This is a genomic window from Morganella sp. HSTU-ASny43 (assembly GCF_022819185.1).
Lineage (GTDB): Bacteria > Pseudomonadota > Gammaproteobacteria > Enterobacterales > Enterobacteriaceae > Morganella > Morganella morganii.
Window position 1 is genome coordinate 1 of the sequence record NZ_WSPG01000017.1, and the last position, 57671, is coordinate 57671.

A 57671-nucleotide genomic window follows, 5' to 3' on the forward strand; every position below is an offset into this window, starting at 1 on the left:
AAAATGCACAGTGTGAAAATTTATTCACAACAAAAAAAGCACGGTGAATTTATTTTCACCGTGCTTTTTAAAATTATTTTTATAAAATTATTATTAATTATTCAATATCGTATTCCTGCAATTTATACATTAATGCCCGGCGGCTGATCCCCAGCGCAGATGCGGTATGGGTTTTGTTATTCTGAAATTCCGCCAGGGCGGAAATAATCAGCTCTTTCTCGTAAGCTTTAATATTCTCTTTCAGGTTCAGGCCCGGCTCCTGCGTGACCGGAATCAGTGCCACCGGCTGGCTGCGGACCTGTGCCAGTAACTGCTCCGGCAGATCTTCGGGGAAAATCACATAACCGGTGCTCATAATCACTGCCCGTTCAATCACGTTGGAAATCTCCCGTACATTGCCCGGCCACTGGTAGTTCATCAGCAATGCCAGGGTTTCCGGTGCCAGCTCGACAATATCGCGGTTATTTTCCTGACTGAATTTCTGCAGAAAATGGGAGGCCAGCAAACCCACATCCTCCGGCCGCTCACGCAGCGGCGGCAGGTTCAGATGAATAACATTGAGACGGTAAAACAGATCCTGGCGGAAATGCCCTTCCCGCACCCGTTCATGCATATCGCGGTTGGTCGCGGCAATAATGCGGATATCCACACGGATGGTTTTACTGCCGCCGACCCGTTCGAATTCTTTCTCCTGCACCACCCGCAGCAGTTTCACCTGTAAATCCGCCGGCATTTCACCGACTTCATCAAGCAGCAATGTTCCGCCGCTGGCGCGTTCAAATAATCCCTGACGCTGTACCTGTGCCCCGGTAAATGCGCCCTTTTCATGGCCGAACAGCTCACTTTCCAGCAGCGAGCCGGGCAGCGCCCCGCAGTTCACTTTAATAAAGGGGCCGTTGGCCCTTTCGCTGTTGTAATGGATTGCCCGCGCCACCACTTCCTTCCCGGTGCCGCTTTCCCCGGTGATAAGCACTGTCGCCTGACTGCGCGAGACTTTGGCGATATCGCGGCAGATTTCCATCATTTTCGGGTTACGGGTCAGCACCCGTCCCCACTGGTAGCTGTCGCTCAGTTCGCGGTGCAGCAGATTGATTTCCTGTTTCATCTCCTGCAACTGTAATGCACGGGAGATAAGCAGTTTCAGCTCCGTCAGGTCAAAGGGCTTTATCACATAATCAAACGCCCCGAGACGCAGCGCGTCCACTGCCGTTTCCACAGCGGCATAGGCGGTCATCAGAATGACCGGCACTTCCGGGTTCAGCTCCCGCATCCGTTTGAGGGCCTCAATACCGTCCAGTTTCGGCATGCGGATATCCATCAGCACCACATCCGGTTTATCCTGCACAAAGCTTATCAGCGCCGCCTCGCCGTCCTCCGCCACCCGGGTTTCATGACCATCAATAGAAAAGGCGGTCTGTAACATCCGGCAGAGATTCTTTTCATCATCAACTATCAGAAGCCGGTACGATTTATGTGTAATCATTTTTCTTACCCTGCGTTATCGGCAACGTTATGGTGAACGTCGTTCCATGATGTTCCTGACTTTCAAGGAAAATATCACCGCCGTGACCGGCAATGATCCGCTGGCTGATAGCCAGTCCCAGCCCGGTTCCCGAGGCTTTGGTGGTAAAGAACGGGTCAAAAATTTTCTTCTGCAGCGCCGCCGGAATTCCGGTGCCGTCATCGCGGATCACCACCATGACCCGCTGCTCTTCCATGTAACAGGTGGAGATAAAGAGATTGCCTCTGGCCGGAATCGACTGCACCGCGTTTATCATGATATTGAGCAGCACCTGACGCAGCAGTTCGCTGTTGGCCTCAATCAGCGGCAGTGTGTCATCCGGCTCCCAGGTAAAGGTGACCCGTGCCTCCACCCCTTTGGTTTTGACCAGCACCAGGGCTTCCTCAATCAGCCGGTTGACGCTGATCGGGCGGAATGTGCCGGTCTGCGGCCGGGAGAAATCAAGCAGCTGGCGGATGATCCGGTCAATGGAATCCACTTCCTTGAGAATAATACTGATATATTCCAGTTTATCCGGGTGATTTTCCAGTTCTTTGAGGATCTGCACGAAACCGCTGATCGCCGTCAGCGGGTTACGCACCTCATGGGCCACTCCCGCCATCAGCTCGCCGAGTGTCGCGAGTTTTTCCGCCTGCTGCATACGGCGCTGAACCTCTTTCTGCGCAGTAAGATCTTTAAATATCACCAGCGCGCCGATAAGCTCCCCGCCCGCATTACGGATGCGGCTGGTGCTGACGTTTATCTGAATGGTGCGGTCACGGGCGGGATAGGCAATTTCCAGACTGACGTGCTCAATACCGCGCTTCAGGGTATCGAGAACCGGGCTGGAGAAACTGCGCCCCTCAAAAACGTCACCGTAATATTTGCCGTGCAGATCCCGCTCCAGATAGCCGGTTATTTCTTCCGCCGCCGGGTTAATCATGGTGACACAGCCGTTGATATCCACCGCGATCACGCCGTCCGCCGCACTTTCAATAATCAGTTCGTTGAGGGTTTTCATCTCCCGCAGTGTCTGTGCCAGGGCGTTGACGCTGTCGCTGATCTCCCCCATTTCCCCTTTCATCATCGGCAGATGGGTATTGAGATCACGGGAGAGATCACTGAGGCCGCTTTTAATCGCGCCGATATCCCGGCTGAAATGACGGGAAAAGACGATAATAATCAGCAGACTGAACAGGATCCCGAGTGCAATGACCGCGATAATTTTGACATCCATCGCCAGCGCCTGGCGGTCAATATCATCCGTCAGTTCGTTCGCCCAGATATAGCCGATCACCTCGCCGTTACGCCTGACAGGAATCATGGCGTTCATAATATTACCGCGCACCTGGCTTCCCCAGCCGACCTCCGGCTCTCCCGTTGCCATCACATGACGGCCGGGGTGATCCTCACTGATTCGGGTACCGGTTTTGTTGCCGTAACGGGCACGCGGAGAATAGGTCACAATACCGTCGAGTTTACGGTGGTAATACCCGGCGCCGACCCCGGGGAAGGTGGAAGTGATAATTTCCGCCGCCGGATACAGTTTTTCGCTGATCAGCGCCAGGCGCTGGTCACGCGGCAGGGATGCGGCAAGGTCATATTCATCATTCAGTGCCTGTTCCAGCAGACCGGCAACGGAATAGAGTTTGTTCCGTTTCTCCTGCAACAACGCGGAACGCCCCTCTGTTTCCACAAAATAACCGATGATAAGTGTCGGCACGGTGACCAGCAGAATGGCCATCAATATGAGTTTGTCACGCAGACTGAAGGGATAATATTTATGCAACACAGAAGGCCCGTCTGAAAAGCAGTATGATTCACCAGCATATACAACTGATTAAAAAATATCTTTGCGAACGGTCATAGTTCCGGAATCTCTGTAAAAACAACAGGATAATTGATGATTCGGAATGTTACAGGCGGGAGAAAACAGATAATACGGCAGCAGAGAGGGGATCTGCTGCCGGAACGGTAAAAAATCCTTATTTCACAAACTCACTGGCTTCACGCGCCAGTTTGCCGATGGCTGCCCAGTCTTTTGCTTTGATAAGCGAAGCCGGAACCATCCACGAGCCGCCGCAGGCCACAATCTGCGGGATAGCCAGATAGTCGCGGATATTGTTCAGCCCGATACCACCGGTCGGCATCACCTGTAACTGATGATACGGCGCCAGCATGGCTTTGATCATCGGAATACCGCCTGACGGCTCTGCCGGGAAGAATTTCACAAAATCGATGCCCAGCTCCAGTGCCTGCTCAACCGCGCTGGGGTTGTTAATCCCCGGCACAATCGGGATATCAATCTGCTGACACGCCTGCACGGTGTTCGGGTTCAGACCGGGAGAGACGACAAACTGTGCCCCGGCGGCTTTCGCCTGACGCACCTGCTCGCGGTTAATCACGGTTCCCGCGCCCACCAGCATATCCGGGCGGGCTTCGCGCAGCAGTTTGATCGCTTCCGCCGCACATTCAGTACGGAAAGTGATTTCCGCCACCGGCAGACCGTTATCCGCCAGCGCATTGCCTAACGGGATAATATCTTCCGCGTTATCCACGGCGATCACCGGCACAATTTTCAGCTGCCGGAAACGGGTAATCATTGCCTGTAATTCGGACATCTCGTTCTCCTCTTTTCCCGTTAAAACGTGTTATTCAGTAAAGTATCAGTGACCGGGCGGGTCGCCGCCTGCGGGATAATCGCCCCTTTGTGCTGAATCACCACACCCGCAAGCCGGTGGCCCATCCGGGCAGCGCGTTCAATATCCGCGCCGGTCAGCCAGCCCGCCAGGAACCCGGCGTTGAATGCATCACCGGCTGACGTGGTATCAACCACCTGTTCCGCCGGGGTGGTGGCAATAGTGATGGCCGGTGCGTCAGTGCGCAGATCACGGTAGTCACACCCCTGAGCACCCGCTTTTATAATCGCCTGCTTCACCCCGGCTTTTGCCAGACGGGCAAAGGTGGAGTTGCGGTCGCTGTCGCCCCACAGACGTGCTTCATCATCATCAGTGACCAGTGCCATGTCGGTCAGTGCATACATTGCCTGATAACAGTCACGGGTTTCATTTTCATCCGCCCACAGTGCCGGGCGGTAGTTGCTGTCAAACAGAATGGTCTTGCCCTGCTGTGACAGCGTTTTCAGGTCATCCAGCAGTTGCAGCCGGTCTTGCGGCGGCAGAATGGCAAGGCTGATCCCGCTGAGGTAAATGGCATCCATCTGCGCCATCTGTGCCAGCAGCGCCGGGTATTCCGGATGGCGGATAAGATAACGCGCCGCCGAATCATTGCGCCAGTAAAGAAACGTGCGCTCGCCCTGCTCATCCAGCTGGATAAGGTATAACCCCGGCTGATGATGCGGATCGATCAGCACATGCGCAGTATTGACCCCTTCCGCCTGCCAGCGGCTGATCATACCTTTACTGAGCGGGTCGGTTCCCATGGCAGAGATAAAATTCACCTCAACGGCGTCTCCGGCCGCACGGGCCAGATAAACCGCACTGTTCAGGGCATCACCCCCGTAGCGCTGAACCATCTCCCCGAACGGCGCACCGTTGAGTTCAATCATGCACTCGCCGATCAGACCAATGCGTTTCACTGTCATTATTCACCTTTTGCAGCGGAAAAATAACGCTGTGCATTATTGAAACAGATATCACGCACCATCTGTCCCAGCATATTCTCATCCGCCGGAATTTCACCATTTACCGCCAGCGTACCGAGCATATTACACAGAATACGGCGGAAGTATTCATGACGAGTATAGGACAGGAAACTGCGGGAATCTGTCAGCATCCCGACAAACTGGCTTAACAGTCCCAGTTGTGACAGCTGTTCGAGCTGACGCTGCATGCCGTCTTTCTGGTCGTTGAACCACCAGCCGGAACCGAACTGCACTTTACCTGCGATACCGCCGCCCTGGAAGTTGCCGATCATGGTCGCCAGCACTTCGTTATCACGCGGATTCAGGCAGTAAAGGATGGTGCGCGGCAGTTCATCGGTTTTATCCATTTCATCAAGCAGACGTGAAAGCGGATAAGCCACCGGCGCATCACCGATGGAATCAAAACCGCTGTCGGCACCGAGCAGCTTAAACATGCGCGTATTGTTGTTGCGCAGCGCACCGATGTGCAACTGCATCACCCAGCCGCGTTTCGCATACTGCTTTCCGAGCCAGACCAGCACCGCCGTTGCGAACTGCGCGGTGGCGGTTTCATCAGGGATTTCCCCGGCGAGACGTTTCTGCAGAATCGCATCCAGCACCGATTCATCCGGTACCGGTGCGTAGCGCAGGATCTCAATGCCGTGGTCAGAGGCAACACAACCATGCTGCGCAAAGTGTACCAGACGGCGTTCCAGCGCGGTCAGCAGGTCGCTGAAACGGCGGATATCCACATCAGCACTCTGTCCGAGCTTCGCGATATAGTCCGTGAAGCCGTCCAGTTCAATTTTAAAAGCACGATCCGGACGCCAGCTCGGACGCACTTCAATATCAAAGCTGTCATCCTGCGCAATCTGCCGGTGGTATTCCAGCGAATCTGCCGGGTCATCTGTTGTGCCGACCATATGCACATTCATCTGCTGCATAATGCCGCGCGCGGAAAATTCAGGTTGCGCCAGTTTTTCATTCGCTTCATCCCAGATGCTCTGCGCCGTTTCCGGCCCGAACACTTTGCCGGTGATACCGAACGGGCGGCGCAGTTCCAGATGAGTCCAGTGATACAGCGGGTTACCGAGAGTCATCGGCACGGTTTTTGCCCACGCCTGATATTTTTCATAATCACTGCTGTCGCGCCCGGTGATAAGCTGCTCCGGGATCCCCGCCGAACGCATGCCGCGCCATTTGTAGTGATCCCCTTCCAGCCAGATCTGCCCGAGGTTATCAAAACGGCGGTTTTCCGCGATTTCGCGCGGATTCAGGTGACAGTGATAGTCATAGATTGGCATGTCCGCCGCGTAGTCATGATAAAGACGGCGGGCAATGTCGCTGTGCAGTAAAAAGTCTTCGCAAAGAAACTGTTTCATAAACTCTCCGGGATTACAGTGCGGCAACGGCCTGACGGGCACCGACATCAAGTAACTGCTGATACGCGCGTTTCACCGCATCAACAAAGCCCTGCTGTTTCGGCAGGTCGTTACCGAAAATGGATTCAATTGCCAGCAGCTCATCCACCACCGCCACAGACAGGCCGTGTTTTGCGCAGATTGCCGCGAAGGTTTCTGCCAGCGGGTCACGCACATCGATTTTATTGCCCTGCTCATCGGTGCCGCTGACATAACGCATCCAGCCCGCCACACCCAGTGCCAGATGACGATAGTCACTGCCGTCCGCGATATGCCGCGCAACCGGGTCCAGCAGGCGCTGCGGGAGCTTCTGGCTGCCGTCCATCGCAATCTGCCAGGTCTGGTGTTTCAGGGACGGATTGGTAAAGCGGTCAATCAGGTTATCCGCATAGGCGACCAGGTCGGTTTCTTCCGGCATGGTGAGGGTCGGCGCCTGCTCATCCAGCATCAGTGCACAGGCAGCTTTGCGGTAATCCGGGTTGGTCATGGTGTCGGAAATATGGGCATAACCACCGAGATAGCCGAGATACGCCAGGAAGGAGTGACTGCCGTTGAGCATCCGCAGCTTCATTAATTCAAACGGCACCACATCCTGCACAAACTGCGCACCAGCGCAATCCCACTCAGGACGGCCGTTGACAAAATTATCTTCAATCACCCACTGACGGAACGGCTCACAGGCGATAGCACAGTTATCCTCTGTTCCCAGAAGCTGCGCGATTTCCGCCAGTGTTTCCGGGGTGGCCGCCGGAACAATACGGTCAACCATCGTGCACGGGAAAGTAACATTGGCTTCAATCCACGCCGCCAGCGCCGGATCCTGTAACCGCGCCAGGCCGAGTACGGCTTCACGGGCAACATGACCATTCTCACGGACGTTGTCACAGGAGAGCACAGTAAACGGCGGCAGACCGCGTTCACGACGGCGTTTCAGTGCTGCAGTGATGTAGCCGATAGCAGAGCGCGGGGTCTCCGGTGTGGCCAGATCCTGTTTAATCAGTGCATTTTCCGGGTCAAGCTGCCCGGTCGCCGGATCGGTGCAGTAGCCTTTTTCGGTCACAGTCAGGGAAACAATACTGACATCCGGAGACGCCATTTTCTCAATCACCGCATCAATACCGTCGATCAGCGGGTGCATCGCTTCCTTCATTGAACCGATAATTTTCAGCTCTGTTTTATCCACCCCTTTCTCCGCCACGGTATACAGCATGGACTGGGCTTTCAGCCCTTCGATCAGTGCCGCATCCTGTGCCGACATCAGGTTAACTTCGCAGTAACCCCAGTCGCTGTCTGTTTTTTCTAATACGTGATGGGTATACAGCGCCTGATGTGCGCGGTGAAACGCGCCGCAGCCGAGGTGAACAATACGGGTGGTGAGACGATCAGTCGTCCAGTCAGGACGCGTTGCGGTGATGTCCGCAGTGACAAGATTCTTTTCCATTACAGGCTCCCGGGGAGCAGGCTGCAGGAGAGATCCCGCAGCCCGGCAGGTACAAAGGTATGAGATATTATTTTGTATAGAATGCGCGGTGAATACCCATTTCCAGACCACGGATTTCAGCCAGCCCTTTCAGACGGCCGATGGCGGAATAGCCCGGGTTGGTTTTCTTTTTCAGGTCATCCAGCATCTGATGACCGTGATCCGGACGCATCGGGATCAGAGACTCAGAGCCGCTCTCACGGCGGCGGTTCTCTTCGGCGGCAACCGCGCTGATCACATTATACATATCCACATCACCGGCCAGATGCGCCGCTTCATGGAAAGTATTCGGATTTTCTTCGCGCATGGTTGAACGCAGATGCAGGAAGTAAATCCGCGGACCAAAGGTCTGAATCATATTGACCAGATCGTTGTCAGCACGCACGCCGTAAGAGCCGGTGCACATGGTGTAACCGTTGGCATCACTGTTGACGGTATCCGCCATCCACTGCATATCTTCAATCGTGGAGACAATGCGCGGCAGGCCGAGGATAGGACGCGGAGGATCATCAGGATGCACAGCCATTTTCAGGCCGCACTCTTCAGCCACCGGAATGATTTTATTCAGGAAATACGCAAAGTGCTCACGTAATTTCGCTTTATCGATACCGGCGTAACGTTTCAGGTGCTGGCGGAATTGTTCAAGTGTATAGCCTTCTTCCGCACCCGGAAGACCGGCAATAATATTGTTTATCAGTTTTTGTTTTTCGTCATCCCGCATGGTTTCAAAGCGGGTTTTGGCCTGCGCAAGTTCTTCTGCGGTGTAGTCCTGCTCAGCCCCTTCGCGCTGTAAGAGGTAAATTTCGAACACCGCAAATTCAATCTGATCAAAACGTAATGCTTTTGAGCCGTCCGGCAGCTCATATTCCAGGTCAGTACGGGTCCAGTCAAGAACCGGCATGAAGTTGTAGCAGACAGTATAAATCCCGCAGGCGGCGAGGTTACGCAGCGATTGCTGATAGTTGGCAATCCATTTTTCATACTCACCGGTCTGTGTTTTGATGTCTTCGTGGATAGGCACACTCTCAACCACGGTCCATTCCAGATGGTTAGCTTCAATCAGCGCCTTGCGCTTCTGAATTTCGTCTGTGGTCCAGACTTCACCGTTCGGGATATGGTGCAGCGCTGTCACGATACCGGTAGCGCCCGCCTGACGAATATCAGATAAAGTAACCGGATCTGCCGGTCCGTACCAACGCCAAGTTTGTTTCATACTAAACCTCGTTTATGCTCCGCGAATATCATCACTGTGTATTTGGTTGACCAATTAAATCCCCGGTGTGGCGAGTATTGCTGTCAAACCTTGCTGTCACGTGTACAGCGTTGTCATCTTCCTATCAATACAGAGAGACGTCAAGCCTGAAAACAATATTGGTCAACCAATATCACATTTTGTTTTATGATTAATTTATTGTTTTTACTGTAAATAAAAATACATCAACGAAAAGTGCGTTTTTGTTACTTTCATTTCACTAAATCGGTAAACCAAAATGGTCACTCATCCGGCAGGGCAGATGAGTGACAACACAGGTATTACGATGGTGTATAGTTCAGGACTAACTCAGGCAGCCACAGGCTGAGCTGAGGGAAATAGGTCACCACCGCCAGCGCCGCAATCAGTGCGATATACATCGGCACCAGTGGTTTCAGGACTTTATCAATACTGACGCCGCCCACGGAACACCCGACAAACAGTGCGCTGCCGACCGGCGGGGTACAGATACCGATAGCCAGGTTGAATGTCATGATGATCCCGAAGTGTACCGGGTCAATCCCCATATCCATGGCGACAGGCAGGAAAATCGGGGTGAAAATCAGCACCGCCGGCGTCATATCCATAAAGATACCGACAATCAGCAGGATGATGTTAATGACCAGCAGGATAGTCAGCGCGTTATCGGAAATCGCCATCAGACCGTCAGCAATCAGATACGGCAGATCCGCGTTCGCCATCGCCCATGACATCCCCATGGAGGCACCGATCAGGAGCAGCACGATAGAAGTTGTCACTGCCGATTCCAGAATAATTTTCGGCAGGCGGCTGAAACTGACTTCACGATAAATAATCACGGCCAGAACAAAGCTGTAGATCACGGCAATCGCGGATGCTTCTGTCGCGGTAAAGATACCGGCGATAATCCCGCCCATAATCACCACGATCAGCATCAGTGACGGAACAGCTTTCCAGACGGTTGAGAAAAACTCATTCCATGTCGGGCGCGGTGCAACCGGATAACCGCGTTTTTTTGCGATAATCCCGGAAACGATCATCAGAGACAGCCCCATCAGGATGCCCGGAATATACCCGGCCAGGAACAGTGCGGCAATCGACGTACCACCGGAAACCAGCGAGTAAACAATCAGCGTGTTGCTCGGCGGGATCAGCAGGCCTGACGGGCAGGACGCAATATTCACTGCAGCGGACAGTTCCGGGTCATACCCCTCTTTTTTCTGCATCGGGGACATGGTGCCGCCGACCGCAGCCGCAGAAGCCACTGCAGAACCGGAAATCGCACCAAACAGCATGTTCGCCATGATATTCACGTGCAGCAGTGAGCCCGGCAGACGACCGCCGATCACTTTTGCCACATTAATCAGCCGGGCAGCGATACCGCCCTGGTTCATAATGTTACCGGCGAGAATAAAGAACGGGATCGCCAGCAGCGAGAAGTTATCCACCCCTGCCGCCATACGCTGGGCGACAACAGTAATCGCGGAGTCGAGCGGCAGCGTCATGGCTATCGCCACTAACGATGACAGGCCGATAGCGAAGGAAACCGGAACACTGAGAACCAGCAGAAACGCAAAGGTGCCGAAGAGCGCGGCAATCACATACCAATCCATAATTAACCTCTCATCGCACCATTAATGGCTGTCAGTCAGTTCAGTATTTGCTGAACCCGGCTGAAAGAGTGAAAAGATATCAACCAGTGCATACATAATCATCAGTAAGCCGCTGATTGGTAAACAGAGATAGATGTAACCCATCTGCCAGCCCAGTGCCGGGGTGATCTGACCGCTTTCCAGTGTGGAAGAGACCAGTGTGCTGCCGCCGTACACCAGCACAATGCCTGCAAAGGCAATAATGGCAATCTGGATAAATAAACTGACAAACTGCTTTCTTGCACCTGACAGTTTCATAACGAGAAGATCAATCGCGAGGTGCCGGTGTTGTCCTGTGGTGTAAGCCGCACCAATCATGGCGACCCACATAAAAAGGTAACGGGCGAGTTCATCAGTAATGGTACTCGGGGAGCTGAGGATATAGCGGGATAACACCTGCCATGTCACACAGAACACCAGGAATGCTGATAAACAGATAGTAAAAACAGCAAGCCCTTTATTAATCAGCGCTACAAGGTTTTTCATTGGCCTTGTCCTTGTTCTTATTTTGGTTAACCAATTTGGCAACTGTCACACCAAATACAAATTTTGCTGTTCGAGCATAGTCTATCCCGCTGAAAACAGTGAGTGACGGTGATCACATTATGATTTGGTTAACCAGAGATTGGGGTTATTTTGTGATTGTGGTCAACCAATGAAGGTTTACCTTTTGACCACTTAGTGACTTGTGATTAAGGTGAGACAACATAATAAGAAGCTCATTTTCCTCCGGAGAACCCTAACGTGAAAAACAGCAAACGTATCCTCAGCACTGTTATCGGCGCGGTATTTGCTCTCAGCGCTACCCAGGCTTTCGCCGCCACCACGCTGAAACTCAGCCATAACCAGAACCGTGATCATGCTGTTCACAAAGCCATGACACAGTTTGCGGATGACGTAAAAACCAAAACAAACGGTGACGTCCGCATCCGTATCTACCCGGACGCGCAATTGGGCAACCAGCGTGAATCCATGGAATTAATGCAGAACGGTGCACTGGATATCGTCAAATCCAATGCTGCTGAACTGGAAGCTTTCTCACCGGCTTACTCCGTCTTTAACCTGCCTTACCTGTTCCGTGACAAACCACACTACGAAAAAATTATCTACGGTGATATCGGACAGGAGATCCTCGACTCCAGCAAAGACAGCGGGTTTGTCGGTCTGACTTACTATGATGCGGGCGCGCGCAGCTTCTATGCCAAGAAACCTATCCGCACACCGGACGATCTGAAAGGTCTGAAAATCCGCGTACAGCCGAGCCCGACGGCTATCTCAATGGTAAAAGCACTCGGCGGTAACCCGACCCCGCTGGCTTACGGTGAACTCTATACCGCCTTACAGCAGGGCGTGGTGGATGCGGCAGAAAACAATATCCCGTCCTATACACTGAGCCGTCACAGCGAAGTCACCAAGTTCTTCTCTCTGGATGAGCATACAATGGTGCCGGATGTGCTGGTGATGTCGACCAAATCACTGGATAAGCTGACACCGGAACAGCAGGAAATTGTGAAGCAGGCAGCCAAAGACTCCGCACAGACAATGGCGAAACTCTGGGAAGCCTCAGAGAAAGAAGAACGTGCGAAAGTTGAGAAGCAGGGTGTTGAATTTATCACCGTTGATAAAGTCACCTTCCAGGATGCGGTAAAACCGATGTATGACGATATTGCCAAGTCCAACCCTGAGTTATCCAAAATGGCAGATCGTATCCGCGACGTGAAATAATCTTCGTTGCACCTCTCAGATAAACCACCCTGTATTACCAATATTGGGTGGTTTATTTTATATTATAGTCATCAAAATCATTTTTGGTTGACCAATATCTGGTAAACTGACTCCGATTTCATTTTATTTATGGCACCACAGATGACTCAATTTATCGAATCAAAACGTCCTTATCAGGAAGTTGGCCACGCATTGCGTCAGATGATCACCAATATGCACTATGCTGTGGGTGATAAGCTTCCTCCTGAGCGCGAAATTGCTGAGATGCTCAGTGTGTCCCGTACCGTGGTACGCGAGGCACTTATTATGCTGGAACTGGAAAACCTGATAGAGGTCCGTAAAGGATCCGGTATCTATATTACTGACCTGCCGCATCAGAAAGACGGTTATACGGATAACGGTTCGCTCAATGCCGCCGGTCCGTTTGAGCTGTTACAGGCGCGGCAGCTGCTGGAAAGCAATATCGCGGAATTTGCCGCCACCCAGGCCACACCGGTGGATATCGCCAATATGCGCAGTGCCCTGCAGCGGGAACGCGACGAACTGAAAACCGGGGAAGATGAAACCGGCGACCGCGAGTTTCACCTGGCCATCGCGCAGGCGACCCATAACAGCATGCTGGTGGAGTTACTGAAACAATCCTGGGCATGGCGGGAAAACAACCCGATGTGGCTGAAGCTGCATACGCGCATCACCAATAAAGATTACCGCAAAGAGTGGATGACCGATCACCAGGTGATCCTCGCCGCCATGATTAAGAAAGACCCGGCGGCGGCCAAAGAAGCCATGTGGCAGCATCTGGAAAATGTAAAACAGCGCCTGCTGGAGCTGTCGGATGTCGATGACCCGAATTTTGATGGTTATCTGTTCAATTCCTATCCTGTTGACCTGGTGCGGAACTGATCCCCCTGCACACCTTTTTTACTCTCAGACACCAGAAACCGGGCAAAATCAACCCGGTTTTTTTGACCGTAAAATAAAAATAATAACCTTATTATTCATAGTGTGATTCACCTCTCATTCATATAAAACATGCAATTATCTGATATATAACACTTATTTTATAACAGAGAAATTTATTCTCTGCCGTCTGCGGCAGCGGAATTTTTTTAGAAAATTTTTTCTGACTACCTGTGCCACTATCCGGCCATTACAATAACCATTAAATATTCATCGCATATTTTACAGGACACCAACTATGAGTAAGAAAATTGCCACTGTGCTGATCCACGGCGGACAGCAGCAGGATAAAGTAAACCATGCTATTTTCCCGGCGATCACCACCGCCAGTACGTTTGTGCAGACCAGCCTGAGCGAACACGGCGAATATGCCTATTCCCGCGTCAGTAACCCGACCCGCCACGCCTATGAAACACTGCTGGCCGATGTCGAGGAAGGTACTTACGCCACCGCGACCGCCTCCGGTGTGGCGGCTGCGGCACTGGTGCTGAATATCTTCCCGCAGGGCTCCCATATTATTGCGATGAAAGGCGTGTACGGCGGGACATTCCGTCTGTTTGAGCGCGTGGCAAAAGAGAACTGCGGCCACGAGTTCGATTATGTTGATCTCAATGATTTAGCCGCAGTACGCAGCAAAATCAAAGACAATACCCGCATGATCTGGATAGAAAGCCCGACCAATCCGTTACTGGAACTGGTTGATATTGAAGCCATCTGCGGACTGGCCAGAGAACACAATATCGTAACCTGCATCGATAACACCTTCGCGACACCGTGGAACCAGAAGCCCCTGACCATGGGTGCGGATCTGATCATGGTCTCCTCCAGTAAATATATCGGTGGTCACTCTGACTTGATCGGCGGCGCGGTGATCACCAACCGTGACGATCTCGCGGAAAGACTGAATTTCCTGAAAACCACCACCGGCGCGATTGCCTCTCCGTTTGATGCTTATCTCGCTCTGCGCGGCCTGAAAACCCTGGCACTGCGGATGGCGGCACAATGCAGCAATGCACAGGCCGTGGCGGAATTTCTGTCCGGTCACGACAAGATTGAAAAAGTATTTTATCCGGGCCTGAAAGATCACCCTCAGTACGAATTATGCAAAAAACAGATGCGCACCGGCGGTGCTGTGGTCACTATTCAGCTGAAAGGCGGCCTCGCAGAAACCGAAGCATTTGTGAAAAAACTGCGCTATTTTGTGCTCGCTGAATCGCTGGGCGGTGTGGAAAGCATGGTGAATCACTCCGCGACCATGTCCCACGGCTCCATGACCCGCGAAGAGCGCGAATCCATCGGTGTTTTTGACAGCACACTGCGTTTGTCTGTCGGCATCGAAGATATCGGCGATTTACTGGCTGATTTACAGCAGGCTCTGGCCTGACACAGCATCACTACCACAATAATAAAAGAGAAAGCGTATGCAGGACTATGGTATCTGGACGGTCATTACCCCGGTCGTCACAATTATTCTGGCCATCTGTACCCGTCAGGTGATTTTATCACTGCTGATCGGGATACTTGTCGGCTTTACTGTTATTCATGATCACAACCTCTTACTGGGGATCCGCGCGACCCTCGAAGGGATTATTGATGTCTTTAAATCATCAGGAAACGCCAAAACCATCATCTTTATGCTGATGATTGGCGGGATTATGCGGCTGGTCGTGGTGACCGGCGGTGTACGGGCGCTTGTCCGCCTGCTGACCAACAAAACGCAGATCATCAAAGGCCGCAAAGGTGTTCAGCTGCTGGCGGTGATTATCACGTCCCTGATTTTTATCGAAAGCTCGATTAACCAGCTGGTTTCCGGTGCTTCCACCAAAGCGCTGGCAAAAAAATACGGCGTGCCGCCGGAGAAAATGTCTTACATCATCCAGACCGCCTGTGTGTCTGTCTGTTCTTCCGCCATGATCAACGGCTGGGGTGCGGCAATGATGGGCGTTATCGGTGTGCAGATCTCTCAGGGGCTGATCACCGGCGAACCGTTTGATATCCTGGCACATTCCATGGTTTACAACATCATGGCCTGGTTCTCACTCGCCAGCATTCTGTTCTATATCTTCAGTAATGTCTCCTGGGGACCGATGCGCAAAGCAGAAATGCGTGCGCAGGCACTCATCAGCTCTGCGGATGTTATCACCGGTACACCGGAAGAAACGCACGACGAGCCGGAAGATGATAAAGACATTATTGATCATCCAAACTGTCATACGTCACTGAACTTCTTTATCCCGATCCTCTCCACCATTCTGATGGTGCCGGTCGCGCTGTATATCACCGGTGACGGCGAGTTCAGCAAAGGCAGTGGTTCCACCTCGGTTTACTGGGGCGTAATGTTCGGGACGGCGGTGTCATTTGTCTGGTTCCTGGCGCGCCGCGTGATGAATGTCGATACCTTCTTTAAAGAGCTCTATATCGGCTATGCCAATATGATTAAAATCAGCTCGGTGATGATCCTCGCCTTCCTGATGGGCTCTGTCTCTTCCGACCTTAACACCGGTGCCTATATTGCCCAGGTGACATCAGGGGTTATCGCGCCGGGCTTCTCTGTCGGCTTTATCTTCCTGATCAGTGCCATTATGTCACTGGCGACCGGCACCTCCTGGGGTACATTCGCCATCATGATCCCGATTGGTGTGCAGCTGGGTCTGTCTGTCGGTATGCCGCCGGAATATATGATTGGTGCGGCTATCGCCGGGTCTATCTTTGGTGATATGACCTCCCCTATCTCCAGTGATGCGATCGTGGCATCGATGGCGACAGACTGTGACCATATTGAGCATATCCGTACCCAGATGCCGTATGCGGTATTAACCGCGAGTTTTGCGCTGGCCGTCTATCTCTGGTTAGGATTCACCTACTGAGTATGACTGCGAATTCAATAAGGAAATGATATGTCTTCTTCTGTAAACACTGCCGGGGCAACCCGGCTGCAACAGACACTGGCGCAGTTCAGTAAGCTTAATCTGCTCAGCGGTGTCACGCCGCTGAATAAACTGAATAATCTCTCCCGCCTGCTGGGACGGGAGATTTACATCAAACGTGATGATCTGACACCGCTGGCGGCAGGCGGCAACAAGCTGCGCAAACTGGAATTCCTGATGGCGGATGCCCTGGAAAAAGGCGCACAGTTTATTGTCACTGCCGGAGCCATTCAGTCCAACCACGTCCGCCAGACAGCGGCTGTTGCGGCAATGTACGGCCTGAAATGTGTGGCGCTGCTGGAAAACCCGATCGGCAGTCAGGAAGCCAATTTTCTGAATAACGGCAACAAGCTGCTGACGGATTTATTTGGCACACACTGTGTGATGTGTGATGCCCTGACTGACCCGGATGCGCAGATGCAGGCACTGATCAACCATATGCAGCTCAGTGATGCGTATATCGTGCCGGTCGGCGGCTCCAATATGCTGGGTTCCCTCGGCTATGCGGAGTGCGCCATGGAAATCGTGCAGCAGACACCGGAAGGCACAGAATTCGGTGCTGTCGTGGTCGCCTCCGGCAGCGCCGGAACACACGCCGGGCTGTCTGCCGGATTACAGCTGGTGATGCCGCAGACCCCGGTTATCGGTGTCACCGTATCGCGGGTATATGCTGACCAGGCGCCGAAAGTGGTTAAACTGCAAAACGAACTGGCACAGCTGTTTGATATTGAAACACCGGCACCGATTGTGCTGTGGGACAGCTATTTTGCCCCGGAATACGGCATGCCGAATGCCGGCGGGCTGGAAGCCATTGAACTGCTGGCGCGTCACGAAGGTATTTTGCTGGATCCGGTTTACACCGGTAAAGCCATGGCCGGGCTGATTGACCAGGTTCGCAGACACCCGGAAGATACTTCACCACTTCTGTTTGTGCACACCGGCGGTGCCGCCGGACTGTTCGCTTATCAGGAAGTGAGCGCAGCAATATAAAGCTGTCCGCCATAATATTATAATTTACAGATAACATCTGACAGATACCGGCAATATCCCCTGTTCCGGTATCTGTTATTTCCCGCCTCTCTGATAATACCTCTCATTTCCGGAAAAAATCACACATCAAATTCCGATGTAAATCATTATTCAGGCCGATAAAAAATCATTTCCTGTGTTCTTTTTTAAAAAAAATACGCGTGTGAGATGTAAGTAAATAATGCATTTCCTCCCCGTTTTTCTTTCATTTATTATTACTCAACCTATTGATATTTAAATCATTACTTACTATTCATTTTGTTCACATCCGGTGAAAAAGAAATAAGATAAAATAAATACAATAAAAATACACATAAAAATCAAAAGATTAAATCCAATACTAACAGCGCAATAGTTTGAAACATCAGATTACACAGAGATACACCGCAGGGTATTCTCAATACATTATTTCGATATACTCATTCTGTGAGTTATTCAGAGACACTCATATATCTATAAATTAAACCAGACAACCAGTAAGCAGCAGAAAAAATAATCTTCCACTCCGGACAATGAAAATTGTATTTATCATTGCCAGAATTATTTCTGCCTTTATTCATTATTGTTTCGCATAAAACACCACGATTTCATTTTTATTCAGCTGACACTGAATAATAAAAAACTCATTTAAATAAGGTTTAAGATGAAAAAATCTTTAATTGGTAAATCATTAATTTCTGCATTACTTGCCGGTACTGCTATGAGTGCATCCGCAGTTGATCAGACAGGTACAATTTCCTTTAAAGGCTTTATTTATAATGCCACCTGTTCGATTGATCTTAACGATACTAACTCTCCTAATGTTGATGTGTTAATGGGTCGTTATCCGACCAGTGCATTTACAGAAACCGGCACTATGGTTGGCGGAAAAGATGGCTACGGTGAACTGAATATTTCATTAACAGACTGCCCGGATCAGGGAAAAGTAAAATTACAGTTACATGGTAAGCCAAAAGATGGTGATAACGAGCTGTTAGAATTAGATAACCCGAACGCAAGTACAACGGCTAAAAATATTGCTGTCCTTATATTTGAGAATGGTGATACCAATAATGACCCTGTTGTGATTGATGGCTCAAAAACAGAGGAATATAACGTATCTTCCAGCGCATCATGGAAGGGAAGTTATACCGCATACTACTACAGTACCGCTGACGACGTTGAAGCCGGCCAGGCGGATGCAACGCTGAATTATACGCTCTCATATAATTAATATTTATGCGCAGATGAAATACTCTGCGCGCCCTCACTATAATAAAATAACCAAGGCTTAATCATGTTCACTAAAACAAATATTCTCTCTGCTTGTGCATTACTTCTTTTGGTATCAGAAAGCTATGCCGGTTTTGGTTTAGAAACAACCCGCGTTATTTATCATGAAAAAAATAACAGCGAGGGTGTTGTTGCCTTTAATACCGACAAAGGCAGAAATTATCTTTTGCAGTCATGGGTTGAAGATAAAGCAGGAAATGTCAGCCCTGATTTTGTTTCAACGCCGCCACTCGTCAAGTTACGGGCTGAAAAAAAGAATACATTACAGGTCACAAAAGTAGCGTCATTACCGGCTGACAGAGAATCCCTTTACTGGCTGAATGTTAAATTTGTGGCGCCGAGTGAGGAAGGCCAGGAAAACGTTCTGCGCTATTCGATGACCAACCGAATAAAGATTCTTTACCGCCCGGCGGCTCTCGATAACAGCCGGGATATTGAGACCTATGCTGACAAGTTAGACTGGTCTGTTTCAGGTAACCGCCTTACGGTTAATAACAGCACACCTTATTATGTGAATGTTTCGAAAATAACCGTCAACAACCAGGAAGTAAAACTACCTTCCGGATATATATCGCCAAAATCGGTGGAAACAATAACTGTCCCGCAGGCAATTAAAGCACCTGCAAATGTAAAACTGACATACATAAATGATTACGGTAAAGCCGTTGAATTAAGTTATTCTGCTAAATAACAGATGATAATGATGATGAAAAAATATCATAATAAAAACCATTTTATGTCATTATCCGTGATGCCTGTCCTTATGGCAGGGACATCTTTCTCCGTTATGGCCGATGATTATTATCCGGCCAGTTTATTTAACATTCCCGGCAGTAACTCACAACTGACTAATGAAGATGTCAATGTTTTCAAAGAAAATGATAATGCGCCCGGAAAATACAAAGTAACTCTTGTTATTAACAATAATAAAATTACCACAAAAGAGATTGATTTTGTTTTGAAAAAAAACAAAGCTGGTAATGAAAAGCTCATTCCCTGTTTTTCAAGAGAAGAATGGGAAAACACAGGACTCGATTTTCCGTCATCAGATAATGATGATACCGGTGGCTGTTTTAATATCAATGACATTGAATATACGCATGGCTATCTCGACCTTAACACCCGGATTTATGCACTGACAACACCACAGTCATACATTAATAAAGATAAACTGGAAGCATTAGAGCAGGAAAACTGGGATAATGGTATCCCTGCACTTTTTGTTAACTATTTATTTTCGGCAGTAAATCGTCAACACAATGGCGAAACAAAAGACAGCTATTATGGAAATATCCAGACCAGAGTCAATCTGGGTGCATGGCGTTATCAGAATTATTCCACCTGGATGAATGATGACAATAATAAAAACAAATGGAAAAATATCAGTAATACCTTATCGAGAAACATAAATTCACTGAAAAGTGAGTTTACTGTCGGTAATCTGTATTCATCATCACAGTTATTTGATTCTGTTAAATTTCGTGGTATTCGTCTGACAACAGACAGAACCATGGATCCGGTCAGTAAAACAAACTATGTTCCGTCAATTTCCGGCATGGCAAATTCAGAAGCCGTTGTCACTGTTGTTCAGAATGGTGAAATTATCCTGAGACAAAGTGTTCCTGCCGGTCCGTTTAATCTCACCGAATATTACCCGATGAGTAATGGCGGAAACCTGTATGTTAATGTTAAAGAAACTGATGGTAGTGAGAAAAATTTCATCGTTCCTTTCTCTTCAATTTCCACACTGGAAAAGAAAGGAAATATGCGTTACAGCATTTCCGGCGGAACCTATGACAGCAATAACAAAGGTAACGGAAAGAAAATCAATCAGGCAGAAATATTTTATGGCCTGACCGATTTTGTCACCGTTTTCGGCGGAGCATTTGTTGCCAAAGATTATCAATCCGGCGGTATCGGTGCTGCATTTAACTTTGGTGCTTTTGGTGCAATCACAGCCGATATCCTGCATGCAAAAGCAACTCTTAATCACGATAAAGCCTCTGCCGGGAATGCGTTTCGCGTTAACTACTCGAAGAGAATAGAAGCAACAAATACCAGCGTATCCCTGGTGGGTTACCGTCACTTTGATGCTAAATTTTATCGTTTCGAGGATGCAATGTCATATGATGAAAACCGGAACGACCATAATAAACTTAAAAATGAATACACTTTATCACTGAATCAGCCTGTTTTTTCCGGCAATTCATCGCTTAATCTGTCGACTGTTATTTATGAATATACATCCGGTAAAAGACAAAAATCCTATAATGCCGGGTTCAACAGCTCATTTAACAAAATGAACTACGGTATATATTATAATTATTATCAGGGCACAAGAACTGATAATGGTAAAAATAATACCTATAATGTCAGTATGAACCTTAATATTCCGCTCAATATTAAAGATAATACCATCTGGGCAAATTATAATATTTCTTCCGATGTCGATCATCAGACGTTACAGACTGCCGGGCTCAGCGGGAATTATGGTGAGAACCAACAAGGCAGCTGGGATATTTATCAGAGTCAGGGTAATAAAGGCACCGGGAATTCAGGCGGTCTGAGTAGTTCCTATCGCTCACAATATGCGTCTGTTAATGCCGGTTATTCATACAGTAAAAATAATAAAAATCTCAGCTATGGTATGAATGGTTCATTGCTGGCCACACAATATGGCGTAGTTACCGCTCCCGCATTGCAGAATACCAATGCACTGGTACTGACCAAAGATACTGCCGGTGTGGGTATCATTAACGGTCAGTCTGCTCAGACAAATAATTCTGGCCTTGCTGTTGTTTCCGGTATGACGCCATACCGGAAAAATAATATTGTGATTGATACTCAGACCATCCCCGGTGATACCGAGATCGAAAATAATATTATTAACGATATTGTTCCGACAAAAGGCGCGCTGATTCTGGCCGATTTCAATGTGAAGAAAGGCTACAAACTGCTGATCACACTGAAAACACCTGATAATAAAGAAATACCGTTAGGCGCAAAAGCAACGATGGGTGGTGATACTGAATACCTGGTATCTAATTTTAATACGCTCTATTTCATTGCGGATAAAGAAAAAGGTGATATCCGCGTGACCTGGAAGCAGGACGGAAATATGCAGCAATGCATTATCCGGTATGACATTACCGGCACTTTACCCACGAACGGAATATATATTACAAAGCTGAATTGTCAGCGGGAGATTTGATGAAATACTGTCACCTGATAAAAAAAACCAGACATCTGATATTATCTCTGATAATTACCGCAGGCGGATTAGGTACGGCCGGCCATGCTTATGCACTCGAGGACTGTATCAGAGGCGGAAATCAGAACCATTCCACAATGACGTCAACCATCAATCTGCGTCTTACCGGCAGTATAAAGCAGAATCAGGAAGTCGGCCGCTTCACATTTGTCCGTGAAGGCGGTATCGGCGGCGTGGCAGACTGCGGACCGGATGCCGGTATTCACGGCTATACCAGCTACAGTGAAGGCAGTGGTATTGTCGCCAAGCATTATGGTGATATTGACGGCTATCCTGCATATCATATTTATCCGGGCGGAGATCGGAATTTTGTTTATGTTCTGATCGATAACAGAACCGGTATGCATTTTCAAAACCAGCCGGGAAGTAATATTCCGGTTCCGGCAGGTCCGCTCCTGCCGCTTGACTTAACAGTTATTATTTATGCCGCAAAAGATAATCCGGATACGCTTTCTTTAACCGGCGGAGCATATATTGGTACTGTCTTAATTCAGGCATATAACCCCGGCGGCGGCACAACAGCGGTAGGATACAGTTACAGACTGAAAGGCAAGATTGAAAGCGCGCCATCATCATGTTCGCTGGAAAATTCTGACCTGGAATTTAAATTACCCCGGGCACCGGTCAATGCCTTTTCGTCCAAAGGATTTCCGGACGGTAATTATAAAGCTGAAGATAATTTATTTATTTCATGTAACGGCGATCTGTCTGCCCATATGAAATTAATGGCGGCTAAAACAGAAAATTATAACGGAAAAAAGTCCGTTATCGTTCCTGATGATGAAGGTAATAATAATGCGTCCGGTGTCGGTTTTGTTGTCACATCACCGATGAATAATGATGCCGTACTGGTTAATCAGGAGTTTGTTAAAATCGCGGACTTACAGGACGGAAAAACACGTGTTCCGCTTGTTGCTGAATATTACCGCTATGGCGATTCCGTTAAACCCGGCAGGCTGGAAGCAAACACACAATTTATTCTGCAGTTTGACTGATACAGCAGCCGTCCGGATCTCCCGGACGGCTGCTGCTGTTCAGCTGATACCGGTGCATCCCCGCCATGCCATCGGTACTGTGGCAAGATTATAGAGCGGCGTACCCAGCAGGTAGTGGTCATACACCGTCAGCCCCGGCGTTTTATCTTTTTCCATCGCGTAATATTCAACGGGCAGAATAAACGAGAGTAATAACAGCGAGATACCGGCATTACGGATAGCACGGCGCGGCAACGCACGGCTCAGCAGGTGAACCACCGCGAAATACGCCACAGAAACCACGATAAAAAACAGTACGATACCACTGTTTTCAGACAGGAAATCACCGGCTGATAACGGATAGCCCTGATGGAGCAGCTCAGGAAGGTTCGTCAGATATTCAGCGCCCGCCTCGCGGCGGAAAAGCGCAGAGGCAGATAAATTCAGCCCCCACAAAATGGTCAGCAGGCCAACAACTATTTTGCCCGCGGTATAGCGGCAGAGATACACATTCGCCAGCAGCAATAATGTGCCCATCACCGTAATTTTCACATTGTACTCCGCCCCCGGTCCGCCGGATAACACCGCCGGTGCCAGAGCAATCAGCACAATCAGTAAAACAGAAGAAAACAGACGCATAAATTAACTTTTAAATAACATAAACAAGCGGATTGCAGTAAACCATTAACAACCTGATAAAACAAGTGCCGGAGAGAAAGAAAAACGCGGCCTCCGGAACGGAGACCGCGCTGTGACGTCTGTCAGTGAGATTTGCCCTGCTCGATTCCGATGCCTATCTGAGAGCGGATAAACTGCGCCTCAAAGCGGCTGCGTTCTTCCTGACCCTGTGCAGAGTTATCCGTCACAGACACCAGCCAGGCCGCAATAAAGGCAGCAAACATTGAGAAAAGTGCCGGATATTCATACGGATAAATCGCTTTTTCGTGCCCGAGAATATTGACCCAGATAGTCGGTCCCAGGATCATCAGGATCACAGCGGTTAATAATCCCAGCCAGCCTCCGGCCAGTGCACCGCGTGTGGTCAGGCGTTTCCAGTACATCGAGAGAAGAATGATCGGGAAGTTACAGCTCGCCGCAATAGAGAAAGCCAGTCCCACCATAAAGGCGATGTTTTGTTTTTCAAACAGCACACCCAGCCCGATAGCGACAATCCCGAGAATAATCACCGTCACTTTGGAGACTTTTAATTCATCCCGCTCATTGGCTTTGCCGTCTTTGATAGCACAGGCGTACAGGTCATGGGAAACCGCAGAAGCGCCCGCCAGGGTCAGACCGGCAACCACCGCCAGAATGGTCGCGAATGCCACGGCAGAAATAAAGCCGAGGAACAGATTACCACCGACCGCATCCGCCAGATGCACCGCCGCCATGTTGGTGCCGCCGATCAGTGCCCCCGCCGCATCTTTAAATACCGGGTTCGGGCTGACCAACAAAATAGCGCCGAAGCCGATAATAAAGGTCAGGATATAGAAGTAACCAATGAATCCGGTGGCATAGAACACACTCTTACGCGCTTCTTTGGCATCACTGACCGTGAAGAAACGCATGATAATATGCGGTAGCCCGGCGGTACCGAACATCAGCGCCAGCCCCAGCGATAATGCGGAGATCGGATCTGATACCAGGCCGCCCGGGCTCATAATCGCCAATCCGTTTTTATGTACCGCAACCGCGTCTTTAAACAGGGTGTTAAAGTTGAAATCTACAGCTTTCATCACCATCAGTGCCATAAAGCTGGCACCGGCGAGTAACAGAACCGCTTTGATAATCTGCACCCAGGTCGTTGCCAGCATGCCGCCGAACAGGACATAAAACACCATCAGGATGCCGACCAGCACAACCGCCACGATATAGTTGAGCCCGAATAACAGCTCAATCAGCTTACCGGCCCCGACCATCTGCGCTATCAGATACAGCGCCACCACCACCAGCGAACCGCTGGCAGACAGCACACGAATCGGCCTGGCTTTCAGACGGTAAGAAACCACATCCGCAAAGGTGTAGCGCCCGAGGTTACGCAGACGTTCCGCAATCAGGAACAGGATCACCGGCCAGCCGATCAGGAAACCGATGGAGTAGATCAGGCCGTCATAACCGGAGGTGTAAACCAGTGCGGAGATCCCGAGGAAGGAGGCGGCAGACATAAAGTCACCGGCGATCGCCAGCCCGTTCTGAAACCCGGTAATTTTTCCCCCGGCGGTGTAATACTCTGCGCGGGAACGTGTCCGTTTTGCCGCCCAGTAAGTGATGTACAGTGTCAGGCCGACAAAAACCAGGAACATAATAATGGCCTGATAGTTTACCGGCTGGCGCTCCACCGGCCCGCTGATGGCATCCGCATGACTGACCAGCGGAAACAGCAGGGATAACAGAAGAGCAGAAAGGCGCGTTTTCATTGTTTCACCCCGCTGATGATTTCGGCGGTCAGACGGTCAAATTCCCCGTTTGCACGGATGGTATAAATACCGGTCAGGACAAACGCACTGACAATCAGCCCGACGCCGACAGGGATCCCGCGGGTAATCGTCAGACCTTCGCCGAGTGGCGTGCCCAGCCATTGCGGATCAAATGCAATCAGAATAATAAAGCTGACATACAGCACAAGTGTGATAGCGGACAATGTCCATGAGAACCGACTGCGCTTTCTGACCAGTTCCTGAAAGCGAGGGTCATTCTCCACCTGCTGATAAATGGATGCGCTCATTGAGGATACTCCTCTGTTTTTGTTATCCGGAGTGTCAGTGCCGCGTAACACGGCACTGACTGAGGTTAGCGTGCTAGTTCATTTTGATGGCCTGCTTTTCTTCGAGCAGTTTTTCGACCACACCCGGGTCGGCCAGTGTTGATACATCACCCAGATTACCGGTATCACCGGCGGCGATTTTACGGAGGATACGGCGCATAATTTTACCGGATCGCGTTTTCGGCAGAGAGTCGGTCCAGTGCAGAATATCCGGGGTGGCAATCGGGCCGATTTCTTTACGGACCCAGTTCCTCACTTCCGCATACAGCTCTGGTGTCGGCTCCTCGCCGTGATTGAGTGTGACATAGGCATAAATAGCCTGCCCTTTGATACTGTGCGGGATCCCGACCACGGCCGCTTCGGCAATTTTCGGGTGTGAAACCAGTGCGGATTCCACTTCGGCGGTACCGAGGCGGTGCCCGGAGATATTCAGCACATCATCCACCCGCCCGGTGATCCAGTAATAGCCGTCTTCATCACGGCGGGTACCGTCCCCGGCAAAATACATACCTTTAAAGGCGGAAAAATAGGTCTGTTCAAAACGTTCATGATCACCGAACAGAGTACGGGCCTGGCCCGGCCAGGAGTCGAGGATCACCAGATTCCCCTCGGTTTCGCCGTCCAGAATTTCACCCTGGTTATCCACCAGCGCAGGCTGAACACCAAAGAACGGGACGGTCGCGGAGCCCGGTTTCAGTTCAATCGCCCCCGGCATCGCACCTATCATGCAGGCACCGGTTTCGGTCTGCCACCAGGTATCGACAATCGGGCAGCGGCTGTCACCGATAGTTTTGTAATACCACTCCCAGGCTTCCGGGTTAATCGGCTCGCCGACTGATCCCATAATGCGCAGTGATTTGCGGGAGGTGTCTTCAATCGCACTGAGGCCTTCAGCCATCAGGGCGCGGATAGCGGTCGGTGCGGTATACAGGATATTGACCTGATGTTTGTCGACAATCTGGCACATCCGGTTGACCTTCGGATGGTTCGGTACGCCTTCAAACATCAGCGTGATGGCCCCGTTGGAGAGCGGGCCGTAAACCAGGTAGGTGTGTCCGGTTACCCAGCCGACATCCGCTGTACACCAGAACACTTCATCACCATGATAATCAAAGATATATTTAAATGTCAGAGTGGCATAAACCAGGTAACCGCCGGTGGTGTGCAGCACGCCTTTCGGCTTGCCGGTTGAGCCGGAGGTATAGAGGATAAACAGCGGATCTTCCGCATTCATCTCCTGCGGCGGGCAGTCCGCACTGACACCGCTGACAGCGTCATGCCACCAGATATCACGCCCTTCCTGCCACTCCACCGGATTGCCGGTGCGGCGGAAAACAATCACACTGCTGACGGTGGTCACGCCCGGGTTTTTCAGGCCGTCATCCACATTTTTCTTCAGCGGGATAGTGCGCCCGGCGCGCAGACCTTCATCTGCCGTAATCACCATTTTTGCCCCGGAATCAATAACACGGCCGGACACCGCCTCCGGTGAGAACCCGGCAAAAATCACCGAGTGCACCGCACCGATACGGGCACAGGCCAGCATGGCAACCATCGCTTCCGGTACCATCGGCATATAAATCGCAACCACATCACCTTTGCGGATCCCCTGCTGTTTCAGGACATTGGCAAACTGGCAGACATCATGATGCAGTTCACGGTAAGTGAGTGTGCGGGACTCATCCGGGCTGTCACCTTCCCAGATCACCGCCGGTTTATCACCACGCTCCGCCAGATGCCGGTCAAGACAGTTGGCACTGAGATTCAGTGTGCCGTCCTCAAACCACTTAATACTGACATGGCCCGGATCAAAAGAGGTGTTTTTCACCCGCGTATAGGGCTTTATCCAGTCTACAATCTGACCTTTCTCACGCCAGTAGCTGTCGGGATCCTCAACAGACCGCTGATACTCGTCCAGATACTGCTGATGATTGATTAGCGCGTTTTCTGCAATTGCTTCGGGTACAGGATATTTCGTTATTTTTGTCATGATGCATCTCCTTTCAATTGTTAATGCTATGTCAAAATCACGTTAAATAAAGTTACCTTTCCGCCTTTGTTTCTTTTTTGCGCTAAAGATCACGGATTGAAAAAGGGGGTATTCACAGCGTTATCATTTGATGCGAAAACCACCGGCGATATAAAAAATCACCTGTTACATAAAAAACAGCACATGACATCAGATGAGAAGCGCCAACTAAAATATTTAACTAAAATAAGACAGTAAACTAACAAATAAAAAGAATCCGCACAGATCGCACAGATCTGATAATCGTTTTCATTATCATCTGTTTCATTATAATGTCTGCCTGTTCACACACGGTGTGAGCGGTTCGGTCAATTACTGGAGTTATAATTATGAGCTATGTATTACCTGCATTACCGTACGCTTATGATGCGTTAGAACCGCATTTCGATAAAATGACAATGGAAATTCACCATACCAAACATCATCAGACGTATGTGAATAACACCAACACCGCGCTGGAAGCCTTCCCTGAGATGGCAAATCTGGATATCGACGATCTGATCGCACAGCTCGATAAATTCCCGGCGGACAAACGTACCTTTATCCGCAACAACGCCGGTGGTCATTCCAACCACAGCATGTTCTGGAAAGGCCTGAAAACCGGCACCACATTACAGGGCGACCTGAAAGCAGCGATTGAGCGCGATTTCGGCAGCGTTGAGGCGTTTCAGGCTGAGTTTGAAAAAGCCGCCGCAACCCGTTTCGGTTCCGGCTGGGCTTGGCTGGTGCTGAAAGACGGCAAACTGGCTGTGGTTTCAACCGCCAACCAGGACAGCCCGCTGATGGGTGAAGCGATTTCCGGTACTTCCGGTTATCCGATCATCGGTCTGGATGTGTGGGAACACGCCTATTATCTGAAGTTCCAGAACCGCCGTCCGGATTACATCAAAGCATTCTGGTCTGTGGTGAACTGGGATGAGGCAGCAGCGCGTTTCGCTTCTGCAAAATAAGTCCTGAAATATGTGCGGACGCTGTCCGCACATATTCTTCTTTCCCGCTTTCGATTATGATATCCGTCTCACTCAATACGGAGGCGGCATGGCATACACACCTTTAGTTTTCACCGGTCCCGTCAGGGATACAGCCCGCTGCGGGCGCAGCGCAATTGAAAAGCGTCAGACCGAAGGCGTGATTGCCCTCAGTGCCACCGGACTCGCCGGTGACGAGCAGGCGGAAAAAGCCTTTCACGGCGGCCCTGACCGTGCGTTGTGTCACTATCCCCGCGAACACTACGACTACTGGAAAATGATGTATCCGGAGATTGAGGATCGCTTTGTCGCGCCGTTCTTCGGGGAAAATATATCCACCCTCGGTATGACAGAAGAAACCGTATTCATCGGGGATATTTATCAGTGGGGCAGCGCCGTGATTCAGGTCACCCAGCCGCGCTCACCGTGCTACAAACTGAATCCGCTGACAGATGTGTCTGATTTTGCACAGGTGATGCAGGATTGCGGCCGTACCGGCTGGCTGTACCGTGTCGTCGGGAAAGGGGATGTCAGCAGTGATCAGCCGCTGAAACTGCTGACCCGCACCAGCGCGGTGTCTGTCAGGGAAGCCGCTGCCATCGCTTTTCATCTGCCGTTTGATGAAACAGAATACCGTTATCTGTTACAGGCATCCGGACTTTCCGCCAGCTGGACACTGACCATGCAGCGCCGTCTGATGACCGGTAAAATCGAGGATTTTAACCGCCGGTTATTCGGCTCCGCCGCAGCCGTGTAAGAATATGTAATCCCGGGTTCTCCCTGCTTTAAACCCGTTCCGGAATGTGTGATTATCATACTCGTTTCACGATGACCGCTGCTGACCCCGCAGCACACACAGACGACCTTTTAAACAGGAGACACGGATGAAATACCTGATAATGCTGCTGAGCCTGGCAGCGCTTTCACTGCCCGCCGCCGCGGCAGATCAGAACAGTGCGGATGAGCTGGAAATCTTTACGGATAATGCAGAAAACTGCATCCATTTTGCCGGTGAATGGGATGTGTCCCTGCCGGCAGATCAGAAAAAAGATATCAAAAAAGCACTGGATGAAACCTGTCCTCCGGCCAAAGAGCAGCAAAAAGTCTTGCGTGAAAAGTACCGCAATGACCCGGAGATGCTCGCAAAAATTAATGAATTTGACCTCGGCCAGTAACATCCGCCGTAAAAAAAGCCCTTCCGGTCTGCACCGGAAGGGCTTTTTGATCTGATAGTGTGATATCTCAGGCGAAAATGGTTTTCTCTGCCGGGATCACCAGCAGTGCATCCTGCCAGCCTCTGAGAGTCAGAGCCGTCAGAGCAGATAATCCTTCATAGAACGGGCTGCCGCATTTTTCCTGCATCCGCGCCAGATAAAAGCGTGCCCACGGCAGAAGGTGTTCCGCCAGCAGTGAATTCAGGGCATCCGGACGATTTTCCGCCGTCCAGGCCGCCATCATCAGTAACAGGCCGATGTGATCTTCCGGCTCATTCTGCGACAGCACAATATCCACCTGATGTGCACGCATCCACTCACGCAGGGCAACAGTGGAATCCCCGAACAGCACCTGTTCTTTATCCAGCCAGACAGAGCCCCACGGCGATGCGGGCAGTGCCTGCGGGCCGATAAACAGCCGCTGATAGGCCTGCGCTAAAGTTTCCTCACCGGTGACAGTCAGACCCAGTTTCTGTGCGGCGGCCTGCTTTTGCGCATCATTACCGTACGGCCATTCCGCCACCCACTCCCCGGAAGAGAGCAGTTCCGTTATCTGTACGATTTCTGACGGCGGGTAGTAAAATGCCGCCCCGAGAATACGGGCCGTTAAGGCAACATCACTGACAGCTTGCTCACTCATAACTCAGGACTCTCACAATAAAATATCCGCGTATCCTGCCACGATTTCCGTCCGGAAAACAGTAACAGGATACGCGCTGATTGTATCAGGACAGATAGGCCATACCGGCTGTCATGTGCAGTCCGTAGAAAATACCGCGGCCGATAATTTCCCCGGATAACACCAGAACAAAACCAATCAGCATCATAATCACCGGCGGATTTGTCCGTTTCACCAGCGGCAGGATCCAGCAGGTCAGACCCAGCGCCAGCAGAACCAGACGCCAGCCCATATACAGGCCGAATTCCGGTACCAGCGCGGAAGCGCTCTGTACGGAACTGCGGATAAAGGCCAGATCAAACGCCTGTGACGTCACTGCGACCGCACTCGCCACCAACGCAACGATACCCACCAGCGGCAGCCAGCTGATGCAGCGCAGGTCAAACCCGGCAATCCGCAGCAGCAGAGCAGCCAGTACCGGCCCGCCCAGCAGAGCTGTCAGCACAAAGTGAACCGTGGTGTACGGGGTATACCAGGTCGGCACCGTGGCAATCTGGTAAACCTGCGGAATGGCGTAAATAAAGACCACCGCGAGAACCATTACCACCAGCAGCCAGAGCTTACCGAGCGCCGCCGGCATTTTGTTCAGTACCGCCAGCAGCCAGTAAAAACCACCGGCAGCGAAGAAGACCGAACCGGCCGCAATTTCATTACTGAGCGATGAACTGCCGAGGCGGTTAAACGCATTAAACGCACGCAGCGGCGTGCCCATGTGCATCATGGAGAGCAGGAAACCCACGCCCATCAGCACCCACAGGCCGAACATGCTGTAATGCACTTTACGGTTCAGTTCCGGTGACAGTTTTCCGGACAGCAGCACTGCCGCCATCACAATAAATGCCCCTGCCACACTCTGCCCGATGGTGGTAAAAAACATCAGCGGCCATTCATGAATTCCCGATCCCATGTTATACCTCCTCCGGGTTCGCCAGATGGCCTGTGGTATCCCCGACAGGACGGCTGTTGGCATTCAGTTTTAAAACGATATTCGGATGTGTGTATTCCGCAGACGGCAGCGGCGCGATTTCCGCCAGTGTGCCGTATTTGGCCCGCAGCTCCTCAATCGGCCCCATATCCAGTGCCCGCAGCGGACAGGATTCAACACAAATCGGCTTTTTACCTTCCGCAACGCGCTCATAGCAGCCGTCACATTTGGTCATGTGGCCTTTGACTTCATCAAACTGCGGTGCACCGTACGGGCACGCCATATGACAGTAACGGCAACCGATACACACTTCCTCATTCACCACCACAAAGCCGTCTTCCCGCTTGTGCATTGCACCGCTCGGGCAGACTTTGGCACAGGCCGGATCATCACAGTGGTTACAGGAGATAGAGAGATAGTAAGCAAACACATTCTGCTGATACACACCATCCTGCTCTGTCCAGTCGCCGCCCGCATATTCATAGATACGGCGGAAATTCACTTCCGGAGATAAGTTTTTAAAGTCTTTACAGGCCAGCTCGCAGGTTTTGCAGCCGGTGCAGCGACTTGAATCAATGTAGAAACCATATTGCGTTGACATAAATCGCTTCCTCAGGCCTTAACGACTTCAACCAGGTTGGAATGGGACGGATTCCCTTTCGCCAGCGGCGACGGGCGCTGAGTGGTTAACACGTTAATGCTGCCCGCGTGATCGATGCGATCACCGTCCGGGCTGTACCATGCACCTTCACCCAGACCGACAACGCCCGGCAGAATACGCGGTGTGACTTTCACATTGACGCGCACTTCCCCGCGATCGTTGAAGACCTTCACATTATCGCCGTGCGCAATCCCGCGTTTCGCGGCATCAACAGGGTTAATCCACAGTTCCTGCGGACAGGCGGCTTTCAGCACATCAACGTTGCCGTAAGTGGAGTGCGTCCGGGATTTGTAGTGGAAACCGGTCATCTGTAACGGGTATTTTTCCTGAAGCGGATCACCGGCATGCTCAAAGCCTGCGGAATAAACCGGCAGCGGATGGATTTCATCCCCTTCGTTCAGTTCCCAGGTATCACGGAGTTCCGCCAGCTGCGCGGAATAGATCTCGATTTTACCTGACGGCGTGGTCAGCGGGTTTGCCTGCGGGTCGCTGCGGAAATCGCGGTATGCCACATGGTGTCCCTGCGGGTCTCGTTTTTTGAAAATACCCTGCTTGCGGAATTCATCAAACTCCGGCAGTTCCGGCAGTGCAGCGCGGGACTGCTCATACAGGTGACGCAGCCACTCTTCCTGGGTACGGCCTTCGGTAAACTGATCACCGACTCCCATCCGTTTGGCGATTTCGCTGGTCATGTCATAGATATTGCGGCTTTCAAAGCGCGGTTCGATCGCCTGATCGGCAAAAATCACATACCCCATGTTACCGGCGGAGGCATCCATGCAGAAATCCATCTGTTCGGAAGCGGTACAGTCCGGCAGCAGGATATCCGCATATTTGGCGGAAGAGGTCAGGTGGTTATCGATCACCACAATCATCTCACACTTGCTCTCATCCTGAAGGATGTCATGAGTGCGGTTGATTTCGGAGTGCTGGTTCACCAGACAGTTACCGGCATAGTTCCAGACCATTTTGATCGGCACATCCAGTTTGTCTTTACCGCGCACACCATCGCGGGTGGCAGTCATCTCTTCGCCGCGCAGAATGGCATCTGTCCACATAAACATGGAGATACTGGTTTTCACCGGGTTGGTCAGGGTCGGCATACGGACAAACGGGATTGCGTAAGAGCCTTCACGCGCACCGGTGTTACCGCCGTTAATCCCTACGTTACCGGTCAGAATAGAGAGCATGGCAATGGCACGGGATGCGGTTTCGCCGTTTGAGCGGCGCTGCGGGCCCCAGCCCTGAGTGATATACGCCGGTTTGGCAGTACCGATTTCCCGCGCCAGTTTCACAATCCGCGCCGCCGGAATACCGGTGATTTTGGCTGCCCACTCCGGGGTTTTCGCCACGCCGTCCGGCCCTTCACCTAAAATATACGCTTTATAGTGGCCGTTGGCCGGTGCACCGGCAGGCATGGTGGTTTCGTCATAACCGACACAATATTTGTCAAGGAACGGCTTATCCACCAGGTCTTCTTTGATCATCACATACGCCAGCGCGCTGACCAGTGCGGCATCCGTACCCGGACGGATCGGGATCCATTCATCCTCGCGCCCTGCACCGGTATCGGTATAACGCGGATCGATGATAATCATGCGGGCATTTGATTTTTCGCGTGCCTGCTCAACATAATAGGTCACACCGCCGCCGCTCATGCGGGTTTCGCCCGGGTTGTTACCGAACAAAACCACCAGCTTGCTGTTTTCAATATCTGACGGGCTGTTACCGTCCGCCCAGCCGCCGTAGGTGTAATTCAGACCGGCTGCAATCTGCGCGGTACTGTAGTCACCGTAGTGATTCAGATAACCGCCGCAGCAGTTCATCAGACGGGCAATCAGTGTTGCTCCCGGCGGCCAGGATTTGGTCATGGTGCCGCCGAGGGTGCCGGTGCCGTAGTTAAGATAGATAGATTCGTTGCCGTAATCGCGGATCAGGCGTTTCATGGTACCGGCGATAGTATCAAACGCCTCTTCCCAGGTGATACGCTCGAATTTGTTCTCACCGCGTTTACCCACACGTTTCATCGGGTATTTCAGGCGATCCGGGTTGTACACCCGGCGGCGCATGGAACGGCCGCGCAGGCAGGCGCGTACCTGATGCAGATCTTCGTAGACATCATCACCGGTATTGTCGGTTTCAACATATCTGATTTCGCCGTCAACCACATGCATCCGTAACGGACAGCGGCTGCCGCAGTTAACCGTACAGGCACTCCAGACCACTTTCTCATCAGAAGCCGCCGCAGGTGCCGGGGTAGTTTCAGCGGCAGACGCCGCATGGCTGAACGGGAGGGATAACCCGCCCGCTGCAACTGCCAGACCGCCGGCCGCACCGGAGGCTTTGACAAACCCGCGTCGCGTCAGCGGCGCAGTGAACAACGCCGTTTCTTTCATCTTTGTCATATACATTGCTCGCTTAATTGATTTTGTAATCGTTATTATTATTGTTGTTGCCGGATAACGGCTTATTGTCAGATTGCGACTGGTAACCATTCGCAATAAATCATTTGTAATACAATAACCTGCAGTTATTAACCTATAGTTATTTTACGGTTTTACGATTCAGCCGGGTTGTTTTGCATCAAAAAATGAGTGCGTGAAAAGCAGATTATTGATCCCGTCAGTGGCAGACGGCATCCGCTCATGGGAAAATAGTGACCAGCTCAATATTATGATCAGGAAAAGGAGTTAACGTTATCAGACGCAGCGCACTCAACTACCTGATAAACGGCGAAAAAACCACACCGCCGTCAGTGAATGATCACTGTGTCAGGAAGAAACTCAAAAACAGTCAGTGTGATAACTGCGCCGCCTGCTGCCCGGCAGATGCGGTCACATTCGGCTATCTCGACGTCAAAATTGATAATGACCGCTGTTTTCAGTGCGGAAACTGCCTGTTTGTCTGCCCGTCTGATGCTATTGAACACATCCCTGTCCGCGAACGCAACTACAACAATAACGGGCAACTGGTGATTGAGAAGAAAGAAACCCCGGCCAGCGCGGAAGAACTGCTGGTCTGGCACCGGCAGTACCATATCCGCGGGATGCAGATAGCAGAGCCGGAAGTTGATAACTGGCTGCCGGTACTGGCAGCGCTCAATCTGCGCCTGAAAGCCCTCGGCGAACCAATCTGGCAGTTGACTATCATCCCGCCGCCGCCGGTGGATACCGGAAAACGTTTTGCGCTGTTCCGGCAGAAAACCATCAGTAGCGGGCTGAATACCGGCCGTGCCAGAACCGGTCTGAATGAGCGAAAAAAACTCTGGCCGGATGACAGCTGGTTTGATGTGCGCCCGGATACGGAAAACTGTATTTTATGTACCGCCTGCGCGGCAGTGTGTCAGGAAGGGGCTATCACTATTGCGGATAATCAGTTTACCGTGGATAAGACAAAATGCAGCGGCTGCATGAGCTGCCGTGACGTCTGTTTCCCGAAAGCGATCGATGTCATACCGCAGGCAGAAAAAAACAGTCAGCCGGTCCGCTATGCTTATTTTGATGCTCATTGCAGCAGCTGCCATCTGCCTTTTATGAGCTGGCAGCCGGGACAGACATTATGCCCGGTATGCCGTTCACGAAAAGAGAAAGGCTGGCTGTAACGACAGAGATAAAAAAAGCGCCGAAAGGCGCTATTTTTATTTTTATATCATGTAATTACAGCGGACGACGTACAAAACCAATCGCGTCGTGTACTTTATCCAGCGTGACCTGTGCACGGGCAGAGGCTTTCTCAGCACCCTCTTTCATTACACGGTTCAGTAACACATCATCGTTACGGATTTCGTGATAACGGGTCTGTAACTCTGTCAGCATGCCGGAAACCGCATCCGCCACCGCACCTTTCAGGTGACCGTACATCTGGCCTTCAAATTCAGCTTCCAGCGCAGCAACCGGTTTGCCGGTCACACCAGAGAGAATATCCAGCAGGTTGGAAACACCCGGTTTATTTTCCAAATCATAAATCACGCGTGGCGGCTCTTCAGAGTCTGTCACCGCGCGTTTGATTTTCTTCGCTGCCGCTTTCGGATCTTCCAGCAGGGCGATCAGGTTGTTACGGTTATCATCGGATTTCGACATTTTTTTCGTCGGATCCTGTAACGCCATCACACGGGAGCCGCCAGCCGGGATAAACGGATCCGGCACCACAAACACATCACCGTAAATGGCGTTGAAGCGCTGCGCGATATCACGGCTCAGCTCCAGATGCTGTTTCTGGTCGATACCGACCGGCACCTGGTTAGTCTGATACAGCAGGATATCTGCGGCCATCAGCACCGGATAGTCAAACAGACCGGCGTTGATGTTTTCGGCATGACGGGCAGATTTATCTTTAAACTGTGTCATGCGGCTCAGTTCGCCGAAATAGGTGTAGCAGTTCAGTGCCCAGCCCAGTTGTGCATGCTGCGGCACATGGGACTGAACAAACAGCGTATTTTTTGCCGGTTCCAGACCACAGGCCATATAAAGCGACAGTGTATCCAGTGTGCGTTTGCGCAGCTCCGCCGGATCCTGACGGACAGTGATCGCGTGCTGGTCAACGATGCAGTAAATGCAGTCAAAATCATCCTGCATTTTTACCCACTGGCGCAGTGCGCCCATGTAGTTACCGATGGTCAGTTCGCCGGAAGGCTGTGCGCCGCTGAATACAACGGGTTTGTGTGCTTTGGTGTTAGTTCCGCTCATGATTATCCTTCCTGATGAGTTAACGGAGGCAGCCCGAGTGCAGGCAGCAGACCCGCAAAGTCGGACAGTACGCAATCCGGATTGCTGTCAGCAATCGGAATACCGTAGTTGTAGCCGTAGGTCATGCCGACACAGGGACATTCCGCTGCCCGTGCCGCCAGGATGTCATTGCGGGAGTCCCCGACAAACAGCATCTCTTCCTTACGCAGCCCGAACTCACCCAGCGTCAGGTAGAGCGGAGCCGGATGCGGCTTCTTATTTTTCACATCATCCCCGCCGAGCACGACAGAGAAAAATTTATCCAGACCGGTTTCAGCCAGCAGCGACGGAATAAACTGAGACGGTTTGTTGGTCACGATCGCCAGATCCAGCCCTGCGTCTGCCATCACCTGTAAGGTTTCTGCCACATGCGGAAATGCCGGACTGCCGGTTTTAACGGTCTCAGCATAAAAATCATCAAACAGCTGACGGCATTTCGCGTGCAGTGCAGCATCAGGTTTTTCACCGGTTGCATGAGTCAGGGCACGTTCCAGTAACATATCAACGCCGTTACCGACCCAGACAGAGGCCATTTCCCGGCCCGCTTTCCGGTAGCCCAGTGCTTCCAGTGCGCGATCAGTCGCTTCCGCCAGTCCCTGAATACTGTCAGTCAGTGTGCCGTCCAGGTCAAATGCAACGGCTTTAATCCCTGTGAATTGCTGTACTGCTGTTTTGTCTGTCATGCTGAAACCTTTGTTAATTCTTTACGCATATCATCAATCACGGCTTTGTAATCCGGTTTGCCGAAAATCGCAGAGCCGGCCACAAACATATCCGCACCGGCCTGCGCCACTGCCGCGATATTTTCAGTCTTAATTCCGCCATCGACTTCCAGGCGGATATCACGGCCGCTGGCATCAATGCGGCGGCGGACTTCTTCCACTTTTTTCAGTGTTTCCGGAATAAAGGACTGACCACCGAAGCCCGGGTTTACCGACATCAGCAGGATCAAATCCAGTTTATCAATCACATAATCGAGGTAACTGAGCGGCGTGGCCGGGTTGAATACCAGGCCCGGTTTACAGCCGCATTCGCGGATAAGCTGAATGGTGCGATCAACGTGCTCGCTCGCTTCCGCGTGGAATGAAATGTAGGTTGCTCCCGCTTTGGCGAAGTCCGGCACAATGCTGTCCACCGGTTTCACCATCAGATGCACATCAATCGGCGCGGTAATACCGTAATCACGCAGCGCCTTGCACACCATCGGCCCGATAGTCAGGTTCGGGACATAATGGTTATCCATCACGTCGAAGTGAACCACATCGCCGCCTGCGGCGAGAACTTTCGCGGTGTCTTCCCCCAGACGGGCAAAGTCAGCAGATAAAATGGACGGAGCAATCAAAAACTCTTTCATTCCTGTTTCCTCTTAATAAGACGCCGCCGGGTTCAACGGCTTACTGTCCGCGGTAAAGCGCCAGTAATTCATTCACTTTCTGGCGGTTAAGTGTATTGCGGCTGATAGTGCGGCGCACTTTGACAATATGTAGTTGCGCCTGATGATACCACTCCCGGGTCAGCGGGGTGTCATGATTCGAGATCAGAACCGGAATTTTGCGATCCGACGAAAGCATTTGTGCCAGTTGTGCCAGATTCTGCTGCTCCGGTAACCCGAATCCGCTGGTGTGATACGCCGTAAAATTGGCTGTCAGTGATAACGGCGCATAAGGCGGATCACAATAGACGATATCCCCGGTGCCTGCATTTTCCATGCTGGTCACATAAGACTGGCAGACAAACAGGGCGTTGCGGGCTTTTTCCGCGAACCACAGCAGTTCAGCTTCCGGGAAATAGGGTTTGCGGTAGCGCCCGAAGGGCACATTAAACCGGCCTTTGGAATTATAACGGCACAAACCGTTATAACAATGGCGGTTCAGATAGAGAAACAGAATGCTGCGCTCGAAATGATCCGTGCTCTGATTAAACTGTTCCCGCAGCGCATAGTACTGTAATTCATCATTAAACTGCGGCGTGAACAGCTTGCGGGACTCATCGATAAATTCCTGAGTCCGCTGCTTCACCATCGTGTAGAGGTGGATCAGATCACTGTTGATATCCGCCAGCACATAGCGCGGATAATCTGTATTGAGAAAAACCGACCCCGCGCCGACAAAGGGCTCAATAAGACAATCACCCTCCGGCAGATGCCGTTTTATTTCATCTGCCAGAGTGTATTTTCCGCCGGCCCACTTCAAAAATGCGCGTTGTTTCTTCATGCTGTCTGTAATCATTGCTCAAAAAGGCCAGAGCCGCCGATTCTGCTCTGTTTCAGACAGCAAATCAGCACCTGACGGAATCCGTGTTTATTATTTCATGTCCTGATGCACTTGCTGCATCTTTCTGACCCACGGTTTTTTCCCCTGAATTTCGGCAGGCAGACGCTCAACTTCCCGTTTTGCATCCCCGACTGTCGGGAAATTACCGTACACCAGGACGTACCACGATTTTCCGTTACGTGTTGTCTCATAAACCTGATAGTTGGATAACCCGTGCTTCTGCGCAAAGGCTTTCAGCGTATCCGCACGGCTCGCGCTGCTCAGCTGCAGGGTATAGTTCCCGGCAGGGGCTTTGGCGATCGCGGTGCCGCTTTTTGACGGAGCCGGTGCCGCAGTAGCCGGTTTGGTGGTTTCACGCGGTTTGGCTGGTGTTGCCGTGGTGGTTTTCACCGGCTGCGGTTTCACCTGTTGTACCGGTTTCTTCGGCTCTTCCTTCGGAGTGACCACCGGCGGCAGATTATTCATATTCTGCTGCGCCGCATTATTAATACCCACCTGCGTATTTCCCTGATTCAGGGCATCGTTAATATCCCCCGGGATATCCACGCGCTGGCCGGTGCCGGTTGTCTGTGACGGCGGCTGTGCCTGTGTCGGCAGGTTATTGATAGCAGGGAGATTCACGCCGGTCTGCCCGGTCTGTGACGGAACCGGTTCGGTTGGCTGTAACTGTGTTGCACCGTCATTGCTGCCGGTGCCGAGGGTAATCGGGCGCTCGCCGTTCTGTGCCTGCGGCTGGGCTTCCGGTTCTGACGGCGATTTCAGCGCGGAGCTTATCGCGATAATCAGTAATACCAGGACCACAACCGCCACGCCGATCATCATCTGCTGGCGGGAGACGGCAAACTTAGGCCGTGACTGCTGCGGGCGCGGACGCGGATTACGGCGTTCAGGGCGCTCCGGTCTGTCAGATGCGTCCGGACGGATAGATTCATCATCCGGCTGGCTGAAAATCTGTGGTTCTTGCTTTTCGGGTTTAAAGCCGTCCATTTTGCCCTCCCATCAGAGCAGAAACTGTGTCTTTGGATATAACAGAAGAGAACTGACGCCCGGTGAGTGCGTCATAATGCGTAGTGTAACCATTTTCCCGGCACTCAGCGAGACAGATATCAAAAAACTTCTGCCGCCGCTTCCGTTACACGGACTGAATGGCAGCCAGCACCCTGTCATGCGGGATATCCGCACGGACAACTGACCGGCCGATTGTTTCCGGGACAATCAGGTGCAGTTTACCGCCCTGCACTTTTTTATCCCGCATCATGTGCGGCAGATACGCATCCGCCGGCATGGATTCCGGTCCGCGCACCGGCAGCCCGGCGCGGATAAGCAGCGCAATGACCCGCTCTGTCTCTTCCGGGCGGAAGGTCCCGAGCAGTTCAGCCGTGCGTGCAGCCATCACCATCCCTGCGGCGACTGCCTCGCCGTGCAGCCAGACACCGTAGCCCATTTCCGCCTCAATGGCGTGGCCGAATGTATGGCCGAGATTCAGCAGTGCGCGCAGCCCGCTGGTCTCTTTTTCATCCGCAGCCACCACCTCTGCTTTCAGTTCACAGCAGCGGCGGATGCAGTACGCCATCGCCTGCGGCTCAAGTGCCAGCAGACGGTCGATATTATTTTCCAGCCAGATAAAAAAATCGTGATCCAGAATAATGCCGTATTTGATGACTTCCGCCAGCCCTGACGCCAGTTCACGGCGCGGCAGGGTTTTCAGGCAGTCGAGATCAATCACCACACTGACCGGCTGCCAGAAGGCACCAATCATATTTTTACCCAGCGGATGGTTCACGCCGGTTTTACCGCCGACAGATGAATCCACCTGAGACAGCAGCGTGGTCGGCACCTGAATAAAACGGACGCCGCGCTGATAGCTCGCTGCCGCAAATCCGGTCAGATCACCGATAACACCGCCGCCCAGCGCAATCAGCGTGGTATCACGCCCGTGATTGTTTTCCAGCAGCGCGGTAAAAATACGGTCAAGGGTGGTCAGGGATTTATACTGCTCGCCGTCCGGCAAAATCACGGAATCCGCCTGTACGCCGGCTTGCGCAAGGTTATCGGTCAGTGTCTGAAGGTACAGCGGGGCAAGGGTTTCGTTGGTAACTATCATTGCACGCTGACCGGTGGTCAGCGGCGCAAAGGTGCCGGAGAGGGAAAAGAGACCCGGAGCAATTGAAATAGGATAAGCACGCTCACCCAGAGTCACAGTCACTTTTTCCATGGCACCTCCGCATGTTGCCGGTAAAATGAAATTAACTGTTGGTTTCTAACAGTTCAATGATTTGATTTGCAACCACTTTTGCACTCTGATCATCGGTGTGGATAGTAATATCCGCGATCTCTTCATACATCGGATTGCGTTCATCGGCCAGTTTGACCAGGACTTCCCGGACCGGCTCATCGACCTGTAACAACGGACGCTTTTTATCGCGCTGTGTCCGGGCCAGTTGTTTTTCAATATTGGTCTCAAGGTATACAACCACACCCCGCGCAGACAGGCGGTTGCGGGTCTCCCGTGACTTGACGGAACCCCCGCCGGTAGCCAGGACGATACCCTGCTTTTCAGTCAGTTCATTGATGATTTTTTCTTCACGCAGGCGAAAACCTTCTTCACCTTCGACATCAAACACCCAGCCCACATCGGCTCCGGTGCGGCGTTCAATTTCCTGGTCGGAATCAAAGAATTCCATATTTAATTGCTGAGCCAGCTGACGACCAATAGTACTTTTGCCGGCACCCATCGGGCCGACAAGAAAGATATTGCGTTTCTCTGCCATGTTTTTGGTATAACTAAGAATATTCGTTAATGATAACCCGCCCCGCTCACCCGATCAGCGGCGGGACCTCAAATGAAACCTCATGAGTGAATCTGCGTGAGTAACCTGAAATTATCTCCGCACATTCTGCCCGATTGCAACCATACCGGCACGAAACCGGAAAGATACCTCAGGTGCTGCTGTGTGACGCCTGTCGCAATCCGGCCTCTGAACATCCGCACATACTATCATAACGCCTGCGAAAAACCGCGCCTTATATTTCCGTGAATCCTCCTGAAAACAGGAGCTGTACAGAAACATAAGGCGCGATCTGAGAATCAGGACGTTGTCCGTCAACGGATTAACGGCATATTTTACGGCGGCAGTGATTTCATACCTGCTAAATTTGCTAACTCTTGTATGCTAAATCGTTGCAATCGTCAAATGTATAACACCGCAGAACCGGTAAAAAAACCCGTTATTCTGCGCATATAATCCGTGAATAATGATACAACATGCTGATATTGATACAGTTACTAAATATCGATCAACTGCGGTGTAATGAATATCACTAATTCACGGCGGCTGAGTTTATCGTATTGATGAGTAAAAAGCTTTCCCATCAATGGGATCGACGATAAATACGGCACTCCGGTCACCTGTCTGCCTTTATCCTGCTGAAAAATCCCGCCGAGGATCAGGGTTTCCCCGCTGCGGACAATCACCTGTGTGGTGATTTCCTGCTTATCAATGGAATACTGCTCGCTGCCGTTCTGCATCAGCGCTGCACCGGGGGCATTACGGCTGATATGCAGTGTCAGACGTACTTTATTATCCCGCAGGATCTGCGGTGTCACCTCCATCCCCAGTACCGCCTCGCGGAACTGTACCTGTGAACCGGACTCATGGTTTTGCGTGGTGTACGGAATTTCCGCTCCCTGTTTGATACTGGCGGGATGCTCGTGCGCCGTGGTCAGGCGCGGGCTGGCGACAATATCCAGCTGCTGTTCCTGCTCCAGTGCGCTCAGTTCCATCTCCAGCAGATGGCCGCCGAGACGGGCGATATTAAAGGTGAACGTGTTATTTCCCCGCGCCTGATGCAGCTGCAGGCGGTTGCCGGACTCTGGTGACGGCAGCACGGTTCCCCACTGCAGCCCCAGCTCATGCAGCCCTTCCCGCGAGCCGGACACAATATGCGCCGTAATCTGCACCTGCTGCTGCGGCTGATCCATCTGTGCCAGCCAGGCTTCCGCCCGCGACAGCACATCCGGTTGTGCTTCTATAAAGAGGGAATTTGTCAGCGGGTCGGCTTCCGGCGCTTTATTATCTGTAAACCATTCCCCGTGATGCTGTTTCAGCAGGGCCAGCATGTCCGCCGCATCCGCATATTGCAGGGTAAATGTGCGGCTCTGCCCGCTTTCCGGTATCAGCGGCGGGGAATACATCACGGGGAGTTCTGTCAGCACGGCCGGTTCCTCACTGATGACGACAGGCTGAAAAAGATCCCGCGGATGCTGCCCGCCGGGAGCCGCTGCCGCAAGCAGCAGACAACAACCGGTGATCAGCCGGGCGGCTGATTTTGCTTTATTCATCATCATGCCATTCCTTTTCCGGATCCGGTGAATCCGCCCCCGGTAATGCCAGATGCAGTGTCAGCTGCAACAGCGGCGGGGATGAGGAGGTTCCGGGTGTCAGCGGGTGCAGCGAAAGCCGGGTGATCGGCAACTGAGTCAGCTCCCCGCTGAGGGTATCGAGCAGCGCCGCCAGCTCAGGGTAATGCGCCTCAAAGGTCAGCACCCAGCGTTCCGGCTGTTCCGGCGGCTCCTGCTGCCAGCCGGTCAGCAACGGCAGCGCATTTTCGGGCAGTAAGGTAAACAGCGGCGGGATATCCGGGGGCGGCAGAACCACCGTTTCCGGCACCGCCTGTTCTGACAGTGCTGTCAGCCGCTGCAACTGCCGGAACCGCATTTCCGTTTCCCCGGCTGCCGGTTGCAGATAAAAACACCAGAACACCACACCGGCCGATAACCAGATCCCGGCAGTCACTCCCCACTGCACGCGCCGGTACTGCGCACAGCGCCATACTGTGTTCAGATTCATGACCGGCTCCTCCCGGTCACCAATATAAACTGCCGGATCCCGGCTGTTTTGTGATGCTGCAGGCTGATCAGCCTGAGCGGCATCAGCCCCGGCGGTGCCCGCTGTAATAAAGGATGAGACGGGACAATCACCTGACGGCGGTTCACCGACAGGGCATGGCGCACACTGCTTTCTGTATCATGCTTTTGCTGCTCTGCCTGATAATGCGCCAGCCAGGCATCTTCCGGCAGCTGAGCCTGCAAAAAAACCAGCAAATCCCGGTAACGGCGGTTTTCCCGTGCAGTTTGCTGCTGCCGCAGATTTTCCGTTTCCGCCTGCCGCTGTAGCGCACGCTGACGGGCAAGTTCAGCCCGCTGCGGCGCAAGACGGATTTCCCGATCATCAAATGCGGCCTGTAACAACGCCAGATGCTGCACATTCAGTGAATGACGCAGATAAACCGGCAGCAGTGCGGATAACAGCACGCCGCCTGCCATCAGAAACCGGAAAACCATCCGGCGGCAGATTTGCCGTTTCAGCCGGGAGCGCCAGGCAGTCAGATTCACCCGGTGTGTCATAGCCGCTCCTCCCCGCAAAGCACCATCCCTGCCGCCGCCGCGTAGCCCGGCGGGACATCATCCGCTTCCGCATTGCGGTAACGCCGGCATTCCCGCTGCCATGCCTGCGGCAGCAGCGCAGTATCATGCAGACAGCACAGTGCCGCCTGTGACTCATCAAAACCCTGTGTTTTCAGCTCTGTCAGTAATGACGGCAGGGTCAGGTCAGCCCGTCCGCTCAGTACCGGCTGCGTTTCACCGGCAGTCCAGCAAAGACTGTTCCCCTGACGGAAAACCAGCCAGTCCTGTGCGGCCACCCCCCTGGCGCAGGCAAAACAGCGCAGCGCACAGGGAATAATGCTGAGTACCGTCAGATCCGCGCGGAGTTCCGCCGCCAGCGACAGCCACTGATCACGGACAGTACGGTGCAGCGCCGTCAGAATAATATCGCCGGAAAACCACCGGTAATCATAGATAAGATCCTGATGACGCCCCGGAAATGTGCGCGCCAGCCAGGTATCTATCAGCGGCACCACCGCAGACTGCGCGACACGGCTCTCCGGCAGGCGGATCTGCTGCTGAAGACAGAGTGACACCGGCAGTGCCGCCCGGCAATCCGGCCGCCCGCGGATACGCCGCCGCCATGGCGCCAGTGCAGCCGCAACCGCAGACAGGCCGGGCACACCGTTTTCGGCTGATTCCGTTTCCGGCAGTGTCAGCGTGATAAAATCCTCAAAACACCACCTCCGGCGTATGCGCCGCGCCAGTGCTATCCTGATCTCCCCGTCCTGAAGTGAAATTCCCGCCATCCGTGAAGCAATCCGCATAAATTATCCCTGTATTATTGATATGAGAAATACTTTTTTCTCTTAATTTTCCTGTGGTTACAAAATACGTATTCAAGAAACGCATGAACCTTTATACTACAGGGTCGCTGTTTATAAACTGTCCACCACACGGCTAACGGAAATTTTCAGGTGAAGTTCTTAAAGTATTTATTGATCTTTGTTGTCTGTTGCATTTTTCTTGGAGCAGCATCGATATATGGCATGTACAAATATGTCGAGGCTGACCTGCCCGATGTGGCCACACTGAAAGATGTCAAATTACAGACACCAATGCAGGTCTACAGCGCGGATGGCGAACTGATTGCCCAGTTCGGTGAAAAACGCCGTATTCCGCTGACACTCAGCCAGATCCCGCCGATGGTAAGGAATGCCTTTATCGCGACGGAGGACAGCCGTTTCTATGACCACCACGGAATCGACCCGATCGGGATTTTCCGTGCCGCTTCTGTTGCCATGACCTCCGGTCGTGCCTCACAGGGCGCCAGTACCATCACACAGCAGCTTGCCCGTAACTTCTTCCTGAGCCCGGAAAAAACCGTTATCCGTAAAGTAAAGGAAGCGTTCCTGGCCATCCGCATCGAACAGATGCTGACCAAAGATGAAATTCTCGAGCTGTATCTGAACAAAATTTACCTCGGCCAGCGCGCTTACGGCGTGGGGGCTGCGGCTTATGTCTATTTCGGCAAAAGCCTTGATCAGCTGACTCTCAGTGAGATTGCGGTGATCGCCGGGCTGCCGAAGGCACCGTCCACCTTTAACCCGCTTTACTCCAAATCCCGCGCCCTGGCCCGCCGTAATGTGGTGCTGACGCGGATGCTGGAAGAGAATTACATTACCCGCGCCCAGTATGATGAAGCGCGTAATGAGCCGATCGAAGCCCGTTATCACGCCCCGGAAATTGATTTTTCCGCGCCGTATCTGGCAGAAATGGTTCGTATGGCAATGATTGAAAAGTACGGTGAAAATGCCTATACCGATGGTTATAAGGTCTACACCACCGTTAAACGCAAAGATCAGCTCAGTGCTGAAGATGCGGTTCATACCGGTATCATCGACTACGATATGCGCCACGGTTACCGGGGAGCTCAGCAGGTTTTGTGGCCGCAGAACAGTGCGGCATGGGATACAGAGCAGATCCTGAGCAAACTGAAAACGTTACAGGTCTACGGCCCGCTCAATCCGGGTGTTGTGCTGAGTGCGGATGCTAACCGTGCACAGGTGATGCTCAAAGACGGCTCCACCATCGACCTGACCATGGACAGCATGCGCTGGGCGCGCAAATTTATCTCTGATCGCGCTATGGGTCCGGCACCGCGTGCGGTAAACGGTGTGGTGCATGCCGGTGAGCAGATCTGGGTGCGTCAGAACAAAGACCGCTGGATGCTGGCACAGATCCCGGATGTCAACTCTGCCCTGGTGGCACTCAATCCAACGGATGGTGCGGTGATCGCACTGGTCGGCGGCTTTGATTTCGGGCTGAGCAAATTCAACCGTGTCACCCAGTCTCTGCGCCAGGTCGGCTCCAGCATCAAACCGTTGCTGTATACCGCCGCACTGGATAAAGGTCTGACACTCGCCTCCCTGCTCAATGACCTGCCGATTGTCCGTGCGGACGGCGCTGGTCCTGACTGGCGACCGAAAAACTCACCACCGCGCTATGACGGCCCGATCCGTCTGCGTCAGGGGCTGGGACAATCGAAGAACGTGGTGATGGTGCGGGCCATGCGGGCAATGGGCGTGAATTATGCCGCCGATTATCTGCTGCGCTTCGGCTTCCCGGACAGTAACATTGTCCGGACAGAATCCATGGCGCTCGGCTCTTCCTCATTCACCCCGATGCAGATGGTGCGCGGCTATGCCGTGATGACCAACGGCGGCTATCTGGTCGACCCGTATTTTATCAGCCGGATTGATAACACCGAAGGCAAAGCTCTGTTTACCGCAGAGCCGAAAATTGCCTGTCCGCAGTGCACCAACATCCCGGTGATCTACGGCGAAGGTTCACATGACCTGGAAAGCAGCCTGAACAAGGATGCTCTGGAAAACGACGTGGCGAAATCAGACAGCCAGCCGCAGGAAAATGACCAGCCGGCAGCCCCGGAAGCCGACCTGGAAAAAGCACCGCAGGCAGGAAGTGATTCCCCGTATGCACCGCATGTAGTCAGCACCCAGGTGGCCTTCCTGATCAAAGACGCCATGAACTCCAATATCTATGGCGAACCGGGCTGGAGCGGAACCGGCTGGCGGGCAATGCGGGATATCAAACGCCGTGACCTCGGCGGTAAAACCGGTACCACCAACAGCTCAAAAGATGCCTGGTTTGTCGGCTACGGCCCGGACATCGTTGCTGCGGTCTGGATTGGTTTTGATGAAAACGCCCGTGACCTCGGCCGTGGTGAGGCCGGTGCGAAAAGCGCCCAGCCTATCTGGAACGACTTTATGAAAGTTGCGCTGGAAGGTGTGCCGGAACGCAAAGATCCGCCGCCACCGGGAATTATCTCCGTTCAGATCAACCGCAGCACCGGTAAGCTGGGCTCCGGCGGCAACTCCCGTTCCGAATACTTTATCAAAGGCACCGAGCCGACTGATTACGGCGTGTCGGAAGTGGGTACAACGATTATCCAGCAGGACGGCGGTTCGGAAGAACTGTTCTGATTAAGCGGATAAAAACAGAAGGGCTGCCTGAAGGCAGCCCTTTTTTTTCAATCGTTGTTACTTAACACAAATGAATGTCTTTTTTCGATGATTAACACAAACAGATTTGTGTTAAAAATAGCTTAGTGACCGGTACGCTGTAAAAATTGCTGCGCCAGAAACAGCGCGGTAATATTGCGCGCTTCGTTAAAATCCGGATGAGTCAGCAGATCCATCATCTTACTGACCGGCCAGCGCTCCTGAACCAGCGGTTCCGGCTCATCGCCCTCCAGCTTTTCAGGATACAGACCTTCCGCCAGCAGGATATTCATCTGCCCGGAGAAATAGGACGGGGACATAGTAACGCGGCGCAGCGGTGTCAGTGTGCGGGCACCAAACCCGATTTCTTCCTTCAGCTCACGGTTGGCGGCAGTCAGCATATCCTCACCGGGATCGACAGCACCTTTCGGGAAACCCAGCTCATAGCTGTCCACACCCGCCGCGTATTCCCGGATCAGGATAAGTTCGTTATTTACCACAGGGACAATCAGGACAGATTCACGGGTTGCAGGACGCATACGCTCATAAACCCGTTCCGCACCATTACTGAATTTCAGTGCAACAGACTGGACAGTAAACAGACGGGATTGGGCAACAGTCTCGATGCGGATAATTTTCGGTTTTTGTAATTCAGCCATGTATGCCTCTGTACGTAATATAAAAACGCAGTACAACCATACAGAGTAAAACTGTACAGGGTGAAAAAGTACCGCTTTGCGAATAAGTAAAAACCGGGGTAAATTCCCTGGTTCACTCACTTATTGCTCTGCTTCATATTACCCGTTCCTGAGACAAAGAAAAGCACCGGGCGGGATGAATAAATAACGGTAACATACAGCATAATCAGCAGGTAAAAGTGAAAATAATCAGTTATAACAGACTGTTATTTCAAATAATTTTTTTTGCATAATCAGAAAAGGCCGATTTTTTAACGGCTTCCTTCACTGTTATGCTGCACAGGCAATTACGACGGGGAAAAAATGACTATCACCCTCATTATAACGGCCGCTCTGGTGATCGGTTGTCTTATAATGGTTTCTGTTATCAGTCACCGGCGGAGACAGCGCCGGGCAGGTTATGTATTACCTTCACTGGCCAGTCTGACACACCACCGGCCGGGTGCCGGTGAAATTCAGGCCATTGAGCACCATCTGACCTGCGCTGCCCGGCAGGCGGTCAGTAATGATCTGCACTTTACATTACCGGCTTTCCCCAAAAAAAGTGATCACGTCTATCGTCTGTGCAACCGCATCACCCGGTATGCTATCCCGGAGAAAAACGGACAGCAGTGGCATTACTACATTGAAGGCAACGAGGTTTATCTGCCTGCGGTTCTGGATGAATTTATTCAGGCCACAAATGTCATTGATGTGATGTTTACTGACGGGATACCGATGATTGTCGGGCTGAACGGTCATGACTTACGTGAGTTTACTGATGACCACGCGCTGGCAAGGCCAATGACAAAAAATAACAACGTACCGGTACAGGCCGCGATACTGACTAACAGCAATGCTGATATTGAGTTTCTCGGCACACGCAGAGAGAGCCGGCAGGAATATAACCTGCAGCACAGTCACGGGTTTATCAGCGGCACGCTGATTGTCTGCGGCGTGCTGACGGCGCTCACTGCGGTTTTTATGCCGCCGTTTTTATTTTACTGGATGATGGCCGCCGGAGCCGGGCTGCTGCTGCCGGGCATCATTTTATCCCTGATCCCGATCAGTAACCGCCGCCGTCTGCGGGATATTCAGTGCTACCGGGGGATCCCGAAACGCTGGGGTCTGTTCGGCGATTTTGACCACAGTCAGAAGCACAGCATTTCACTCGGCGGTATCGACCTTATCTACCCGCGCCACTGGGAACCCTGGCTGCATCAGGATCTCGGGTCTGTCACACAGATTGAAATGTATGAGGATCAGCAGGTTGTCCGCCAGGGGAAATACCTCTCCCTGCGCGAGGAATCCACCCGCTTCCCGTATCGCCGTTACGGCAAAAATCTGCTGATCGCCCTGACCAGCGCCTTTGCCCTGCTGGTTCTGGCCTGCAATCAGCCGGTCAATTTACCGGTTAAACTGGCCCTGAACTGGCTGACCGGCACAGAAACCAAAGTCACCACCAATTTCAGTGAACTCCAGAATATGCCGCTCTATGTGGGGGATTTTCTGGAAGCCAAAGGCGTGGGGATGTGTTACATGCCGCCGAACCTCTCCGCCCAGGATAAGCCCAATTTCCGCGCATTTGACTGCTCCGGTATTTACTGGAACAACACCTCCCCGCTTCCGGTTCCCGAGTCCGAACAGGTTGATCGCGCCGCCGCGCTGCTTGCCGAACTGAATAACCAGCTGCATCCCGATGCCGGAGCCCGTAAGGTGAACGACAGTCTGCGCAATGTTATCACCCGCTCAGGGATGAGCCTGCTGGATGACTTTTCCTCCCTGGTTCTGAAAACCCAGGCGTTATGTGAATTTGAAAACAGTGACTGTGTGCGGCTGAAAAACGCCCTCGTCAATCTGGGGAATTCCCCGAACTGGGAAAATTTATTAGCCCGCGCCAAAGCCGGTAAACTGGAGCAATCGAATGTTTTATTGCGTCCGGCAAGTGCAGAGGCCTTGGAAAAGCTGGTTATCGCCACCACATCTACAGCTATAAACAAAGAAGTGGAAAATGCGGCAATGCGGCTGAACAGTCCGCCGCCTGGTGGTGTGCTGCTGATCAGTGACGAAGGCAAATCCCTGGTGGAGAACGCCCCGGTCAATGAACAGACAGAGGAAATGACACCGCTGGCACACTGGCAGTCCCTGCAGAAGCTCTCCAATATGCTGCTGCACACCCCGTTTGAGGTTCAGGGCATTGTCACGGATGTGTCTGTGGATGCCAACGGCACCCGTCATATCCTGCTGCACTTTCAGCCGGATAGTGTCATGCTGGCGCGGTTTATCGGCAGCTGTATTTTACTGGTCGTCTTTTCCCTTCTGGCCATTATCAACGGCATCTATACGTTTATCCGCTGGCGTCAGCGCCGCCGCCGGATGACGGATATCCGCCGTTATTATGACAACTGCTTCCGGCACGACTACCCTTCCTCTGAGGTGCAGCCGTAACGGCTGCACTGTCTGTCACGGAGTAACCATGCAACAGGCTTCACAGGTCACAGAGCCTGTCCGCCTTGATAAATGGCTCTGGGCGGCACGGTTTTATAAAACCCGCTCCATCGCCAGAACCATGATTGACGGCGGCAAGGTTCATTATAACGGGCAGCGGACCAAGCCCGGAAAACTGGTCGAAAACGGCGCGGTTATCGTCCTGCGTCAGGGAAATGATGAACGGACAATCCGCGTGCTGGGGATCACGGACAAGCGCCTGAGCGCGCCGCTGGCACAGACACTCTGGGAAGAAACCCCGGAGAGCATCGAAAAACGTGAAAAAACCGCGCTTGCACGTAAAATGAATGCCCTGACGATGCCGCACCCGGAACGACGTCCTGATAAAAAGGAACGACGGACATTGTTAAAATTTAAACACAGTAATTCAGATACCGCGGAATAACCGGCGGTTAAGACGAGAGAAAATTATGTCTGCACGACAAGATACATTACACCGGTTCCTGTTTAACAAAAGCGATGTCCGGGGAGAATTGGTCAATGCTTCCGGCACATTACAGCAGATCCTGGATAATCATCATTACCCGGAGCCTGTCCGCCGCCTGCTCGGCGAACTGCTGGTCTGCACCAGCCTGCTGACCGCGACCCTGAAATTTGAAGGGGATATCACCGTTCAGATCCAGGGCGACGGCCCGGTCCGTCTCGCTGTGATCAACGGCAACGACCGCCAGCAGATGCGCGGTATTGCCCGTATGAACGGCGATGTGCCTGCCGGTGCCGGTTTCCACGATATGATCGGCAAAGGCTTTATGGTCATTACTATTACGCCACGTCAGGGCGAGCGTTATCAGGGTATTGTGGCGCTGGAAGGGGAAACTCTTGAAGCATGTCTGGATGACTATTTCCGTCAGTCCGAACAGCTGCCGACCAGCCTGTTTGTCCGCGTTGCGGAACACGACGGCAAAATGCAGGCTGCCGGGATGCTGTTACAGGCACTGCCGGCATCAGCAGAAGCCCGTACTCAGGAAGAAACACAGAACATGTTCAGCCACCTGATGCAGCTGACTGCCACTATTTCGTCTGATGAGCTCTTTACCCTGGATGCCGAAACCATCCTGTACCGTCTCTATCATGAAGAAGACGTTGTGCTGTATGAACCGGCACCGGTAGCGTTTCATTGCGGTTGTTCCCGCGAACGCTGCGCAGATACGCTGGTAACACTGCCGGAAGAAGATGTTAATCATATTTTGCAGGAAGATGGCAAAATTGATATGGAGTGTGAATATTGCGGTGCTCATCATATCTTTGATGAACAGGATATTCATGAAATCCGCACTCAGAAAAACGCTTCGCTGCACTGATTCGTTTTAGCTGACGCAACACCAGGCCGCACCGGGCTCCCAGGATGCGGCCTTTTTGTTTATTTTTTCTTATGGTATCGAGCCAGCTCACAAAATAAACCCAAATAAAATCCGGATTTTCATTTATTTGATAGCAATCGCTGTTAACCAGTCGTAAATAATTATGATATATGGAGATATTCCGACAACCCGGAGGCTTTGGATGAGCGTAAAAACAATGGCTGTGAATGAACTGGAGCAGTATGGTATCCGCGATGCCGCAGAAATAATCTATAACCCGAGTTATGACTTACTCTTTGATGAAGAAACCCGTCCCGGCCTGACCGGTTATGAACACGGTGTTGTCACCACCAGCGGCGCGGTCGCGGTAGACACCGGTATCTTTACCGGCCGCTCACCGAAAGACAAATATCTGGTCAGGGATGATCTCACCCGCGACACCGTCTGGTGGGCGGATCAGGGAAAAGGCAAAAACGACAACAAACCGCTGTCACAGGACACCTGGAATTCCCTGAAACACCTGATCACCAATCAGTTATCCGGCAAACGCCTGTTTGTGGTGGACGCCTTCTGCGGCGCCAATGCCGATACCCGCCTGAAAGTCCGCTTTATTACCGAGGTTGCCTGGCAGGCACACTTCGTCAAAAACATGTTTATCCGCCCGGATGAAAACGAACTGCATGATTTTGAACCGGACTTCATTGTGATGAACGGTGCGAAATGCGTGAACCCGGACTGGCAGGCGCAGGGGCTGAATTCGGAAAATTTTGTGGCATTCAATCTGAGCGAGCGCATCCAGCTTATCGGCGGTACCTGGTACGGCGGTGAGATGAAGAAAGGCATGTTCTCCATCATGAACTATCTGCTGCCGTTACAGGGCATTGCCTCCATGCACTGCTCGGCAAACGTGGGTGAAAAAGGGGATGTGGCGATTTTCTTCGGCCTGTCCGGCACCGGTAAAACCACCCTCTCAACCGATCCGAAACGTAAACTGATCGGCGATGATGAACACGGCTGGGATGATGACGGCGTCTTTAACTTTGAGGGCGGCTGCTACGCCAAAACCATTAATTTATCTGCAGAAGCAGAGCCGGATATTTATCACGCCATCAGCCGCGATGCACTGCTGGAAAACGTGGTTGTCCGTCCGGACGGCAGTGTGGATTTTGATGACGGCAGCAAAACCGAAAACACCCGGGTTTCTTACCCTATCTATCATATTGAAAACATTGTTAAACCGGTTTCCAAAGCGGGTCACGCCAACAATGTGATTTTCCTGACTGCCGATGCCTTCGGTGTGCTGCCGCCGGTGGCGGAACTGACACCGGAACAGATGCAGTATCATTTCTTATCCGGATTTACCGCAAAACTGGCCGGTACCGAGCGCGGCGTCACAGAGCCTACACCCACTTTCTCTGCCTGCTTCGGTGCGGCATTCCTGACGCTGCATCCGACACAGTACGCAGACGTACTGGTAAAACGGATGAAAGCGGCCGGGGCAAAAGCGTATTTAGTGAACACCGGGTGGAACGGAACCGGAAAACGCATTTCAATTAAGAATACTCGTGCTATCATAGACGCCATTCTTAGTGGGGATATTGATAAAGCGGCAAAACATACGCTGCCGGTCTTTAATCTGGCCATTCCTCACGAACTGCCGGGTGTCGACAGTCATATACTCGACCCGCGCAACACGTATGATAATGTGGCGCAATGGCAGGAAAAAGCGGAAGACCTTGCAGGGCGGTTTATAAATAATTTTGATAAATATACCGACACGCCGGCAGGTCAGGCTCTGATTAGTGCAGGGCCTTCGCTGTAACCGGATAACAAGAAAAGTAGTGTGAGCAACACAGTAGCCCCGGGTCAGATGATCCGGGGCTTTCTGTTTTATTGAGCAGACGGCAGGTCAAACAGCAGGATTTCACTGTCTTGCGCGGCGTTCAGGCTGATTAACGCTTCATCCCATACAGCTACGCCATCACTGGTTTTCACTGTCTGGCCATTCACGGTCAGTTCACCTTTCACCACCTGGATCCAGACCATCCGTCCGCTCTGAGGCTGATATTCTCCCTCTTCACCGGCGGCCAGTGTCCAGCGCCACAGAGTCATGTCCTGAAAAACTTTCAGCGAGCCGTCACGGGCATCCGGGGAAAGCACCAGCTGGCGTCCGTTTGCCGCATCGAACCGGCGCTGTTCATAGCGTGGGGTCAGACCGGTTTTTTCAGGGATAATCCAGATCTGATACAGATGCAGCGGATTATCATTACTCGGGTTATATTCCGAGTGGCGGATCCCGGTTCCGGCGCTCATAATCTGGAACTCACCGGCAGGCACCTGTTCTTTATTCCCCATGCTATCCTGATGCTCAACCGCACCACCCAGCACATAGGTCAGAATTTCCATGTCTTTATGCGGATGGGTGCCGAACCCTTGGCCTTCCGCGATAAAGTCTTCGTTAATAACCCGCAGAGCTGAAAAGCCCATAAAGTTACGGTCATAATAATCGGCAAACGAAAAGGTGTGCCAGCTGTCAAGCCAGCCGTGGTTGGCATGGCCGCGTTCATTTGCAGGGCGTACATAGATCATAATTTTTCTCCTCAATCTGATGAGGTTAAGTTTACGTCCTGCCGCTAATTTCACCAGTAGCCGGGTTTAACGCAAGAATTCAAAAAATTTGAATAAGTGGAGAGAGGGGGATAACCATCCAAACCAGAAAGAATAAAACCATCTTCTTTCAGACCGGGGCAGCGAATCCCCGGGAGCATACATCAGTATGTGACCGGGGTGAGCGAGGAAAGCCAACGCACCTGCAGCGCGAATGGCTCCGGGGAAAAAAGGGAAAAAAAAAGCCAGCACTGGGCTGGCTAAATAAACACTGGAAGCAATGTGAGCAATGTCGTTCTTTCATCTGAACCCTGAAGGTGGTCATCTGAAAGTGATTTGATGATAATAGTTCTCAGTATCATTTGTAAAGCACTTTTTGCTCAGGATTTCGTATAATCACTGATGTTTTCTGTTAACTCACTGATACCGTGATTTATTTTAATAAAATTAAATAATTCCATAGGGTTATCAGGGATTAAACATCCGGTGAAAACGGCAGTGCCTGCGCACATGCCCACGCGGAACTCCATGCCCACTGGAAGTTATAGCCGCCGAGCCAGCCGGTCACATCGGTCACTTCGCCGATAAAATAGAGTCCCGGCACATCGCGGGCTTCCATGGTTTTGGAGGAGAGCGCCTGAGTATCCACACCGCCGAGTGTCACTTCGGCTGTCCGGTAACCTTCTGTGCCATTCGGCTGCACCTGCCAGTTCTGTAATTTCTCCGTGATTTCCTGCTGTACGGCTTTGGATAACTGGTTCAGCGCAGTATCCGGCAGGTCACCGGTTGTCTGTAAACACTCCACCAGCCGTTTTGGTAACAGCTTCGCCAGTGCATTACGCAGGCTCAGATTCGGGTGTTTTTCCCGCTGTACGGTGAAAAATTCCGCCAGATCGGTGCCCGGAAGTAAGTTAATACTCACATACTCACCGGGGTGCCAGTAACTGGAGATTTGCAGGACCGCAGGGCCTGACAGGCCACGATGGGTAAATAATATATTTTCCGCAAACCGGGTGCCATCCTGTGCGGTAACTGTCGCAGGCACTGCCACGCCGGACAGCGTCTGTAAGGCTTCCAGCAGCGGTTTATGCAGCGTGAAAGGCACCAGTGCGGCGCGGGTCGGTAATACCGGCAGACCAAACTGTTCCGCCAGGCGGTAACCCAGCGGAGTCGCCCCCAGCCCCGGCATCGATAATCCGCCGCTGGCCACCACAAGTGAGTGAGCGCTCACAACCTTTCCGTTAACGGTCACACAGAAATCATCGCCCTGTTTCTGTACCTCCGTCACCTCACTGCGCAGGCGGATAACCACATTCCCCGACTCACACTCCGCCAGCAGAAGATCAACTATCTGTTGTGCGGAATCATCACAGAAAAGCTGGCCGAGGGTTTTCTCATGATAGGTAATCTGATATTTCTGCACCAGGGCAATAAAATCCCACTGCGTATAACGGGCGAGCGCTGACTTACAAAAATGCGGATTTTTGCTCAGATACGCCGCCGGTTCGGTATAAAGGTTGGTAAAATTACAGCGCCCGCCCCCGGACATCAGAATTTTCCGCCCGGCTTTTTTACCGTTATCCAGCACCAGCACCCGCAGCCCGCGCTGCCCTGCCTGCGCGGCACAGAACAGTCCGGCGGCACCCGCACCTATTACAATCGCGTCAAACTTTTCCAAAATAGTGTTCTCTGTGTCTTTAAATGTGGAGAAATTCCGATAAATGTCTTAAATTTGTCATGATGATTAAATCAGGCCAAAAATTTATTCTTTTCAGAAAAGGAGCCTAATCCGATGATATACAAGGATTAATAATTCCTTAAGCTGATTTGATGAAGGTATCAAATCAAAAAAAGGCCATATTTCACTTCCCCGGGACGCATTTGTCGCTGATAATGCGCCGCGTTCATGTCCAACAACTGGCTTAACGTCTATGCTACATCTATTTACAGGCCTGGAATTTCACACCGGCCTTTTGTTAGTACTGGCACTGATCTTTGTGCTGTTTTACGAAGCCATCAACGGCTTCCATGATACCGCAAACGCGGTAGCAACTGTTATCTATACCCGTGCAATGCGCGCGCAGCTTGCTGTCGTCATGGCCGGTGTATTTAACTTCCTCGGGGTACTGCTCGGCGGTCTGAGCGTGGCGTATGCGATCGTGCATCTTCTGCCCACGGACTTACTGCTGAATGTCAGTTCGGCCCATGGTCTTGCCATGGTCTTTTCCCTGCTTCTCGCCGCTATCATCTGGAACCTGGGCACCTGGTACTTCGGTATCCCGGCCTCAAGTTCTCATACCCTGATCGGCGCCATTATCGGGATCGGCCTGACCAACGCAATTGTGACC

General features: G+C 51.9%; 50 protein-coding genes (1 of these 50 running past the window's edge). 19 read left to right on the top strand and 31 right to left on the bottom strand.

Going from position 1 to position 57671, the window contains the following annotated elements:
* Nucleotides 1–97: 97 nt before the first annotated feature.
* From atoC to GN208_RS10570, 9 genes are all read right to left on the bottom strand, one after another.
* Nucleotides 98–1483 carry an acetoacetate metabolism transcriptional regulator AtoC gene (gene atoC / locus GN208_RS10530; protein ID WP_004237935.1) on the bottom strand — a complete coding sequence of 462 codons (1386 nt, stop codon included), beginning with the start codon at nt 1481–1483 and terminating at the stop codon, nt 98–100.
* Complete coding sequence (atoS, locus tag GN208_RS10535) at nt 1470–3290, bottom strand: two-component system sensor histidine kinase AtoS (protein ID WP_071823282.1); 1821 nt, start codon at nt 3288–3290, stop codon at nt 1470–1472. The genes atoC and atoS overlap by 14 nt, the downstream gene beginning before the upstream one ends.
* 196 nt (nt 3291–3486) lie before the next feature.
* Nucleotides 3487–4122: a bifunctional 4-hydroxy-2-oxoglutarate aldolase/2-dehydro-3-deoxy-phosphogluconate aldolase gene (locus GN208_RS10540; RefSeq protein WP_004237933.1), complete on the bottom strand. Its 636-nt coding sequence runs from the start codon at nt 4120–4122 to the stop codon at nt 3487–3489.
* Nucleotides 4123–4142: 20 nt separating this feature from the next.
* On the bottom strand, nt 4143–5105 hold the full coding sequence (locus GN208_RS10545) for a sugar kinase (protein WP_004237932.1): 963 nt from the start codon (nt 5103–5105) through the stop codon (nt 4143–4145).
* Nucleotides 5105–6526, bottom strand: a complete 1422-nt coding sequence (gene uxaC / locus GN208_RS10550) for a glucuronate isomerase (RefSeq protein WP_004237931.1) — start codon at nt 6524–6526, stop codon at nt 5105–5107. Before uxaC ends, GN208_RS10545 begins: the two co-directional genes overlap by 1 nt.
* A gap of 13 nt (nt 6527–6539) precedes the next feature.
* On the bottom strand, nt 6540–8006 hold the full coding sequence (locus GN208_RS10555; protein ID WP_004237930.1) for a fructuronate reductase: 1467 nt from the start codon (nt 8004–8006) through the stop codon (nt 6540–6542).
* 67 nt (nt 8007–8073) lie between these two features.
* Nucleotides 8074–9258 (bottom strand): mannonate dehydratase, encoded by a 1185-nt coding sequence (uxuA, locus tag GN208_RS10560; RefSeq protein ID WP_004237929.1) that lies wholly within the window; start codon nt 9256–9258, stop codon nt 8074–8076.
* A 320-nt stretch (nt 9259–9578) separates the two neighbouring features.
* On the bottom strand, nt 9579–10889 hold the full coding sequence (locus tag GN208_RS10565; protein WP_004237928.1) for a TRAP transporter large permease: 1311 nt from the start codon (nt 10887–10889) through the stop codon (nt 9579–9581).
* A 21-nt stretch (nt 10890–10910) separates the two neighbouring features.
* Nucleotides 10911–11414, bottom strand: coding sequence for a TRAP transporter small permease (locus tag GN208_RS10570; protein WP_004237927.1), 504 nt, complete (start codon nt 11412–11414; stop codon nt 10911–10913).
* Between the two features lie 258 nt (nt 11415–11672).
* On the opposite strand from GN208_RS10570, the gene GN208_RS10575 reads away from it, so the two are divergent.
* The 9 genes from GN208_RS10575 to GN208_RS10615 all read left to right on the top strand — a co-directional run bounded on the left by GN208_RS10575 (nt 11673) and on the right by GN208_RS10615 (nt 23107).
* Nucleotides 11673–12653, top strand: a complete 981-nt coding sequence (locus GN208_RS10575) for a TRAP transporter substrate-binding protein (RefSeq protein WP_015422348.1) — start codon at nt 11673–11675, stop codon at nt 12651–12653.
* A 129-nt stretch (nt 12654–12782) separates the two neighbouring features.
* Entirely contained in the window at nt 12783–13556 is a 774-nt protein-coding gene (locus GN208_RS10580) for an FCD domain-containing protein (RefSeq protein ID WP_004237925.1), read from the top strand.
* Between the two features lie 295 nt (nt 13557–13851).
* Nucleotides 13852–14997, top strand: coding sequence for an aminotransferase class V-fold PLP-dependent enzyme (locus GN208_RS10585; RefSeq protein WP_004237924.1), 1146 nt, complete (start codon nt 13852–13854; stop codon nt 14995–14997).
* A 37-nt stretch (nt 14998–15034) separates the two neighbouring features.
* Nucleotides 15035–16480, top strand: coding sequence for a Na+/H+ antiporter NhaC family protein (locus GN208_RS10590; protein ID WP_004904626.1), 1446 nt, complete (start codon nt 15035–15037; stop codon nt 16478–16480).
* Nucleotides 16481–16510: 30 nt separating this feature from the next.
* Nucleotides 16511–17530: a D-cysteine desulfhydrase gene (locus tag GN208_RS10595; RefSeq protein WP_004237922.1), complete on the top strand. Its 1020-nt coding sequence runs from the start codon at nt 16511–16513 to the stop codon at nt 17528–17530.
* Nucleotides 17531–18212: 682 nt separating this feature from the next.
* Nucleotides 18213–18782, top strand: coding sequence for a fimbrial protein (locus GN208_RS10600; protein WP_004237921.1), 570 nt, complete (start codon nt 18213–18215; stop codon nt 18780–18782).
* Nucleotides 18783–18845: 63 nt separating this feature from the next.
* Complete coding sequence (locus GN208_RS10605) at nt 18846–19532, top strand: molecular chaperone (protein ID WP_004237920.1); 687 nt, start codon at nt 18846–18848, stop codon at nt 19530–19532.
* A 9-nt stretch (nt 19533–19541) separates the two neighbouring features.
* Nucleotides 19542–22052, top strand: a complete 2511-nt coding sequence (locus tag GN208_RS10610) for a fimbria/pilus outer membrane usher protein (protein WP_004237919.1) — start codon at nt 19542–19544, stop codon at nt 22050–22052.
* A 137-nt stretch (nt 22053–22189) separates the two neighbouring features.
* Complete coding sequence (locus GN208_RS10615) at nt 22190–23107, top strand: fimbrial protein (RefSeq protein WP_225806397.1); 918 nt, start codon at nt 22190–22192, stop codon at nt 23105–23107.
* Nucleotides 23108–23146: 39 nt separating this feature from the next.
* Here the strand turns inward: GN208_RS10615 and GN208_RS10620 are convergent, their stop codons facing one another.
* The 4 genes from GN208_RS10620 to acs form a co-directional block, all read right to left on the bottom strand.
* Nucleotides 23147–23725, bottom strand: coding sequence for a hypothetical protein (locus tag GN208_RS10620; RefSeq protein ID WP_004237917.1), 579 nt, complete (start codon nt 23723–23725; stop codon nt 23147–23149).
* A gap of 122 nt (nt 23726–23847) precedes the next feature.
* Complete coding sequence (locus GN208_RS10625) at nt 23848–25503, bottom strand: cation acetate symporter (RefSeq protein ID WP_004237916.1); 1656 nt, start codon at nt 25501–25503, stop codon at nt 23848–23850.
* Entirely contained in the window at nt 25500–25811 is a 312-nt protein-coding gene (locus tag GN208_RS10630) for a DUF485 domain-containing protein (RefSeq protein WP_004237915.1), read from the bottom strand. Before GN208_RS10630 ends, GN208_RS10625 begins: the two co-directional genes overlap by 4 nt.
* 73 nt (nt 25812–25884) lie before the next feature.
* The gene (gene acs, locus GN208_RS10635; RefSeq protein ID WP_004237914.1) at nt 25885–27840 is read right to left on the bottom strand and encodes an acetate--CoA ligase; all 1956 of its coding nucleotides are present in this window, start codon (nt 27838–27840) and stop codon (nt 25885–25887) included.
* Nucleotides 27841–28208: 368 nt separating this feature from the next.
* On the opposite strand from acs, the gene sodA reads away from it, so the two are divergent.
* From sodA to GN208_RS10650, 3 genes are all read left to right on the top strand, one after another.
* A complete protein-coding gene (gene sodA / locus GN208_RS10640; RefSeq protein ID WP_004237912.1) occupies nt 28209–28829 on the top strand; it encodes a superoxide dismutase [Mn] in 621 nt (206 codons plus the stop codon).
* A gap of 88 nt (nt 28830–28917) precedes the next feature.
* A complete protein-coding gene (gene yiiM / locus GN208_RS10645) occupies nt 28918–29604 on the top strand; it encodes a 6-hydroxyaminopurine reductase (RefSeq protein ID WP_015422349.1) in 687 nt (228 codons plus the stop codon).
* A 127-nt stretch (nt 29605–29731) separates the two neighbouring features.
* A complete protein-coding gene (locus GN208_RS10650) occupies nt 29732–30022 on the top strand; it encodes a hypothetical protein (protein WP_004237910.1) in 291 nt (96 codons plus the stop codon).
* Nucleotides 30023–30089: 67 nt separating this feature from the next.
* On the opposite strand, the gene dmsD is transcribed toward GN208_RS10650, so the two are convergent.
* From dmsD to dmsA, 4 genes are all read right to left on the bottom strand, one after another.
* A complete protein-coding gene (gene dmsD, locus GN208_RS10655; protein ID WP_004237909.1) occupies nt 30090–30701 on the bottom strand; it encodes a Tat proofreading chaperone DmsD in 612 nt (203 codons plus the stop codon).
* Between the two features lie 85 nt (nt 30702–30786).
* Nucleotides 30787–31647 carry a DmsC/YnfH family molybdoenzyme membrane anchor subunit gene (locus GN208_RS10660; protein ID WP_004237908.1) on the bottom strand — a complete coding sequence of 287 codons (861 nt, stop codon included), beginning with the start codon at nt 31645–31647 and terminating at the stop codon, nt 30787–30789.
* 1 nt (nt 31648) lies between these two features.
* The gene (locus tag GN208_RS10665; RefSeq protein WP_004237907.1) at nt 31649–32266 is read right to left on the bottom strand and encodes a DMSO/selenate family reductase complex B subunit; all 618 of its coding nucleotides are present in this window, start codon (nt 32264–32266) and stop codon (nt 31649–31651) included.
* 11 nt (nt 32267–32277) lie between these two features.
* On the bottom strand, nt 32278–34731 hold the full coding sequence (gene dmsA / locus GN208_RS10670) for a dimethylsulfoxide reductase subunit A (protein WP_015422350.1): 2454 nt from the start codon (nt 34729–34731) through the stop codon (nt 32278–32280).
* A 350-nt stretch (nt 34732–35081) separates the two neighbouring features.
* On the opposite strand from dmsA, the gene GN208_RS10675 reads away from it, so the two are divergent.
* The gene (locus tag GN208_RS10675; RefSeq protein WP_015422351.1) at nt 35082–35927 is read left to right on the top strand and encodes a 4Fe-4S binding protein; all 846 of its coding nucleotides are present in this window, start codon (nt 35082–35084) and stop codon (nt 35925–35927) included.
* A 55-nt stretch (nt 35928–35982) separates the two neighbouring features.
* Here GN208_RS10675 and trpS read toward each other — a convergent pair whose 3' ends face one another.
* The 11 genes from trpS to GN208_RS10730 form a co-directional block, all read right to left on the bottom strand.
* Nucleotides 35983–37011 carry a tryptophan--tRNA ligase gene (gene trpS / locus GN208_RS10680; RefSeq protein WP_004237902.1) on the bottom strand — a complete coding sequence of 343 codons (1029 nt, stop codon included), beginning with the start codon at nt 37009–37011 and terminating at the stop codon, nt 35983–35985.
* 2 nt (nt 37012–37013) lie between these two features.
* Nucleotides 37014–37733, bottom strand: coding sequence for a phosphoglycolate phosphatase (locus tag GN208_RS10685; RefSeq protein ID WP_004237901.1), 720 nt, complete (start codon nt 37731–37733; stop codon nt 37014–37016).
* Nucleotides 37730–38404 carry a ribulose-phosphate 3-epimerase gene (rpe, locus tag GN208_RS10690; RefSeq protein ID WP_004237900.1) on the bottom strand — a complete coding sequence of 225 codons (675 nt, stop codon included), beginning with the start codon at nt 38402–38404 and terminating at the stop codon, nt 37730–37732. The genes GN208_RS10685 and rpe overlap by 4 nt, the downstream gene beginning before the upstream one ends.
* Nucleotides 38405–38444: 40 nt before the next feature.
* A complete protein-coding gene (dam, locus tag GN208_RS10695; RefSeq protein WP_036415636.1) occupies nt 38445–39263 on the bottom strand; it encodes an adenine-specific DNA-methyltransferase in 819 nt (272 codons plus the stop codon).
* A gap of 90 nt (nt 39264–39353) precedes the next feature.
* On the bottom strand, nt 39354–40310 hold the full coding sequence (locus GN208_RS10700) for an SPOR domain-containing protein (protein WP_004237898.1): 957 nt from the start codon (nt 40308–40310) through the stop codon (nt 39354–39356).
* Between the two features lie 145 nt (nt 40311–40455).
* Entirely contained in the window at nt 40456–41538 is a 1083-nt protein-coding gene (aroB, locus tag GN208_RS10705; protein ID WP_004237897.1) for a 3-dehydroquinate synthase, read from the bottom strand.
* Between the two features lie 31 nt (nt 41539–41569).
* On the bottom strand, nt 41570–42094 hold the full coding sequence (gene aroK / locus GN208_RS10710; protein ID WP_004237896.1) for a shikimate kinase AroK: 525 nt from the start codon (nt 42092–42094) through the stop codon (nt 41570–41572).
* A gap of 515 nt (nt 42095–42609) precedes the next feature.
* Nucleotides 42610–43671 (bottom strand): secretin N-terminal domain-containing protein, encoded by a 1062-nt coding sequence (locus GN208_RS10715; RefSeq protein ID WP_015422352.1) that lies wholly within the window; start codon nt 43669–43671, stop codon nt 42610–42612.
* The gene (locus GN208_RS10720; RefSeq protein ID WP_004237894.1) at nt 43658–44173 is read right to left on the bottom strand and encodes a hypothetical protein; all 516 of its coding nucleotides are present in this window, start codon (nt 44171–44173) and stop codon (nt 43658–43660) included. The genes GN208_RS10715 and GN208_RS10720 overlap by 14 nt, the downstream gene beginning before the upstream one ends.
* Nucleotides 44170–44730, bottom strand: coding sequence for a hypothetical protein (locus tag GN208_RS10725; protein WP_015422353.1), 561 nt, complete (start codon nt 44728–44730; stop codon nt 44170–44172). The genes GN208_RS10720 and GN208_RS10725 overlap by 4 nt, the downstream gene beginning before the upstream one ends.
* Entirely contained in the window at nt 44727–45536 is an 810-nt protein-coding gene (locus GN208_RS10730; RefSeq protein ID WP_032098627.1) for a hypothetical protein, read from the bottom strand. Before GN208_RS10730 ends, GN208_RS10725 begins: the two co-directional genes overlap by 4 nt.
* Before the next feature lie 150 nt (nt 45537–45686).
* On the opposite strand from GN208_RS10730, the gene mrcA reads away from it, so the two are divergent.
* Nucleotides 45687–48212 carry a peptidoglycan glycosyltransferase/peptidoglycan DD-transpeptidase MrcA gene (gene mrcA, locus GN208_RS10735; RefSeq protein WP_036413287.1) on the top strand — a complete coding sequence of 842 codons (2526 nt, stop codon included), beginning with the start codon at nt 45687–45689 and terminating at the stop codon, nt 48210–48212.
* A 122-nt stretch (nt 48213–48334) separates the two neighbouring features.
* Here mrcA and nudE read toward each other — a convergent pair whose 3' ends face one another.
* Entirely contained in the window at nt 48335–48889 is a 555-nt protein-coding gene (gene nudE, locus GN208_RS10740) for an ADP compounds hydrolase NudE (protein ID WP_004238577.1), read from the bottom strand.
* A gap of 342 nt (nt 48890–49231) precedes the next feature.
* Here nudE and GN208_RS10745 point away from each other — a divergent pair, with 342 nt between their 5' ends.
* The 4 genes from GN208_RS10745 to pckA all read left to right on the top strand — a co-directional run bounded on the left by GN208_RS10745 (nt 49232) and on the right by pckA (nt 54538).
* The gene (locus GN208_RS10745) at nt 49232–51355 is read left to right on the top strand and encodes an intracellular growth attenuator family protein (RefSeq protein WP_015422356.1); all 2124 of its coding nucleotides are present in this window, start codon (nt 49232–49234) and stop codon (nt 51353–51355) included.
* Nucleotides 51356–51383: 28 nt separating this feature from the next.
* The gene (gene hslR / locus GN208_RS10750; RefSeq protein WP_004238575.1) at nt 51384–51800 is read left to right on the top strand and encodes a ribosome-associated heat shock protein Hsp15; all 417 of its coding nucleotides are present in this window, start codon (nt 51384–51386) and stop codon (nt 51798–51800) included.
* Between the two features lie 25 nt (nt 51801–51825).
* The gene (gene hslO / locus GN208_RS10755) at nt 51826–52716 is read left to right on the top strand and encodes an Hsp33 family molecular chaperone HslO (RefSeq protein WP_004238574.1); all 891 of its coding nucleotides are present in this window, start codon (nt 51826–51828) and stop codon (nt 52714–52716) included.
* Nucleotides 52717–52918: 202 nt separating this feature from the next.
* A complete protein-coding gene (pckA, locus tag GN208_RS10760) occupies nt 52919–54538 on the top strand; it encodes a phosphoenolpyruvate carboxykinase (ATP) (protein ID WP_004238573.1) in 1620 nt (539 codons plus the stop codon).
* Nucleotides 54539–54606: 68 nt separating this feature from the next.
* On the opposite strand, the gene GN208_RS10765 is transcribed toward pckA, so the two are convergent.
* Both GN208_RS10765 and GN208_RS10770 read right to left on the bottom strand, forming a co-directional pair.
* Nucleotides 54607–55305 (bottom strand): pirin family protein, encoded by a 699-nt coding sequence (locus tag GN208_RS10765; RefSeq protein ID WP_004238572.1) that lies wholly within the window; start codon nt 55303–55305, stop codon nt 54607–54609.
* A gap of 493 nt (nt 55306–55798) precedes the next feature.
* The gene (locus tag GN208_RS10770; protein WP_243828357.1) at nt 55799–57001 is read right to left on the bottom strand and encodes an NAD(P)/FAD-dependent oxidoreductase; all 1203 of its coding nucleotides are present in this window, start codon (nt 56999–57001) and stop codon (nt 55799–55801) included.
* 253 nt (nt 57002–57254) lie between these two features.
* On the opposite strand from GN208_RS10770, the gene pitA reads away from it, so the two are divergent.
* On the top strand, nt 57255–57671 hold the beginning of the coding sequence (gene pitA / locus GN208_RS10775; RefSeq protein WP_015422357.1) for an inorganic phosphate transporter PitA. It continues 1074 nt past the right edge of the window; only the first 417 of its 1491 coding nucleotides appear in the window; it begins with the start codon at nt 57255–57257; its stop codon lies beyond the right edge, outside the window.

What these genes read in the sequence shown, in the direction of transcription:
- atoC (WP_004237935.1), bottom strand. Translation starts at nt 1,483, where the DNA reads ATGATTACACATAAATCGTACCGGCTTCTGATAGTTGATGATGAAAAG.
- GN208_RS10540 (WP_004237933.1), bottom strand. Translation starts at nt 4,122, where the DNA reads ATGTCCGAATTACAGGCAATGATTACCCGTTTCCGGCAGCTGAAAATT.
- GN208_RS10545 (WP_004237932.1), bottom strand. Translation starts at nt 5,105, where the DNA reads ATGACAGTGAAACGCATTGGTCTGATCGGCGAGTGCATGATTGAACTC.
- uxaC (WP_004237931.1), bottom strand. Translation starts at nt 6,526, where the DNA reads ATGAAACAGTTTCTTTGCGAAGACTTTTTACTGCACAGCGACATTGCC.
- GN208_RS10555 (WP_004237930.1), bottom strand. Translation starts at nt 8,006, where the DNA reads ATGGAAAAGAATCTTGTCACTGCGGACATCACCGCAACGCGTCCTGAC.
- uxuA (WP_004237929.1), bottom strand. Translation starts at nt 9,258, where the DNA reads ATGAAACAAACTTGGCGTTGGTACGGACCGGCAGATCCGGTTACTTTA.
- GN208_RS10565 (WP_004237928.1), bottom strand. Translation starts at nt 10,889, where the DNA reads ATGGATTGGTATGTGATTGCCGCGCTCTTCGGCACCTTTGCGTTTCTG.
- GN208_RS10570 (WP_004237927.1), bottom strand. Translation starts at nt 11,414, where the DNA reads ATGAAAAACCTTGTAGCGCTGATTAATAAAGGGCTTGCTGTTTTTACT.
- GN208_RS10580 (WP_004237925.1), top strand. Translation starts at nt 12,783, where the DNA reads ATGGCACCACAGATGACTCAATTTATCGAATCAAAACGTCCTTATCAG.
- GN208_RS10585 (WP_004237924.1), top strand. Translation starts at nt 13,852, where the DNA reads ATGAGTAAGAAAATTGCCACTGTGCTGATCCACGGCGGACAGCAGCAG.
- GN208_RS10590 (WP_004904626.1), top strand. Translation starts at nt 15,035, where the DNA reads ATGCAGGACTATGGTATCTGGACGGTCATTACCCCGGTCGTCACAATT.
- GN208_RS10595 (WP_004237922.1), top strand. Translation starts at nt 16,511, where the DNA reads ATGTCTTCTTCTGTAAACACTGCCGGGGCAACCCGGCTGCAACAGACA.
- GN208_RS10600 (WP_004237921.1), top strand. Translation starts at nt 18,213, where the DNA reads ATGAAAAAATCTTTAATTGGTAAATCATTAATTTCTGCATTACTTGCC.
- GN208_RS10605 (WP_004237920.1), top strand. Translation starts at nt 18,846, where the DNA reads ATGTTCACTAAAACAAATATTCTCTCTGCTTGTGCATTACTTCTTTTG.
- GN208_RS10610 (WP_004237919.1), top strand. Translation starts at nt 19,542, where the DNA reads ATGATGATGAAAAAATATCATAATAAAAACCATTTTATGTCATTATCC.
- GN208_RS10615 (WP_225806397.1), top strand. Translation starts at nt 22,190, where the DNA reads ATGACGTCAACCATCAATCTGCGTCTTACCGGCAGTATAAAGCAGAAT.
- GN208_RS10620 (WP_004237917.1), bottom strand. Translation starts at nt 23,725, where the DNA reads ATGCGTCTGTTTTCTTCTGTTTTACTGATTGTGCTGATTGCTCTGGCA.
- GN208_RS10625 (WP_004237916.1), bottom strand. Translation starts at nt 25,503, where the DNA reads ATGAAAACGCGCCTTTCTGCTCTTCTGTTATCCCTGCTGTTTCCGCTG.
- GN208_RS10630 (WP_004237915.1), bottom strand. Translation starts at nt 25,811, where the DNA reads ATGAGCGCATCCATTTATCAGCAGGTGGAGAATGACCCTCGCTTTCAG.
- acs (WP_004237914.1), bottom strand. Translation starts at nt 27,840, where the DNA reads ATGACAAAAATAACGAAATATCCTGTACCCGAAGCAATTGCAGAAAAC.
- sodA (WP_004237912.1), top strand. Translation starts at nt 28,209, where the DNA reads ATGAGCTATGTATTACCTGCATTACCGTACGCTTATGATGCGTTAGAA.
- yiiM (WP_015422349.1), top strand. Translation starts at nt 28,918, where the DNA reads ATGGCATACACACCTTTAGTTTTCACCGGTCCCGTCAGGGATACAGCC.
- GN208_RS10650 (WP_004237910.1), top strand. Translation starts at nt 29,732, where the DNA reads ATGAAATACCTGATAATGCTGCTGAGCCTGGCAGCGCTTTCACTGCCC.
- dmsD (WP_004237909.1), bottom strand. Translation starts at nt 30,701, where the DNA reads ATGAGTGAGCAAGCTGTCAGTGATGTTGCCTTAACGGCCCGTATTCTC.
- GN208_RS10660 (WP_004237908.1), bottom strand. Translation starts at nt 31,647, where the DNA reads ATGGGATCGGGAATTCATGAATGGCCGCTGATGTTTTTTACCACCATC.
- GN208_RS10665 (WP_004237907.1), bottom strand. Translation starts at nt 32,266, where the DNA reads ATGTCAACGCAATATGGTTTCTACATTGATTCAAGTCGCTGCACCGGC.
- dmsA (WP_015422350.1), bottom strand. Translation starts at nt 34,731, where the DNA reads ATGACAAAGATGAAAGAAACGGCGTTGTTCACTGCGCCGCTGACGCGA.
- trpS (WP_004237902.1), bottom strand. Translation starts at nt 37,011, where the DNA reads ATGAGCGGAACTAACACCAAAGCACACAAACCCGTTGTATTCAGCGGC.
- GN208_RS10685 (WP_004237901.1), bottom strand. Translation starts at nt 37,733, where the DNA reads ATGACAGACAAAACAGCAGTACAGCAATTCACAGGGATTAAAGCCGTT.
- rpe (WP_004237900.1), bottom strand. Translation starts at nt 38,404, where the DNA reads ATGAAAGAGTTTTTGATTGCTCCGTCCATTTTATCTGCTGACTTTGCC.
- dam (WP_036415636.1), bottom strand. Translation starts at nt 39,263, where the DNA reads ATGAAGAAACAACGCGCATTTTTGAAGTGGGCCGGCGGAAAATACACT.
- GN208_RS10700 (WP_004237898.1), bottom strand. Translation starts at nt 40,310, where the DNA reads ATGGACGGCTTTAAACCCGAAAAGCAAGAACCACAGATTTTCAGCCAG.
- aroB (WP_004237897.1), bottom strand. Translation starts at nt 41,538, where the DNA reads ATGGAAAAAGTGACTGTGACTCTGGGTGAGCGTGCTTATCCTATTTCA.
- aroK (WP_004237896.1), bottom strand. Translation starts at nt 42,094, where the DNA reads ATGGCAGAGAAACGCAATATCTTTCTTGTCGGCCCGATGGGTGCCGGC.
- GN208_RS10715 (WP_015422352.1), bottom strand. Translation starts at nt 43,671, where the DNA reads ATGATGATGAATAAAGCAAAATCAGCCGCCCGGCTGATCACCGGTTGT.
- GN208_RS10720 (WP_004237894.1), bottom strand. Translation starts at nt 44,173, where the DNA reads ATGAATCTGAACACAGTATGGCGCTGTGCGCAGTACCGGCGCGTGCAG.
- GN208_RS10725 (WP_015422353.1), bottom strand. Translation starts at nt 44,730, where the DNA reads ATGACACACCGGGTGAATCTGACTGCCTGGCGCTCCCGGCTGAAACGG.
- GN208_RS10730 (WP_032098627.1), bottom strand. Translation starts at nt 45,536, where the DNA reads ATGCGGATTGCTTCACGGATGGCGGGAATTTCACTTCAGGACGGGGAG.
- nudE (WP_004238577.1), bottom strand. Translation starts at nt 48,889, where the DNA reads ATGGCTGAATTACAAAAACCGAAAATTATCCGCATCGAGACTGTTGCC.
- GN208_RS10745 (WP_015422356.1), top strand. Translation starts at nt 49,232, where the DNA reads ATGACTATCACCCTCATTATAACGGCCGCTCTGGTGATCGGTTGTCTT.
- hslR (WP_004238575.1), top strand. Translation starts at nt 51,384, where the DNA reads ATGCAACAGGCTTCACAGGTCACAGAGCCTGTCCGCCTTGATAAATGG.
- hslO (WP_004238574.1), top strand. Translation starts at nt 51,826, where the DNA reads ATGTCTGCACGACAAGATACATTACACCGGTTCCTGTTTAACAAAAGC.
- pckA (WP_004238573.1), top strand. Translation starts at nt 52,919, where the DNA reads ATGAGCGTAAAAACAATGGCTGTGAATGAACTGGAGCAGTATGGTATC.
- GN208_RS10765 (WP_004238572.1), bottom strand. Translation starts at nt 55,305, where the DNA reads ATGATCTATGTACGCCCTGCAAATGAACGCGGCCATGCCAACCACGGC.